The sequence below is a fragment of the Kribbella sp. NPDC056951 genome (assembly GCF_042674205.1).
GTDB lineage: Bacteria > Actinomycetota > Actinomycetes > Propionibacteriales > Kribbellaceae > Kribbella > Kribbella yunnanensis.
The window spans coordinates 227372-282311 of the sequence record NZ_JBHUQZ010000001.1; the positions used below are offsets into that span (position 1 = coordinate 227372).

The 54940-nt window shown below is 67.6% G+C and carries 57 protein-coding genes and 1 riboswitch (2 of these 58 cut by a window edge); of the genes, 34 read left to right on the forward strand and 23 right to left on the reverse strand.

Annotated features, from left to right (window positions below):
• Positions 1-48 carry the 5' portion of an aminoglycoside phosphotransferase family protein gene (locus ACFTSF_RS01075; protein ID WP_380151884.1) on the reverse strand. The gene continues 918 nt to the left of window position 1, outside the view, so 48 of the gene's 966 nt are visible here — the first part of the coding sequence; it begins with the start codon at positions 46-48; its stop codon lies off the left edge, out of view.
• 189 nt (positions 49-237) lie between these two features.
• Between ACFTSF_RS01075 and ACFTSF_RS01080 the strand changes: the two genes are divergently transcribed.
• Positions 238-2412, forward strand: coding sequence for a hypothetical protein (locus ACFTSF_RS01080; protein WP_380151885.1), 2175 nt, complete (start codon positions 238-240; stop codon positions 2410-2412).
• Here ACFTSF_RS01080 and ACFTSF_RS01085 read toward each other — a convergent pair.
• Positions 2409-3050 (reverse strand): GNAT family N-acetyltransferase, encoded by a 642-nt coding sequence (locus ACFTSF_RS01085; RefSeq protein ID WP_380151886.1) that lies wholly within the window; start codon positions 3048-3050, stop codon positions 2409-2411. The genes ACFTSF_RS01080 and ACFTSF_RS01085 overlap by 4 nt on opposite strands.
• 42 nt (positions 3051-3092) lie before the next feature.
• Here ACFTSF_RS01085 and ACFTSF_RS01090 point away from each other — a divergent pair, with 42 nt between their 5' ends.
• The 4 genes from ACFTSF_RS01090 to ACFTSF_RS01105 all read left to right on the forward strand — a co-directional run bounded on the left by ACFTSF_RS01090 (position 3093) and on the right by ACFTSF_RS01105 (position 7874).
• A complete protein-coding gene (locus tag ACFTSF_RS01090) occupies positions 3093-4019 on the forward strand; it encodes a hydroxymethylglutaryl-CoA lyase (protein ID WP_380151887.1) in 927 nt (308 codons plus the stop codon).
• A gap of 57 nt (positions 4020-4076) precedes the next feature.
• The gene (locus ACFTSF_RS01095; protein ID WP_380151888.1) at positions 4077-4868 is read left to right on the forward strand and encodes a helix-turn-helix domain-containing protein; all 792 of its coding nucleotides are present in this window, start codon (positions 4077-4079) and stop codon (positions 4866-4868) included.
• The gene (locus ACFTSF_RS01100) at positions 4865-7171 is read left to right on the forward strand and encodes an ATP-binding protein (protein ID WP_380153065.1); all 2307 of its coding nucleotides are present in this window, start codon (positions 4865-4867) and stop codon (positions 7169-7171) included. Before ACFTSF_RS01095 ends, ACFTSF_RS01100 begins: the two co-directional genes overlap by 4 nt.
• A gap of 103 nt (positions 7172-7274) precedes the next feature.
• A complete protein-coding gene (locus tag ACFTSF_RS01105; RefSeq protein WP_380151889.1) occupies positions 7275-7874 on the forward strand; it encodes a hypothetical protein in 600 nt (199 codons plus the stop codon).
• Positions 7875-7907: 33 nt separating this feature from the next.
• Here ACFTSF_RS01105 and ACFTSF_RS01110 read toward each other — a convergent pair whose 3' ends face one another.
• Positions 7908-8294 carry a VOC family protein gene (locus ACFTSF_RS01110; RefSeq protein WP_380151890.1) on the reverse strand — a complete coding sequence of 129 codons (387 nt, stop codon included), beginning with the start codon at positions 8292-8294 and terminating at the stop codon, positions 7908-7910.
• A 5-nt stretch (positions 8295-8299) separates the two neighbouring features.
• Positions 8300-8995, reverse strand: a complete 696-nt coding sequence (locus tag ACFTSF_RS01115) for an EcsC family protein (protein WP_344161165.1) — start codon at positions 8993-8995, stop codon at positions 8300-8302.
• A gap of 129 nt (positions 8996-9124) precedes the next feature.
• Between ACFTSF_RS01115 and aat the strand changes: the two genes are divergently transcribed.
• The gene (gene aat, locus ACFTSF_RS01120) at positions 9125-9790 is read left to right on the forward strand and encodes a leucyl/phenylalanyl-tRNA--protein transferase (RefSeq protein ID WP_344161168.1); all 666 of its coding nucleotides are present in this window, start codon (positions 9125-9127) and stop codon (positions 9788-9790) included.
• Positions 9791-9805: 15 nt separating this feature from the next.
• Here the strand turns inward: aat and ACFTSF_RS01125 are convergent, their stop codons facing one another.
• Positions 9806-10495, reverse strand: a complete 690-nt coding sequence (locus ACFTSF_RS01125) for a TetR/AcrR family transcriptional regulator (protein WP_380151891.1) — start codon at positions 10493-10495, stop codon at positions 9806-9808.
• A gap of 118 nt (positions 10496-10613) precedes the next feature.
• Between ACFTSF_RS01125 and ACFTSF_RS01130 the strand changes: the two genes are divergently transcribed.
• Together ACFTSF_RS01130 and ACFTSF_RS01135 are read left to right on the forward strand one after the other, a co-directional pair.
• A complete protein-coding gene (locus tag ACFTSF_RS01130) occupies positions 10614-11087 on the forward strand; it encodes a nitroreductase family deazaflavin-dependent oxidoreductase (protein ID WP_344161174.1) in 474 nt (157 codons plus the stop codon).
• A 22-nt stretch (positions 11088-11109) separates the two neighbouring features.
• Positions 11110-12186 carry an adenosine deaminase gene (locus ACFTSF_RS01135; RefSeq protein ID WP_380151892.1) on the forward strand — a complete coding sequence of 359 codons (1077 nt, stop codon included), beginning with the start codon at positions 11110-11112 and terminating at the stop codon, positions 12184-12186.
• Here ACFTSF_RS01135 and ACFTSF_RS01140 read toward each other — a convergent pair.
• The 3 genes from ACFTSF_RS01140 to ACFTSF_RS01150 form a co-directional block, all read right to left on the reverse strand.
• A complete protein-coding gene (locus ACFTSF_RS01140) occupies positions 12172-13179 on the reverse strand; it encodes an L-idonate 5-dehydrogenase (protein WP_380151893.1) in 1008 nt (335 codons plus the stop codon). The two genes, ACFTSF_RS01135 and ACFTSF_RS01140, sit on opposite strands and share 15 nt — an antisense overlap.
• On the reverse strand, positions 13179-13865 hold the full coding sequence (locus ACFTSF_RS01145; protein ID WP_380151894.1) for an SDR family NAD(P)-dependent oxidoreductase: 687 nt from the start codon (positions 13863-13865) through the stop codon (positions 13179-13181). Before ACFTSF_RS01145 ends, ACFTSF_RS01140 begins: the two co-directional genes overlap by 1 nt.
• A 67-nt stretch (positions 13866-13932) precedes the next feature.
• Positions 13933-14556: a TetR/AcrR family transcriptional regulator gene (locus ACFTSF_RS01150; RefSeq protein ID WP_344161186.1), complete on the reverse strand. Its 624-nt coding sequence runs from the start codon at positions 14554-14556 to the stop codon at positions 13933-13935.
• A 49-nt stretch (positions 14557-14605) separates the two neighbouring features.
• Here ACFTSF_RS01150 and ACFTSF_RS01155 point away from each other — a divergent pair, with 49 nt between their 5' ends.
• Complete coding sequence (locus ACFTSF_RS01155) at positions 14606-15112, forward strand: SDR family NAD(P)-dependent oxidoreductase (RefSeq protein WP_380151895.1); 507 nt, start codon at positions 14606-14608, stop codon at positions 15110-15112.
• Here ACFTSF_RS01155 and ACFTSF_RS01160 read toward each other — a convergent pair.
• The 5 genes from ACFTSF_RS01160 to ACFTSF_RS01180 all read right to left on the reverse strand — a co-directional run bounded on the left by ACFTSF_RS01160 (position 15051) and on the right by ACFTSF_RS01180 (position 19870).
• Positions 15051-15827: an ABC transporter permease gene (locus tag ACFTSF_RS01160; protein WP_380151896.1), complete on the reverse strand. Its 777-nt coding sequence runs from the start codon at positions 15825-15827 to the stop codon at positions 15051-15053. The two genes, ACFTSF_RS01155 and ACFTSF_RS01160, sit on opposite strands and share 62 nt — an antisense overlap.
• Positions 15827-16807 (reverse strand): ATP-binding cassette domain-containing protein, encoded by a 981-nt coding sequence (locus ACFTSF_RS01165; RefSeq protein ID WP_380151897.1) that lies wholly within the window; start codon positions 16805-16807, stop codon positions 15827-15829. Before ACFTSF_RS01165 ends, ACFTSF_RS01160 begins: the two co-directional genes overlap by 1 nt.
• A gap of 146 nt (positions 16808-16953) precedes the next feature.
• Entirely contained in the window at positions 16954-17634 is a 681-nt protein-coding gene (locus ACFTSF_RS01170; RefSeq protein WP_380151898.1) for a PadR family transcriptional regulator, read from the reverse strand.
• Positions 17635-17692: 58 nt separating this feature from the next.
• Positions 17693-18775, reverse strand: a complete 1083-nt coding sequence (locus ACFTSF_RS01175; RefSeq protein WP_380151899.1) for an acyltransferase family protein — start codon at positions 18773-18775, stop codon at positions 17693-17695.
• A 141-nt stretch (positions 18776-18916) separates the two neighbouring features.
• Entirely contained in the window at positions 18917-19870 is a 954-nt protein-coding gene (locus ACFTSF_RS01180) for a helix-turn-helix domain-containing protein (RefSeq protein ID WP_344161204.1), read from the reverse strand.
• A gap of 82 nt (positions 19871-19952) precedes the next feature.
• On the opposite strand from ACFTSF_RS01180, the gene ACFTSF_RS01185 reads away from it, so the two are divergent.
• The 3 genes from ACFTSF_RS01185 (at position 19953) to ACFTSF_RS01195 (ending at position 22113) form a co-directional block, all read left to right on the forward strand.
• Positions 19953-20201 (forward strand): hypothetical protein, encoded by a 249-nt coding sequence (locus ACFTSF_RS01185; protein ID WP_380151900.1) that lies wholly within the window; start codon positions 19953-19955, stop codon positions 20199-20201.
• 84 nt (positions 20202-20285) lie between these two features.
• A complete protein-coding gene (locus ACFTSF_RS01190) occupies positions 20286-21233 on the forward strand; it encodes a DUF6528 family protein (RefSeq protein ID WP_380151901.1) in 948 nt (315 codons plus the stop codon).
• A 55-nt stretch (positions 21234-21288) separates the two neighbouring features.
• A complete protein-coding gene (locus ACFTSF_RS01195; protein WP_380151902.1) occupies positions 21289-22113 on the forward strand; it encodes a class I SAM-dependent methyltransferase in 825 nt (274 codons plus the stop codon).
• On the opposite strand, the gene ACFTSF_RS01200 is transcribed toward ACFTSF_RS01195, so the two are convergent.
• Positions 22110-22253 (reverse strand): hypothetical protein, encoded by a 144-nt coding sequence (locus ACFTSF_RS01200; protein WP_165952523.1) that lies wholly within the window; start codon positions 22251-22253, stop codon positions 22110-22112. The two genes, ACFTSF_RS01195 and ACFTSF_RS01200, sit on opposite strands and share 4 nt — an antisense overlap.
• Before the next feature lie 105 nt (positions 22254-22358).
• Here ACFTSF_RS01200 and ACFTSF_RS01205 point away from each other — a divergent pair, with 105 nt between their 5' ends.
• The 3 genes from ACFTSF_RS01205 to ACFTSF_RS01215 all read left to right on the forward strand — a co-directional run bounded on the left by ACFTSF_RS01205 (position 22359) and on the right by ACFTSF_RS01215 (position 25090).
• The gene (locus ACFTSF_RS01205; protein WP_380151903.1) at positions 22359-23216 is read left to right on the forward strand and encodes an Fpg/Nei family DNA glycosylase; all 858 of its coding nucleotides are present in this window, start codon (positions 22359-22361) and stop codon (positions 23214-23216) included.
• 82 nt (positions 23217-23298) lie between these two features.
• On the forward strand, positions 23299-24363 hold the full coding sequence (locus tag ACFTSF_RS01210) for a glycoside hydrolase family 75 protein (RefSeq protein ID WP_380151904.1): 1065 nt from the start codon (positions 23299-23301) through the stop codon (positions 24361-24363).
• Positions 24364-24937: 574 nt separating this feature from the next.
• Positions 24938-25090, forward strand: coding sequence for a hypothetical protein (locus ACFTSF_RS01215; RefSeq protein WP_380151905.1), 153 nt, complete (start codon positions 24938-24940; stop codon positions 25088-25090).
• Here the strand turns inward: ACFTSF_RS01215 and ACFTSF_RS01220 are convergent.
• On the reverse strand, positions 25087-26034 hold the full coding sequence (locus tag ACFTSF_RS01220) for a trypsin-like serine peptidase (RefSeq protein WP_380151906.1): 948 nt from the start codon (positions 26032-26034) through the stop codon (positions 25087-25089). The two genes, ACFTSF_RS01215 and ACFTSF_RS01220, sit on opposite strands and share 4 nt — an antisense overlap.
• A gap of 143 nt (positions 26035-26177) precedes the next feature.
• On the opposite strand from ACFTSF_RS01220, the gene ACFTSF_RS01225 reads away from it, so the two are divergent.
• The 4 genes from ACFTSF_RS01225 (at position 26178) to ACFTSF_RS01240 (ending at position 31348) form a co-directional block, all read left to right on the forward strand.
• Complete coding sequence (locus tag ACFTSF_RS01225) at positions 26178-26501, forward strand: rhodanese-like domain-containing protein (RefSeq protein WP_344161228.1); 324 nt, start codon at positions 26178-26180, stop codon at positions 26499-26501.
• An 84-nt stretch (positions 26502-26585) separates the two neighbouring features.
• The gene (locus ACFTSF_RS01230; protein ID WP_380151907.1) at positions 26586-29906 is read left to right on the forward strand and encodes a phosphodiester glycosidase family protein; all 3321 of its coding nucleotides are present in this window, start codon (positions 26586-26588) and stop codon (positions 29904-29906) included.
• 33 nt (positions 29907-29939) lie between these two features.
• Positions 29940-30425 (forward strand): hypothetical protein, encoded by a 486-nt coding sequence (locus ACFTSF_RS01235; protein ID WP_380151908.1) that lies wholly within the window; start codon positions 29940-29942, stop codon positions 30423-30425.
• Positions 30422-31348: an LD-carboxypeptidase gene (locus ACFTSF_RS01240; RefSeq protein WP_380151909.1), complete on the forward strand. Its 927-nt coding sequence runs from the start codon at positions 30422-30424 to the stop codon at positions 31346-31348. The genes ACFTSF_RS01235 and ACFTSF_RS01240 overlap by 4 nt, the downstream gene beginning before the upstream one ends.
• Here the strand turns inward: ACFTSF_RS01240 and ACFTSF_RS01245 are convergent.
• The 3 genes from ACFTSF_RS01245 to ACFTSF_RS01255 all read right to left on the reverse strand — a co-directional run bounded on the left by ACFTSF_RS01245 (position 31311) and on the right by ACFTSF_RS01255 (position 36709).
• Positions 31311-33104, reverse strand: a complete 1794-nt coding sequence (locus ACFTSF_RS01245; protein WP_380151910.1) for a S9 family peptidase — start codon at positions 33102-33104, stop codon at positions 31311-31313. The two genes, ACFTSF_RS01240 and ACFTSF_RS01245, sit on opposite strands and share 38 nt — an antisense overlap.
• Before the next feature lie 66 nt (positions 33105-33170).
• Positions 33171-34949, reverse strand: coding sequence for an ABC transporter ATP-binding protein (locus ACFTSF_RS01250; protein WP_380151911.1), 1779 nt, complete (start codon positions 34947-34949; stop codon positions 33171-33173).
• Positions 34946-36709, reverse strand: coding sequence for an ABC transporter ATP-binding protein (locus tag ACFTSF_RS01255; protein ID WP_380151912.1), 1764 nt, complete (start codon positions 36707-36709; stop codon positions 34946-34948). Before ACFTSF_RS01255 ends, ACFTSF_RS01250 begins: the two co-directional genes overlap by 4 nt.
• Before the next feature lie 137 nt (positions 36710-36846).
• Here ACFTSF_RS01255 and ACFTSF_RS01260 point away from each other — a divergent pair, with 137 nt between their 5' ends.
• The gene (locus ACFTSF_RS01260) at positions 36847-38256 is read left to right on the forward strand and encodes an MFS transporter (RefSeq protein ID WP_344161247.1); all 1410 of its coding nucleotides are present in this window, start codon (positions 36847-36849) and stop codon (positions 38254-38256) included.
• Here the strand turns inward: ACFTSF_RS01260 and ACFTSF_RS01265 are convergent.
• The gene (locus ACFTSF_RS01265; RefSeq protein ID WP_380151913.1) at positions 38243-39265 is read right to left on the reverse strand and encodes a GTP pyrophosphokinase family protein; all 1023 of its coding nucleotides are present in this window, start codon (positions 39263-39265) and stop codon (positions 38243-38245) included. The two genes, ACFTSF_RS01260 and ACFTSF_RS01265, sit on opposite strands and share 14 nt — an antisense overlap.
• Positions 39266-39416: 151 nt before the next feature.
• Between ACFTSF_RS01265 and ACFTSF_RS01270 the strand changes: the two genes are divergently transcribed.
• Complete coding sequence (locus tag ACFTSF_RS01270; RefSeq protein ID WP_344161253.1) at positions 39417-40610, forward strand: ATP-binding protein; 1194 nt, start codon at positions 39417-39419, stop codon at positions 40608-40610.
• 301 nt (positions 40611-40911) lie between these two features.
• Here ACFTSF_RS01270 and ACFTSF_RS01275 read toward each other — a convergent pair whose 3' ends face one another.
• Positions 40912-41367: a macro domain-containing protein gene (locus ACFTSF_RS01275; RefSeq protein WP_380151914.1), complete on the reverse strand. Its 456-nt coding sequence runs from the start codon at positions 41365-41367 to the stop codon at positions 40912-40914.
• An 80-nt stretch (positions 41368-41447) separates the two neighbouring features.
• On the opposite strand from ACFTSF_RS01275, the gene ACFTSF_RS01280 reads away from it, so the two are divergent.
• The 5 genes from ACFTSF_RS01280 to ACFTSF_RS01300 all read left to right on the forward strand — a co-directional run bounded on the left by ACFTSF_RS01280 (position 41448) and on the right by ACFTSF_RS01300 (position 45980).
• Positions 41448-42299 (forward strand): DUF3152 domain-containing protein, encoded by an 852-nt coding sequence (locus tag ACFTSF_RS01280; protein WP_380151915.1) that lies wholly within the window; start codon positions 41448-41450, stop codon positions 42297-42299.
• Between the two features lie 41 nt (positions 42300-42340).
• Positions 42341-43156 carry a hypothetical protein gene (locus ACFTSF_RS01285; protein WP_380151916.1) on the forward strand — a complete coding sequence of 272 codons (816 nt, stop codon included), beginning with the start codon at positions 42341-42343 and terminating at the stop codon, positions 43154-43156.
• On the forward strand, positions 43153-43815 hold the full coding sequence (locus ACFTSF_RS01290; protein ID WP_344161261.1) for an alpha/beta hydrolase: 663 nt from the start codon (positions 43153-43155) through the stop codon (positions 43813-43815). The genes ACFTSF_RS01285 and ACFTSF_RS01290 overlap by 4 nt, the downstream gene beginning before the upstream one ends.
• A gap of 22 nt (positions 43816-43837) precedes the next feature.
• Positions 43838-43949: riboswitch (TPP riboswitch) on the forward strand.
• A complete protein-coding gene (locus tag ACFTSF_RS01295; protein ID WP_380151917.1) occupies positions 43938-45281 on the forward strand; it encodes a purine-cytosine permease family protein in 1344 nt (447 codons plus the stop codon). It overlaps the preceding riboswitch by 12 nt.
• Before the next feature lie 27 nt (positions 45282-45308).
• The gene (locus ACFTSF_RS01300) at positions 45309-45980 is read left to right on the forward strand and encodes a methyltransferase domain-containing protein (protein WP_344161266.1); all 672 of its coding nucleotides are present in this window, start codon (positions 45309-45311) and stop codon (positions 45978-45980) included.
• A 97-nt stretch (positions 45981-46077) separates the two neighbouring features.
• Here the strand turns inward: ACFTSF_RS01300 and ACFTSF_RS01305 are convergent, their stop codons facing one another.
• The gene (locus tag ACFTSF_RS01305; protein WP_380151918.1) at positions 46078-46656 is read right to left on the reverse strand and encodes a methylated-DNA--[protein]-cysteine S-methyltransferase; all 579 of its coding nucleotides are present in this window, start codon (positions 46654-46656) and stop codon (positions 46078-46080) included.
• On the reverse strand, positions 46653-47135 hold the full coding sequence (locus ACFTSF_RS01310) for a sigma-70 family RNA polymerase sigma factor (RefSeq protein ID WP_344161271.1): 483 nt from the start codon (positions 47133-47135) through the stop codon (positions 46653-46655). The genes ACFTSF_RS01305 and ACFTSF_RS01310 overlap by 4 nt, the downstream gene beginning before the upstream one ends.
• Positions 47136-47452: 317 nt before the next feature.
• Here ACFTSF_RS01310 and ACFTSF_RS01315 point away from each other — a divergent pair, with 317 nt between their 5' ends.
• The 5 genes from ACFTSF_RS01315 to ACFTSF_RS01335 are packed head-to-tail and all read left to right on the forward strand — an operon-like array spanning position 47453 to position 51902.
• On the forward strand, positions 47453-48007 hold the full coding sequence (locus ACFTSF_RS01315) for a flavin reductase family protein (RefSeq protein ID WP_380151919.1): 555 nt from the start codon (positions 47453-47455) through the stop codon (positions 48005-48007).
• Positions 48000-49049, forward strand: a complete 1050-nt coding sequence (locus tag ACFTSF_RS01320) for an ABC transporter substrate-binding protein (protein WP_380151921.1) — start codon at positions 48000-48002, stop codon at positions 49047-49049. The genes ACFTSF_RS01315 and ACFTSF_RS01320 overlap by 8 nt, the downstream gene beginning before the upstream one ends.
• On the forward strand, positions 49046-49882 hold the full coding sequence (locus ACFTSF_RS01325) for an ABC transporter permease (RefSeq protein WP_380151922.1): 837 nt from the start codon (positions 49046-49048) through the stop codon (positions 49880-49882). Before ACFTSF_RS01320 ends, ACFTSF_RS01325 begins: the two co-directional genes overlap by 4 nt.
• Positions 49858-50568, forward strand: coding sequence for an ABC transporter ATP-binding protein (locus tag ACFTSF_RS01330; protein ID WP_380151923.1), 711 nt, complete (start codon positions 49858-49860; stop codon positions 50566-50568). The genes ACFTSF_RS01325 and ACFTSF_RS01330 overlap by 25 nt, the downstream gene beginning before the upstream one ends.
• The gene (locus ACFTSF_RS01335) at positions 50565-51902 is read left to right on the forward strand and encodes an LLM class flavin-dependent oxidoreductase (protein ID WP_380151925.1); all 1338 of its coding nucleotides are present in this window, start codon (positions 50565-50567) and stop codon (positions 51900-51902) included. Before ACFTSF_RS01330 ends, ACFTSF_RS01335 begins: the two co-directional genes overlap by 4 nt.
• Before the next feature lie 37 nt (positions 51903-51939).
• Here ACFTSF_RS01335 and ACFTSF_RS01340 read toward each other — a convergent pair whose 3' ends face one another.
• Positions 51940-52941, reverse strand: a complete 1002-nt coding sequence (locus ACFTSF_RS01340) for a zinc-binding alcohol dehydrogenase family protein (protein ID WP_380151926.1) — start codon at positions 52939-52941, stop codon at positions 51940-51942.
• 48 nt (positions 52942-52989) lie between these two features.
• Here ACFTSF_RS01340 and ACFTSF_RS01345 point away from each other — a divergent pair, with 48 nt between their 5' ends.
• From ACFTSF_RS01345 to ACFTSF_RS01355, 3 genes are all read left to right on the forward strand, one after another.
• On the forward strand, positions 52990-53793 hold the full coding sequence (locus tag ACFTSF_RS01345) for a glycerophosphodiester phosphodiesterase (protein WP_380151927.1): 804 nt from the start codon (positions 52990-52992) through the stop codon (positions 53791-53793).
• A 181-nt stretch (positions 53794-53974) separates the two neighbouring features.
• Complete coding sequence (locus ACFTSF_RS01350; protein WP_380151928.1) at positions 53975-54391, forward strand: ATP-binding protein; 417 nt, start codon at positions 53975-53977, stop codon at positions 54389-54391.
• A gap of 47 nt (positions 54392-54438) precedes the next feature.
• Positions 54439-54940, forward strand: partial view of a DUF5926 family protein gene (locus ACFTSF_RS01355; protein ID WP_380151929.1) — the 5' portion only. 461 nt of this gene lie beyond the right edge of the window; the window shows 502 of its 963 coding nt (coding positions 1-502); the start codon lies at positions 54439-54441; its stop codon lies beyond the right edge, outside the window.

Sequence of the window (54940 nt, forward strand, 5' to 3'; positions counted from 1 at the left end):
GTCCAGACCGAACGCGCGGGCAATCGCCACCGGCTTAGGTGTGTTCAAGATTCCCTCCCAGCCGGAAGCGCTTCGACTGATAGTGGTCTTGACCATTCGATGAGCGTCAACGCCTTCGCGACCACTTGAGCGTAGGGACTTTGCGCCCTTCGACCGAGGTTTCACTGATGGCTCGCGTGCGGTGCGCGTGCTCGACTTTCGCCGGACAGGAGAGCTCACACCGGACGAGGAGTTGCGATGAACGACCTTCCCAAGGTACCTGGCCGGCCGGCGCTCGACCGCCGCGGAGTGCTGAAGCTCGCGGCCGCGACCGGCGTCCTGCCCTTCCTGCCCGGAACCACCGCGACCGCCCAGGCAGCAGCCCAGGCCACCCAGGCCGCCCAGGCAGTCGGGACCGCCGCGGCCACCTGCTCCACCCTGCCGATCATCTCCGGGCCGGAGTTCCCGATCGGCGCCTTCTGGCCGCCGTCGATGCAGGCGAGGTTCAACCTGCTGGAGCGGTTCCAGGAGATGAAGGACGCCGGTTTCACCTTCTCCTTCGTCGGGAACGGCAGCACGAAACTGGAAGTCGAGTCCCCGGCGACGGTGCACACCACACTGTCGTTCACCGATCAGGTCGGGCTGAAGGCGATCGTCGTCAACTGGCCGCTGGAGGCGATCCAGCGGCGGGCGGAGTACCTTCGGCATCCGTCGTTCGCCGGATTCCGGCTGGATGACGAGCCCTTGGACACCTCGAAGTTCCCTGCCAACGGCGCCGGCCAGGCGGCCCTGCGCGCGTTGTCCCCGGACCTGTTGCTGAACATCAACCTGCTGCCCGACCAGGGGTCCTGGCGGGAGTACATCCACGAGTTCGTCAGCGTCGTACAGCCGGACATGCTGTCGTACGACCGCTATCCGCTGAAGAACAACGGCACCGACATGCCCAACTACTGCGGCGAGTGGCGGGAGTTCCGCGCCGCCGGTCTGGGCGCCGGCGTACCTACTTGGATCTACATCCTGTCCGTCCCGCACCTGGACTACCGATCGCCTTCGGCCGCGGAGCTCGCCTGGCAGGTCAACGTCAGCCTGGCGTACGGCTGCAAGGGCATCCAGTACTTCTGCTACTGGTCGCCGGAGCCGCCGGGGACGCCGGCGAACTTCGGCCCGGGGCTGATCGACTACGAGGGCAATCGGTCACCGCTCTACGGATACGCGAAGACGCTGAACAAGGACTGGCTCGCGCCGGCCGGTGCACAGGTGAAGCCGCTCGTGTCGGACCGGGTAGTGCACGCCAACGGTTCGGTTCCGCAGAACGCGGAGGCGTTCACGCCAGACCGGTTCCTGACCGGCACCAGCGGCAGCCCGGTCGTGCTCGGCACGTTCCGCAGCAAGGACCGCAAGTTGCTGACCCGGTGGTTGTGGGTGGCGAACTGGTCGCACGCGAACGCCGCCACGGCGACCCTGAACGTGAACACCACAACGGTTTCCAGCGTCTCGCGGTTCGATCCGGCGACCAGGACCTACGCGGCGCAGGCGAGCCCGGCGTCGATCGCGGTCTCCCTCGCCCCCGGCGCGGCCGCGCTCTACCGGCTGGACTCAACCGGTACGGCGCTCGACCCGGAGCTGCAGCTCGTCGTGGCCACGGACAGCGGCGTACATCACGGGATCCAGCAGGTCGGCGGCACCTGGGTGGGCCCGAACCCCTTGGGTGGTCCAGCTCGGCTGGTCTCGGCGTGTGAGCGCAACGGCGCTCTGGATCTGATGGAGGTGACCGGCGACTCGATCTACCACCGGGTGCGCGCGGTGGATGGCAGTTGGGGTTCGCGGAATCAGTTCACCGTGCTCGGCGGTATCACTTCGATGTCGACCGCGGTGGTGGTCGGCAGCCTGCAGACAGCCTTCGCCGCGGGCGGGGTCGTCCATCACACGATGCAGTACGCCGATGGTCGCTGGGACGGGCCGAACCGGCTCGGCGACGCCGCGAACCTGGTGGCTGCCACTGAGTTCCGCAGCTCCTTCCACCTGGTGCAGGTCGAGGCTTCGGGCCGGATCTATCACCGGGTGCGCTATGCCAACGGCAGCTGGAGTCCGCGGAACCTGTTCGCCACCATGGCCGGCGTCACGTCGGTGGCCATCACTGCCGTGGGTGCCGAGCTGATGGTCGTGATCGCCGCGGGTGGCCAGCTGTACTACGCGATCCAACACGCTGACGGCGGCTGGCAGTCCCCGACCCAGACCGGCGACCCGGCTGATCAGGTCGCGGCGTCCGCGGTCGGTGGCGAGCTCCAGCTGACGGTGATCTCGGGCGGTAAGGTCACCACCCGGCGCCGCCGCGCGGACGGCACACTGACCCCGCTGGTCGCCGTACCGACGACACTCACCAACCTCACCGCGATCACCACCGCCGGTCGCTCTGTGGAGCACTGCCCCTAGAAGAGCAGGGTTTCCGAACCGACGATGCGATATCCCGCCGCGAGGAATGCGCGGAAGGATGCCGCATTGCCCGGGCTCACCTGGGCCCAGATGTGCGCATCAGTGGGGATGAGGGCCCGAGCCGCCTGGACGAGCCGGCGGCCGTGCCCTTGGCCCCGGGCCGACTCGGGGACCTCGACCGAACACTCGGTACGACGGCCAACGCCGTACCCGATCGTCATCACACTCCCGGACGGATCGCCGTACACGCGGACCTCGTCGCGGAACTCCAGTGCCCGGAGCACCCGTGGATGATCGTGGTCGGTGAACTCCTCGAGACCGGCCACGGCGTTGGCGCGTTCAACCGGGTCGGTGATGGCCGGGGCGAGGAGCATCGCGTCGAGACCGTGCACCTGGCGTCCGGACAGTTCGGTGAGCGCGGTCAGGAACGGCGGCGCTGTCGGCGCGAGCATGTCGCCGGCCGGGAGCCGTTCGGCGACCCAGGCCTCGTCGACGTCCGCGGCGATCACGATGTGTCCGGTGAACGCCATCACGCACCACTCGCGGGTGGACGGCGCTGAGACAACCGTCACGCCCAGATCCGAGATCGGGAAGGCTCCGGCTTCGACGCCACGGAGAATTTCGGCCAGAGTTGTCATCACGAGCCATTGTGGTGGAGAACCCACCCACTTGGAGGTGAGATGCGGACACCGCAGGTCGTACAGACCGAGGGATTGCCCGATCAGGTCACGATCTACGAGGTCGGACCGCGCGACGGACTGCAGAACGAGTCCGCGATCGTCGACGTCAAGGTGAAGGCGGAGTTCATCCGCCGGCTGGTCGACGCCGGTCTGCGGACCGTGGAGACGACCAGTTTCGTGCACCCGAAGTGGGTTCCTCAGCTCGCCGACGCGACCGAGCTGCTCGAGCAGCTCGACCTGCCTGACGATGTCCGCGCCCCGGTCCTGGTCCCGAACGAGCGTGGCCTGGACCGCGCGCTCGCGGCCGGTGTCCGCGAGATCGCGATCTTCGCCAGCGCCACGGAGACGTTCGCGGCGAAGAACCTGAACTCGACGGTCGACGAGCAGTTCGCGATGTTCACGCCGACTGTCGAGCGTGCGTTGGCCGCGGGTTTGAGCGTCCGCGGCTACGTGTCGATGTGTTACGGCGATCCGTGGGAGGGCGACGTACCGATCGAGCAGGTGGTGACGGTCGGCGCCCGGCTGGTCGACCTCGGCTGCCACGAGCTGTCCCTCGGCGACACGATCGGTGTCGCAACCCCGGGCCACGTGACCGCTCTGATCTCGGCCTTCGCCAAGGCCGGTGTCGGTACCGACAAACTCGCCGTCCACTTCCACGACACCTACGGTCAGGCGCTCGCCAACACCCTGACCGCCCTCCGCGAAGGCGTCACCACCGTCGACAGCTCGGCCGGCGGCCTCGGCGGTTGCCCGTACGCCGAATCCGCCACCGGCAACCTCGCCACTGAGGACCTGCTCTGGCAGCTCAACGGTCTCGGGATCAGTACCGGCGTCGATTTGCCCAAGCTCGTCGAGACCAGCGTCTGGATGGCCGAACAACTCGGCAAGCCTTCGCCGAGCCGCGTCGTACAGGCCCTCGCCGGCTGACCTGTCACTCCGGGTAGCATTCCGGTTGCCCGATCGGGCAACGGATTCGGGGGCGGGATGGATTCCTCGTTCGGCGAGTTGTTGCGCAGGTTCCGCGGCGCGGCCCAGCTGACGCAGACGAGCCTGGCCGAGCGGTCCGGCGTCGGGTTTGAAACGATTCGCAGCCTGGAGTCCGGTCGGCGCAAGTCGCCGCGGGGCGACACTGTCCAGTTGCTGACTGATGCACTCGGTCTGGCCGGAGCGGAGCGGGCCGAGTTCGCCGCCGCCGCGGTGGGAGTGCAATCCGTGCCCCACGAGCTGCCGGCGGATGTCCAGGACTTCACTGGCCGCGCCGACGAGGTACGTCGACTGGTCGCGCTACTGGCCTCGCCCGGAGCGATCGTGATCACCGGGCCTGCGGGTGTGGGCAAGACGGCGTTGGCGGTGCATGCCGCGCGGCAGGTCGCGTTTCCGGCCGGCGAGATCTTCGTGCATCACCGCAGTACGCCGGGTCCGATCCGGGCACCCGAAGGTGGACTCGTCGTACTCGACGACGCCGAGCCGGAAAAGGTGCCCAGGGCAACAAAGGGGTCGGTCGTCGTGACGAGTCGGCAGCCGGTTCCGGTCGCGGAGAACGTCGTCGAGCTGGCCGGCCTCCCGGCTCCGGATGCGGTGCAGTTGCTGCACCGGATCACGGGCCCCGACCGCTGGCAGCAGGACCCTGCGGCCACACAAGCGGTCGTCGAGTTGTGCGGCGGCATGCCGACCGCATTGCGGCGAGCGGCTGCGCGGATGGTCGGCAGACCGTCGTGGTCGCCCGCGGACCTCCGCGGCTGGCTCCTGGCCGGCCGAGCGGCGAGTACGACGTGAGCGGCGTACCGGAACTGCTACGTCGCCACCGAGCTGACGCCGGGCTCACGCAGGAGCAGCTCGCCGAACTCGCGGGACTCAGTGTCGAGGCGATCCGCACGCTCGAGCTCGGGCGGCGCCGCTACCCCCGCGCTCTCACCGTGAGCAGTCTGGCCAACGCCTTGCAGCTCCCCGACGACGAACGGGACCTGCTCGAACAGGCCGCTCGGCGCCCGGCCGAGACTCCCGACCGGCTGCCCGCGGCTGTCACCGACTTCGTCGGCCGGACGGAGCCGGTGCGGACGCTGACCGAGCTCCTGCGACGGACCGGTGAGCCTGCGCACGCGACGAGTGTGGTGATCTCCGCGGTGACCGGGATGGGCGGGGTCGGCAAGACCACGCTCGCGGTGCACGTCGGTCACCTCGTCGAGGACGCGTTCCCCGACGGCCGCATCTACTTGAACCTGCGGGGCGAGACCGAGCCCATCCCACCGCTGCAGGCCACCGCCTCCCTCTTGCGAGCCCTCGGCGTACCGGCGCAGGAGATCCCCGACGACCTCGCTGCGGCGACAGCTCGCTATCGGACCGCGATCGCGGGTCGCCGCGTCCTCGTCGTACTGGACGACGCGGCCACGGTGGACCAAGTCGCCCCACTGATCCCCGGTACGTCGGGATCCGCGGCAGTGATCACCAGTCGCCGGCTGCTCGACCAGCTGGCCGGTGCGCTGCATCTGCGACTCGATGTGCTGTCCGATGACGAGGCGCTGCACCTGCTCGGCGAGGTCATCGGTGCGGCGCTCGTCGCGGCCGAACCCGAGGCGGCGCTGACCGTCGTCCATGCCTGCGGCAACCTGCCGCTCGCGCTTCGCATCGCGGGTACCCGGCTGTCGGCCGGTCGGCCGATTCAGGAGCTTGCGGACCGGCTGGCCGATGCGAGTACCCGGCTCGGCGTGCTCGCCGAGGGGGAGACCGGTGTCCGCGCGTCGATCGCGCTTTCGATCGACGACTTGCGGTCGGTACCGGCCGATCGGGGTGCGGCGGATGCGTTCGCCGTACTGGCTCTGCTCGATCCCGGTGAGTTCCCGCTGCGGGTCGCGGCAGCGGCGCTGGGGCGGACGCTCGACGATACGGAAGAGCTGCTCGACCGACTGGTCGACGTACACCTGCTGGAGGCGCCGACGCTGCACCGCTACCGGCTGCACGACCTGGTGCGGGCTGTGGGGCGTGAGGGTGCGAGCACTCAGGACCAGCGGGTCGTCGGGGAGCGGGTGCTCAGGTGCTACCTCGCGATGCTGTGGCGGGCCGACGAGTTGGCGGGCGAGGCGCCGATGAGTGCGGCTTGGCGGGATGCTGCCTGGGCTGAGCAGGCCCGCGATCTGACCGAGCTCGAGGAGGTTCTGGATTGGCTGGACGCCGACCGGAGCACCCTCGTCGAGCTGGTACGGCGGGCTGTGCGGGGTACTGCGGAGGATCGGCAGCTCGCCGTCGGGATCGCGGCCGGGATGAACGTTTTCGGGCCGGCGCGGCAGCGGTGGCTGGAGTGGCGCGATGTGAACCGCGCAGCGGCCGAGGTGGTCGAGCTGCGGTCGGATCCGGTCGGGGCGGCACTCGTGCACTTCGACCTGGGCCTGGCGCTCGGTGAGCTCGACGACTTCTCTGCCGCCGCAGACCAGTTGGCGCTGGCGACGGAGGCGGCGCGGCTGATCGGGAAGCCGCGGTTCCTGACCAGCTCACTGGTGAATCTCGCCCACATGCTTGAACAGGCTGATCGCGCGGCGGAGGGCTTCCGGTCTGTGCAGGAGGCGCTGGAGCTGATCGCTCGGGAGCCCGAGGCTGCTGACCTCGGGGCGTGGGCGCAGCTGACGCTCGGCATGCTGTACGGCCGCAACGGCGAGCCGGAGCGACAGTTGGAGCCGTTCGAGCGGGCGATCGCGCTCGTGCAGGACGACGTGAATGTGCTGTGCCGGATGCGCATCAGCGCAGGCTCGTCGTTGCGGGAGTGCGGTCAAGCGGCTGTGGCGGTTCCGGTGCTACTGGCGGCGGTCGACGGTATTCGCGGGCACGACAGGTGGGGCGTGCTGGCCGAGGCGTTGTGCGAACTGGGCGCTGCCTATGGCGAGCTCGGGAAGCATCCGGAGGCCTTGGAGGTCTACTCCGAGAGCCTGGAGATCGCTGTGGAGCATGAGCTTTGGCATCGGGAGGCACGCGCTCGGACGGGCCTCGGGCGCAGCTACCTCGCTGTGGGCCGGAGTGCCGAAGGGCGGGAACAGTTGGGCCTGGCCGAAGAGGTCTACGCGGCGCATGGGACGACGCCACCAGCCTGACGGCAGCGGTGTACCACTTTGTCCCTGTTCGGTCGCGTGAGCCCACGCCAGTCTGTTGCACGGCGCTCACAGTGGGTGCCGGACACGGACGAAGAGGTGGCTCATGAAGGTTCGTAGGGGGATCCGGATCGCAACGGTCCTGGCCTTGGCAGCACCGGCCCTGATCGCCGTCGCACCGGGTACGGCGTCGGCCTACCCGCAGGTCTGCAAGGCCGGTGAGAAGTGGGCGACGGTCAGCGGGACCAAGGTCACCAATGCACCGACCCACATGCAAGGCGTCTCGATCGCGCCGGGCAGCAACTTGACCCGGACGGTCACGATCAAGGTGGACCGGACGTTCTCCGCCGGGATCGACGTCACCACGGAGGCGTCGGCGAAGGCCGGCGTAGTCCTCGCCAAGGCGAGCGTCACTGTCGGCGCGAAGCTGGCGGTCGCCGGATCGCGGACCACCTCGAAGTCGATCACCGACACCTGGACGTTCCCGACGCCGCCGCGGCAGCGCCGGTACGTCGTGTGGTCCGGGACCAAGGTGTACGGCGGCCGGTACTCCTACCACGTCTGCAAGCCCGGCGGACGCTCGTACACGACCGAGAGCGGCCCGTGGCGGTCGTACCGGACGCAGTGGGTGGGTAGCTCGCTGTGCGGCGCGAGATACCCGAAGGGCTCGATGGAGTACAACGCCGCCGTGCTGGGCGGCTGCTGAGCTCGTGGTGACTCCGGCCTGGGACTGGTGAGGTCAGCGTGATTCGGACGGACCGCTCGGCGTCCGCCACGTGGTCAGGCAGAACGGATGGCCGGCCGGATCGAGGAACACGCGGAATGTCGTCGGCTCTGGCTGTACGGCGGTTGGGACCGCGCCGGCTTTCACGATGCGAGCCTGCTCGGCGTCCAGGTCCGCAGCCATGAAGTCGAGGTGGCACTGCTGCGGCACCCGCGGATCCGGCCAGGTCGGGGTTCGGTAGTTCAGGTCACGCTGGAAGCCGAGGCTGAACGCGTCGAACCGCAGTTCGACGAAGGCCTCGGTGACCACGGTGAGCTCGCCGCCGGCGAGCTGTTGGTAGAACTCGGCCAGCCGGAGCGGCTCCGGGCAGTCGAGCGTCGGTCCCCAGAACGGCGCGACCACGGGGGCTAGGGCTCGATTGGGCGGCGGATGCGGCGGATGAGGCTCTTGTCGGCGTACTGACCGATCCGGTACGTCGACCAGCCGTCGACCCCTGCTCCGACGGCGCCACCGAGGAGTGGGACGCGGCGGGTGACGGTGATGGCCATCCGTTTGCCGCTGACTCGGGCGATCAGTTCGGCGACGACCTCGGTGGCGACCTGGCGGTCCAGTTCGGGGTCGAAGACGGGTGCGGTCGCGATCGCGAGTGGCGACGTGACCAGGCTGGACTTCTTCAGTCGGTCGGTGACGCCGTCCTCGCCGAGCAGGCAGGTGATGACCGCCGTACGAACTCGGGGGTCGTCGAGGTCGTAGCCACGGATGTGGGCGATCGCGGCGACCATCCGGGCCTGCACGATGGCCAGGCCGGTCATGTTCGCGGGGAGGGCGACCGGGAGCGTGACCAGGCCGCCGATGCTGGTGACGAAGCCCTGTACGCCGGCCAGTCGGATGTGCTGGTCGACCACGGCGTCGATGGCGAGCTGGGTGTCGCCGCCGACCTTCGCGAGTTTGTTCTCCGCGACCCGCTCGGCACTCGGGAAACGCTGGTACCCGTCGATGGCGAACTCGAGGATCTGGCGCAGTACGCCCGCCGCGGCTTGGGGCGCGAACCGCTGGGCGGCGGGCGCGAGACTACTGGCGACGAACCTGGCTACTCCGGCCACGGGTGCTCCTTCCCGCCCATGCGTCGGAGACCCCGGGCGTACCTCAACTCTACGTGGCTGGTGTCCGATCACCACTCGGGAGAAACCCTCGGTGTCCCCTGGGATCCGTACGTGGTCCAGGATGTGAGAGTGCCTGTCGAGCCTGCTGCGTCTGTTTGGGACTTCCCGCCGGTGTCGGTCGCCGGCGACAGCGACGTCGTGGCCGGTGGGGCGGATCTGCATCCGGGGACGGTACTGGCGGCGTACCGGCAGGGGTTGTTCCCGATGCCGGACCACCGCGCTTCGGTGCTGTGGTGGTCGCCGGTCGACCGCGGCGTGATCGAGGTGGCCGGGTACCGGCCGACGCGGACGGTACGGCGGGCCCGGAGCAAGTTCGAGATCCGGGTGAACACGGCGTTCGACCAAGTGATCCGGGCGTGCGCGGATCCGCGCCGTACCGGGGCATGGATCGATCGGGACATCATCGCGTCGTACACCGAACTGCATCGGCTCGGCTGGGTGCACTCGGTCGAGGCGTGGGACGGCGACGAGCTCGCGGGCGGTCTGTACGGCGTCGCGATCGGCGGACTGTTCGCCGGGGAGTCGATGTTCCACCACAAGACCGACGGGTCGAAGGCCGCCGTGGCCGGACTGATCGAGCTGCTGGACGACGAGTACGCGGCCGAGCGGGTGTTCGACATCCAGTGGGTGACCGACCATCTCGCGACGATGGGCGCGATCTCGATCCCGCGCGAGGACTACGTGCAGCGAGTACGGCGAGCGCTGCCGCTACCCCTGCCGAAGGCATTCAGCTGATACTGCCGAAGGCGTTCAGCTGATCCCGACGTACTTGGCCATCTGCCGGCTGGTCTCGGTGAAGAAGTCGTCGGCGGGATCCATCGATCCGACCAGCTGACCGAACAGCTCGAAGCTGAGCATCCCGAAGAGCTGCGTCCACGCGATCACCAGCCGCAGCAGCATCGGCCGCGGTACGCCGGGTGCCAGCGGCGCGATCACGTCGACCTGCTCGGCGAGTCGGCCGGTGGGTTCCGGGGCATCCAGCTCCGGCAGCCAACCCTCCGCGCGGGCTTGGGAGATGATGCCCAACAGCACCAGCGGCACCCGGATCGCGGGCTGCACGGTCGTCTGCGGGGCCTGGTAGCCGGTGATGGGGGAGCCGTAGATCAGCGCGTACTCGTGCGGGTTCGCGCGGGCCCAGTCGCGGACGGCGGCGTACACCGCGACCCAGGCTTCGCGGGGGTGCGGGTACTCCTTCCGGGCCGCGGCTTCGGCGGCCTCGCCGAGGGCGTCGTACGCGTCGATGATGAGCGCGGTGAGCAACTCGTCCCGGCTCGGGAAGTACCGATAGAGCGCCGACGACACCATCCCGAGCTCGCGGGAGATCGCCCGCAACGACAAACTCTCGGCCCCGCTGGTCTCCAACTGCCGTCGCGCGGCCGCCTTGATCTCGTCCGTCAACTCGGCCCGGGCCCGCTCACGGGCAGTTCGTGGAGCGCTCATGAGCCCAGTCTGCCACAAAACCGAGAGCACTGCTCTTGACAATGATCACTGCTCACGTGTTCACTGATCACAACAGAGAGCACTGCTCTCGCAAACCGCTCAGAAGGAGTGCACGACGATGCCGGACTACAAGCAGACCTACGACAGCAAGCGCGTCATCACCGCCGGCGAAGGCAGCATGCGCGTCTTCAACCGGATCGTCGCCCGGCTCACCAAAGTCGGCCTCAGCCTGATGGGCAGCCGCGTCCTCTCGGTCCGCGGCCGCAAGTCCGGCGAGTGGCGCAGCACCCCCGTCAACCTCCTGGTCATCGACGGCCAGCGCTACCTGGTGGCCCCCCGCGGCCACACCCAGTGGGTCCGCAACCTCCGCGCCACCCCCGAAGCCCGCCTCCAACTGGGTCGCAGCACGGAAACCTTCCACGCCGAAGAACTGGCCGACGCCGACAAACTCGACATCCTCCGCCTCTACCTCAAGAAGTGGTCCTGGGAAGTAGGCGCCTTCTTCGAAGGCGACGTCACCAAGAACTCCCCCGACGAGGTCCTCCGCCACATCGCCCCCGGCGTCCCCGCCTTCCGCATCAACCCGGCCTGACACCCGGTGGCAAGATGGGTGGATGATCACGCCTGAGCAGTTGAGTGGGGCGCCGAAGGTGCTTCTGCATGACCATCTTGACGGTGGGTTGCGGCCGGGGACCGTGGTGGAGCTGGCGCGGGAGATCGGGCATCGGGTGCCGCGGGAGGATCCGGCGGAGTTGGGGGCCTGGTTCGTCGAGTCGGCGGACTCGGGGTCGCTGGAGCGGTACCTGGAGACGTTTGATCACACGGTGGCGGTGATGCAGACGGCTGAGGCGATCACGCGGGTGGCCAGTGAGTGTGTGCAGGATCTGGCGGCTGACGGGGTGGTGTATGCGGAGGTGCGGTATGCGCCGGAGCAGCATCTGACCAAGGGGTTGTCGCTGGAGCAGGTGGTGGATGCCGTGCGAGCGGGGTTCGAGCACGGGATGGCGGTGGCGGAGCGGCCGATCGTGGCTCGGCAGTTGCTGACGGCTATGCGGCATCAGGCGCGGTCGATGGAGATTGCGGAGTTGTCGGTCGCGTACCGGGATGCGGGTGTGGTGGGGTTCGACATTGCCGGGGCTGAGGCGGGGTATCCGCCTACCCGGCATCTGGATGCGTTCGAGTACTTGCAGCGGGAGAACGCCCACTTCACGATCCACGCGGGTGAGGCGTTCGGGTTGCCGTCGATCTGGCAGGCGATTCAGTGGTGTGGCGCGGACCGGCTGGGGCACGGGGTGCGGATCATCGACGACATCAGCCACGACCCGGCCGGTGAAAAGGTCGAGCTCGGGCGACTGGCGGCGTACGTGCGGGATCGGCGGATCCCGTTGGAGATGGCCCCGAGTTCGAACCTGCAGACCGGCGCGGCCGCGTCGATCGCCGAGCACCCGATCGGGTTGCTCACCAAGTTGCGCTTCCGCGTGACCGTCAACACCGACAACCGGTTGATGTCCGGTACGTCGATGAGTCGCGAGCTGGCGTTGCTCGCGGAGGCTTTCGATTACGGGCTGGCGGACTTCCGGTGGTTCGCGATCAATGCGATGAAGTCCGCCTTCATCCCGTTCGACGAGCGGCTCGCGATCATCGACGGGATCATCAAGCCCTGGTACGCCGAAGCTCTAGCTCAAGCGTAGTAAGACTTTCCCAGCCGTCGACGCGGCCGCTGCAAGAGCGGCCGCGGCATCCGAGAGGTCGTACTCGGCCGCGATCAGCGCTGTCACGTCGAGCCCGCCGGCCAGCAACGCGACCGCCTCGGTGATCTCGTCGACGAACCGGTACGAACCGGTCCACGTGATCTCCCGGCTGACCAGATCCGCGAGCACCGAAGGCGTCGGCGCCATCGGCAGATTCCCAACCTGTACGACGGTTCCGCCGCGAGCCGTCGCGCGCAGCACACCCCCGAGGGCCGCCGAAACCCCAGAAGCCTCGACCACCGACGCGCAATCGGTCGGCAACGCCTCACGGGCATCGAACAACTCGTCCGCACCCAACGCGGACGCCATCGTCAACGCGTTAGCGTTCACGTCCGCACACAACACCCGCGCGGCCCCGCGTGCCTTCAACGCCGCGACTACCAGCGCGCCGATCGACCCAGCGCCGTTCACAAACACGGTCTGACCGCGCACCTCCCCCAACCGGCCAACCGCATGCAACGCCACGGCGAGCGGTTCGGCCAACGCAGCAACCCGCGTCGACAAGCCCGCCGGCAACGCCCGCAGCTGATCCGCCCGCACCACCCGGTACGACGAGAAGCCGCCATCCTCATGGGGCGAGAAAGCCGCCGACCCGAAGTACCGAACCTCCCGATGCAGATTCGTCCGGCCGGCGACCAATCCAGGCAAGGGCTCCGACGAAGGCGAGGCCGGATGCACGGTCACCGCATCACCCACGCCATAAGCGGAAACCCCAGCACCCAGTACGGCGATCCGCCCGGCCACCTCGTGGCCGAGAACCAACGGGTGCCGGAGCACCGCCGTACCGGATGAGCCGTGCTGGGCATACGAGATGTCACTCCCGCAGATCCCGCCCCACTCCATCGCGACCAGCACCTCATCACGACCCGGCGAAGGATCCGGCCGTTCCTCGACGCGAACGTCACCCGGCCCATGCACGACAACGGCCTTCATCAGGCGAGCCCACCGCCGACCGGGATCGTCGCGCCAGTCAGATAGCCGAACTCGTCACCAGCCAGCCCGAGCACAGCACTAGCGGCCGCGGCAGCCGGAACGGCCCCCGACAGGATCGTGTTCACGCGCACCCCTTGTACGGCGTACTCGGCCGCCGCAGTCCGAACCAGATCCTGCGCCGCCGGCGAGTTGCTGATGATGTGCCCACCTCCACTAGCAATCAAATGCGGGAGCTCGTACTTCATCGAGAGGAACTGCCCACGCGCGTTCGTCGCCAGCCCGTCCTCCCACTCCGCGACCGACCCCACCGGCACCCCGGCGTTGTTGAACGCGATGTCGAGCCGCCCGTACTGACGCACAGCGGTGTCGACGAAGTTCTGCACCGAGCCCGGTTCGCGAACATCCAGCTCCAGGTACGTCGCTTCGCCGCGACCAGCTCGGATTGTCCGCTCGACCTCGCGCCCCAGTGCGGTTCGCCGGCCTCCGAAGGCGACCCGCGCACCGGCGGCGGCGAAGCCCCGGGCGGCGGCCTCGCCGATACCCGAGGTCCCGCCGGTGATCAGCACGACCTTCCCGGTGAACTTGCCCGCTGGGCGGCGGGCGGCGGTGGATGTTCCACTGGCGGCGATACCGGCGGCGGTGGCGACAGCACCGCCGAGGACGGCCCGGCGACTCGCTCTGCTCATGCGCATTCTCCTCACAGCAACGGTCAGTTGCTTCAAGCGTGCCGGAAAGACGCGTTCCGCGCGCCGGCTAGCGCAGTGAAATTCCCGCGACCACGACTTCAAGCGAAGTGTCGAACGCTTGCTGGAGCGGACCGTCGAGCTCGCCGAGGCCCCAGCGATAGAGGATGCCGGTGTAGCTGTCGAAGATCACGTTGCCGATCGCGTAGGGATCCAGGTCGGTGCGGATCTCGCCGCGCTCCTGCCCGAGGGCGATCGCCTTGCCGAAGAGCAGGCCGGTCGCGTGCGAGCCGGACGTGGCCATCACGCCGGACTGCAGCATCGCGCGCATCATCGCCTGGTTGGTGTGCCGGTTGGCCTCGTAGGAGTCGACGGCTGCCTTGGCCACGGTCCGGATGACGTCGAGCACTGGTCGGTCGCCGGCCTCGAGGAGCTGCTCAAGGCCTTCGCGGACGCTCTGCCGCCGCCGAAGGATGAGCGCGAGCAGGAAGTCTTCCTTGCGCGGGAAGTGGTTGAACGCCGTGGCCCGGGCGACATCGGCGCGTTCGGCGATCTCGTCGATGGTGGCGGACCGGTAGTCCTTCTCGGCGAAGGCAGCCAGTGCCGCCTCCAGCAGTCGCTGTCGCAGTGCCGCCTTGCTCCGCTCCCGGCGGCCCAGCGGGGCAGCATCGACTATCGCCGAGTCAGAGTCCATCTGCAGACTATGTCATCAACTTGGACTAGGGTCTGACTTAGGGTGGGCTATGGAGACCGAGGGGAAGCACGGGATGGCGAAGGTCTGGCTGGTGACCGGGGCGGACGGCGCGCTGGGTCGCTCGATCGTGGCCGCGGCTGCCGCGTCCGGCGCGGTCGTCGTCGCAGCGGCCCGGGAGCCGGAGTCCGTGTACGACCTGGTCGGCGCCTTCCCCCGGCAGGTCGAGGCGCTCGGGTTCGCTCCGGAGCGTGCCGACCACGCCGTGGCGGGCATTCTCGGCTACCATCACCGCCTCGATGTTCTCGTTAACACCACCAGCGATCGTGCGATCGAGGACGCCGTACTCACGCACTTCAGCGCCCAGCGGTCCGGGGCGATCGTCCGCCCGGACGCCGCGGCCGAACCCTGGGAAGCGGCGGACGCGATCGTCGCCGCCCACACCGAAGCTGGTTCTCGACCCAAGGGGTTGCAGCCCCTTGGGTCGAGGGCCGTATTTAGACCGACCGCTGGTAAGTGCGGAAAGCGCGAGTCGACAGCCACGCGACGATCAGCGTGAACGCCACCAGATAACCGCCGTGGCGCAGCACCGACGACCAGTCCGGGTCGGCGGCCAGCGCCTGCCGGGCGGAGACCGCGGCCCAGTCGACCGGGTTGAACCGGGCAGCGACCGACACCCAGTGCGGTGCCACCTTCGGATCGATCATGATCGACGACATGAACGTCAGCGGTAGCGAGACGAACTGCGAGATCCCGATCAACGCCTCCTGCTGCCGGGTCAGCAGCGCAACCGCGTTGGACAGCGAACCGAACGCGATCCCGATCAGCATCGATGCGACGGCCGTGACCGCGTAGCCGGCTGCGCCGCCGTCGTACCGGGCTCCGGCCGCGATCCCGATCGCGAACACGAGCACGGTCTGGATCAACGTGTTGGTCGCATTGCTGATCAGTTGCCCGGCCATCAGCCCGCCCCGGCTCACCGGGGACGCGAGCAGCCGGTCCATCACACCGCGTTCCATATCCGCGATGAACGTCGTACCGCTCCAGCCGCTCGACATCAGCGCGGTCATCATCACGATGCCCGGCGTCAGGAAGGCGATATACGACGAGTCGCCGAACCCGGGGATCTGCACGACCCCCTGGAAGACCTGCCCGAACAGCAGCAGCCAGATTGCCGGTTGAACCAAGGTGAAGATGATGAGCGCCGGTTGCCGGTACGACGCGCGCAACCAGCGACCGGTGATGAATCGGGTGTGTGCAACTGCAGTCGTCATCACGCCGCCTCCTCAGCTGCCTGGAACGAACGACCCGTGTAGCTCAGGTACACGTCATCCAGCGACGGCCGGGAGACCGTCACTGCGGAGACCGGAATCGCCTTGTCCTCAAGGATTCCCAGTACGGCGGGGACTGCCGTCGCACCGTGGTCGACGCGCGCCCGCAACACCTTGCCCTCGACAACTATTTCCGCGATGCCGGGGAGTTGGCCCAGTAACGTGCGGACCGTCCCGTCGGTATCGGCGTCGACGAGTTCGACGTGCACCGAGTCACCGCGCAGCTCGGACTTGAGGCCTTCCGGGGTGCCTTCGGCAACGATCTTGCCGTGGTCGACGATCGCGAGCTGGTCGGCCAGCCGATCGGCCTCTTCGAGGTAATGCGTGGTGAGCAGGACGGTCAGGCCCTCGGAACCGGCCAGTCGTCCGACCTCGGTCCACAGGTCCGCGCGGGCTTCCGGATCGAGACCGGTCGTCGGCTCGTCGAGGAACAACACCTGCGGCCGATGCACCAGACCGAGCGCGACATCCAGCTTGCGCTGCATTCCGCCGGAGTACGTCTTGACCTGACGACCACCGAACTCGGTCAGGCCGAACCGCTCGAGCAGTTCGGTAGCCCGCCGTACGGCGTCCGTCCGGGACAGACCGAAGATCCGGCCGCCCAGCACCAGGTTCTCGATCCCGGTGGCCATTGGGTCCGAGCTGGATTTCTGCGGCACGTAACCGATCGCGTGCCGGACCTTGCCCTGCTCGCGAATCACGTCGTACCCGGCAACTCGGGCGGTCCCGGAGTCGGCCCGGGACAACGTGGTGAGGATCTTGACGGTGGTCGACTTGCCGGCGCCGTTCGGACCGAGCAGGCCGAGTACGACGCCTTCGCCGACGCTGAAGGTCAGTCCGTCGAGTGCTCGGAGCGGTGGTTTCCGGCGGCCGGCCGGATACGTCTTGACCAGTTCAACTGCTTCCAGGGCATGCGTAGCCATGGGTGATGACTCCCTCTGTGTGATGGGGAGCCGGTCCGGGTCTGGCTATCCTGATGGTGTGCCCTTGGATATCCGGTCTTCGGACCGACTCTGAGGAAACTGCGGCCCTGACCCTTGGCGTTGCCGCGCCGTGGGTCGGGGTCGTTCTACTGGTGCTTCATCCAGGCGAACTCCTGGCCGAAGTACTTGACCGGATCCTTGAGCTGATCCGCCGGACTGATGCCTTGCTCGATCGAGGTCTTCCACGCCTGTCGCCAGAAGCCCGAGCCGCTCAGTGCATCGGTCCGGATCTCCTCGGCGAGCTGATGGACGTACGCCGACTCCGCCTTGAGGAGGGCTAGCCGGAGCTCCGACTCGACCCAGAAGACGCGCGGGAAATCCATCGACACCATCTGCTCGTGCGCCGCGACGATCTGCTCGATCTCCGCGTCGACCGCCGTGAGGCGCTGCTCGAGCAGCTCGACCACCCGGTCCGGCTGCAGGCCCGGCATGTACGCCAGGCCGGCCTCCAGCGGGTGGAACTCGCGCGCCGGTGATCCGATCAGCTCGGTCAGCCAGTCGGCGAACTCGGCCTCACCGGCTTTCGTCAGCCGATAGACCGTCCGCTCCGGGCGATTGCCGTCCCGGAGGGTCTCCTGCGCCTCGATGAAGCCGTGCTTCTCCAGAGCGCCGACGACGGAGTACAGCGAGCCGTAGTTCAGCTTGATGCTGGAGTCCTTGCCGCGGCTCCGGAGGGTCGTCGAGATCTCGTACGGGTGCATCGGGCGCTCGGACAGGCTGCCGAGCACGGCGAAGGCGAGTGGGTTCGCCACCTTGCGTTTCGCCATGACAGACTCCTCGATCTCGACTATTCGAGATCGAGTATTAGCTCACGGGTATCCGATGTCAAGTAGTCAGCCAGGCCACCGCGCGCACTCCGAGCCGCCGTACCGGCTTCAGCGTGGTCAACAGCCGGTACGCCGGTTGCTCGACGTACCGGGTGAGCAGCCAGGCCAGCAGGATCGCCGCAGCGACCGCGCCGGCGATCTGGCCGACCCGGCCGACGCCCAGTTCCATCAGGTGCCAGGCGACCAAGTAGCCGAGCTCCTGGTTGAGCAGGTAGATCCCGAACGAGATCTTCGCCAGGAACTCGATCGGTCGGCGTACTGGCTCGAAGACAGTCCAGTCCGGCCCGCGGGCCGCCCCGGCGACGACCACCAGCAGGACGCCCATGCCGAGCGAGGACGGTAGGTCGTCAGTCTGCGCGTGGTGCGCGAACACGGTCGCGACGAGCAGCGCACCCAGATGCACGAAGCCGATCCGGTGCTTCGACCAGAGCCAGATGGCGATGCCGATGGCGAACAACTGCAGTCGGTGGATGCCCAGGCCGTTCCAGATCTGGATCACCCAGAGCGGGCTGTTCGCGATCCGGTCGTTCCACTGCAGGATCACCGGCGCCAGGATCATCACCCAGAGCAGTGCGGTGATTCTGTGGCCGGTCGCGGCGCCCCGCGGCCAGAGAACAGCGGCGGCGGTGAAGGCCATCAGCTGCAGCGGCAGCGTCCAGTACGAACCGTCGATCATCCGCACGGTCGGGTCGAACGAGCTGGTCAGCGTGAGATTGCCCCACAGGTCATGGGGCGTGGGCAGCGTCCACTTGCTCGGACCGAACAGCACCAGCGCGGTGTAGGTGATGACGACGGCCGCCAGGTACGGCGGGACCACCCGCGCGTAGCGCCGCCACAGCCAGCGGAGGGTGGATCCGTCCTTCCGGACGGTGACGCAGACGAAGTACGCGCTGATCACCAGCAGGATGCTGGCGCCGACTTGGAAGGGGTGCGGAGTGAGGGGTGCACCGAGCTCCGGATGGAGGAAGGGACCCATGTAGGTGGTGTGGGTGAAAACGACGGCCAGAACGGCGAGGACGCGGACAACGTCCCAGCTCAAACGGCGCGCCGACGGGACCCGGGGCGGGGACGGCGTGGACACAGAAGCTCCAGCTTGGCTCGACTCGCCGAATCAATTTCGGCCGTGTCCCCCCGAGTACCCGTTATCCCCCCGTGATACTTCAGTGATCCTAGTGGGACGCCCCGGGGTGGTTGCAAATCGTGTGCATCAGATCACGTCCGGTCACGCTGTGGTGCGGAACGTGCGCCGATAGTCCTGAGGCGGTACGCCGACGACGCGGCGGAAGTGGTGCCGCAGCAGTGCGGCCGTGCCGAATCCGGATTCGGCGGCGATCTGTTCGATCCCCATCCGGGTCTGCTCGAGCAACGTCCGGGCGCGCAGCACTCGCTGGGTGGTGACCCACTTCAGCGGGGTGGTCCCGGTCTCCGCGACGAAGCGCCGGGCGAAGGTGCGCTCCGACATCTGGGCCTGGCGGGCCAAGGCCGGCACGGTGTGATCGACGGTCAGGTTGTCGACCATCCAGTCCAGCACCGGCTGCAGGCTCTCGCCCGACGACTCGGGCACCGGGACCTCGACGTACTGGCGCTGGCCGCCGTCGCGCTGCGGCGGGACGACCATCCGGCGGGCGATGCGAGTCGCCACGGCACTGCCGAGTTCGCGGCGTACCAGGTGCAGGCAGGCATCGATCCCGGCCGCGGTGCCGGCGCTGGTGATGATGTTGCCGTCGTCGACGAAGAGGACGTCCGCATCCAGCTTGGCCAGAGGGAACTGCCCCTCGAACTTCTTCACGTAGCGCCAGTGCGTGGTGCACCGCCGGCCGTCGAGCAGTCCGGCCGCGCCGAGTACGAAGGCACCCGAGCAGACCGTCAGCAGGATCGCGCCGCGGGCCTCGGCTCGCCGCAGCGCGTCGAGGATGCGCTCGTCGTACGCATGCCGCCAGGTCGTCGCCGGCAGCGCGATCAGGTCGGCGTCCTCCATCTCCTCCAGCCCGTACGGCGCGATGACCGCGGAGTGGCTGCTGGTGGACATCGGCACACCCGGCTGAGCCGAGCAGACCTTGAAGTCGAACGGCGGCACCCCGTCGTCGGTGCGGTCGATCCCGAACACCTCGGAGACCACACCGAACTCGAACAGGGCCACGTCTTCCATCAGTACAACGGCGATCTTGCGCAGCATCTCGCCAGTATGGCAGGAATTTGATGGAGTATGTCAATAGTGCCAGTGGTGGCGGAATCTGGTTGGTAGCATGATTACTGCCATGAACGGAATCGTGGTGATCGTAGTACTCGTACTGGCCCTGATCGCGGCGCTCGAGGTGAGCCACCGGCGGCACTCCGCCGAGGTGGCCGGCCCGGCCGACGACCGTGACGTGGCCCGGACCAAGCTCGACCTGCTCGCCCTCGGCGCGTCGGCCAAGCCCTTCACCCACAAGCCGGCGGCCACCGAGGCCGCCGTACACCGGATCCATGTGGCCCGTCTCACCCATCACGGACGTCACGCCGCGTGACTTTGGTCTACTCGTGAACCAACTGTCGGGTTGGCTGATCTAAGAACCTCAAGATCACGCTCTCGACGACGAGGAGACAGGTTGATGCAGCGCAGGACGTTCCTGCAAGGGCTGGCGGCGGCAGCGGTAGCCGCGCCGGCGGCGACACTACTGGGGCAGCAGGAGGCGGTGGCGGCCGCGAACTACTACGTGGCCACCACCGAGCAGACCAAGAACAAGGTGCTCGTCTTCCCGAAGAACAAGGCATTCACCGACGCGAACGTGCACTGGAGTTTCACTCCGGGCGGCGGCGCGTGGGCGAACCTGAGTGACGTGAAGATCCGCGCCACCGAGGCGCAGGGCTGGATCGCCTTGGTGGCCGCGTCCGGCGGCAAGGCGGGCATCGTCGACATCGGCAGCGAGAAGCACACCGAGGGCAACGACCTGAAGTGGAGCGCGACGCCGGGCGGCAACCCCCACGCGATCGAGCGGGTACCGGGGAACGGCTCGGTCATCGTGGCGAGTTCCGACGGCAAGCTCACGCTGTACGCGCCGACCAGCGTCGGCAACCTGGGCAGTCTGAAGCAGGTGCAGACGGTCGACTACGCCGGCGCGCATGGAGTGCTGTGGGACCCGACGTTCCAACTGCTGTGGGTGATCGGCAAGAACCGGTTCAGCCACTACGCGGTGATGGGCAGCGGCCGGAACACCCGGCTCAAGTACGCCGCCCACTTCAGCCTCGGCAGTGGGAACCTCGGGCACGATCTGCAGCCCGACTACACCAACAAGCACAAGATGCTGATGACGGCCACCAAGGGTGTCTACGAACTGCTCACCGACGGCGGTACTTTCCGCAGCCGGAAGATCTCCTCGGAGACCAAGGTGAAGTCGTACGTGAAGCACTCGTCAGGTGAGGTCGTGTCGATCCGCGGCGACGGCACGCAGCCGCGCGACTGGGCCAACAAGACGGTCCGCTTCTCGCAGTCGGCGGATCGCGCGCGGTCGGGTGCGCAGTTCTACAAGGCCCGCATCTGGACCACTGCCTTCGAGTAGACCATTCGGGCAAATTCGATCGAGAACCACCGCCCGGCTGTGTCACAGTCGGGCGGTGACCGACTACCGCGAGATCAACCGAGCCAGCTGGGATGAGCGAGTCCCGGCACACGTGGCCTCACCGGGCTATCACGTGGCCGACTTCGAGACGGACCCGTCGTACCTGAGTGAGGTTGTCCGCTTCGACCAGCCGCGGCTCGGGGACATCTCGGGGCTGCGCGGCGTGCACCTGCAGTGCCACATCGGCACGGACACGCTCTCGCTGGCGCGACTCGGGGCGCGGATGAGCGGGCTGGACTTCTCGCCGCCCGCGATCGAAGCGGCACAAGGCCTTGCCGATCGGCTGGGTCTCGAGGCCGACTTCCATGTGGCCGACGTGTACGACGCGGTCGAGGTGCTCGGGGCGTCGACGTACGACCTGGTGTACACCGGTATCGGGGCGCTGTGCTGGATCCCCGATATCAACCGGTGGGCGCAGACCGTGGCCGGCCTGCTCAAGCCGGGCGGTCGGCTCTTCGTCCGTGAGGGACACCCGATGTTGTGGGCGCTGGAGTCCGTCAACCGCGAGGTCGCGTTGAAGTACCCGTACTTCGAGATGGCGGAAGCGACGGTCTTCGACGAGGGCGGCACGTATGTCGAGACCGACGTCGAGTTCACCACGAACACCACGCACGATTGGAACCACGGGCTCGGCGAGACGATCACCGCCGTACAGAGCGCGGGGCTGGTGTTCGACTCACTGGCCGAGCACGACAGTGCGCCCTGGTGTGGTCTGGACGGTCTGATGACCGTGGATGGTGCCGGTGAGTGGCGTCTCACCGACAACCCCGAGCGTCTGGCTGCCACCTACACGTTGCAGGCGCACAAGCCGCTGAACTAGTGCGAGCGGCGCTGCTGGATCTTCTGGAACGCCTGCTTGATCTTCTGCTGGTTCTGCGGCTTGCTCAGCTCACGCTGCGCAACCTGAACCACCTTGGCGACCACAGCGCCCTTCAGCAAGTTCTTCACCAAGCCTCCCATCGGGGGCCTCCTTCGTTGATATTGCTCTCGACACTAGCGGCCTGCACAACCCGTTCCCATGGGTGAAGACCCGAAACTGTCCCTGGTATCGGGCACACTGGGATCGTGCCTGAGTTGCCGGAGGTCGAGTCGCTGGCGGTGTTCCTGCGGGAGCGCGCCGTCGGGCGGGCGTTCGTGCGCGCCGACATCACCGCGATCAGCGCCCTGAAGACGTACGATCCGCCGGTCTCGGCGCTGGTCGGGCTGCTGATCGACGACGTCCAGCGGCACGGGAAATTTCTCGACTTCTCGGCCCAGGGTGTGCACCTGGTCATCCACCTGGCCCGGGCGGGCTGGCTGCGCTGGCGCGACGAGCAGTCCACCGCGCTGATCCGGCCCGGCAAGGGGCCGATCGCGTTGCGGACGGCGTTCGATGATGGGTCGGGCTTCGACCTGACCGAGGCCGGTACTCAGAAGAAGTTGGCGGTGTACGTCGTTCGTGATCCGGCCGAGGTGCCGGGGATCGCGCGACTCGGGCCGGAGCCGTTCTCGTTGTCCATCGAGGAGTTCGGCGCGATCCTCAAGAAGGCCGGCCGCGTGCAGTTGAAGGGCGTGCTGCGCAATCAGTCGGTGATTGCAGGGATCGGCAACGCCTACTCCGACGAGATCCTGCACGTCGCGAAGATGAGCCCGTTCAAGCCTGCGTCGAATCTGACCGACGACGAGCTGCAGACCTTGTACGACGCGATGCGGTCGACGCTGCAGGATGCTGTCGACCGGTCCGCGGGCCTCGCCGTACAGGACCTGAAGTCGGAGAAGAAGTCCGGCCTGCGGGTGCACGGGCGGACCGGCCAGAAGTGCCCGGTCTGCGGTGATGTCGTCCGCGAGGTGAGCTTCGCCGACTCGTCGTTGCAGTACTGCGCGACCTGCCAGACCGGCGGCAAGCCGCTGGCCGACCGGCGGTTGTCGAAACTCCTCAAGTAGTTCCGGAACCCACGAAGTATTGACAGTGGGAAACCGTCTTCCGACAGTTAGGAAAGTTTCTTAACTATCGGAGGTGTGCACGATGCGTTTCCGCCCCATCGCATTTGCCCTCGCCCTGGTTGGCAGCGCGCTGCTGATCCCCACGATCGCGTCTGTTGTTCAGGCCGCGACCACGTCGTACGAGGCTGAGAACGCGGCCCGATCCCAAGGCGTGGTGGAGTCGAACCACGCCGGGTTCACCGGCTCCGGGTTCGTCAACTACGACAACGTGACCGGCTCATCGGTCACCTTCACTGTCAACGTCGGTGCTAGTGGCAACGCCTCACTGGCGTTCCGATTCGCCAACGGGACAACGGTAAATCGCCCGATGACGATCGCGGTCGACGGCACGACTGTCGCCACTCCGCAGTTCGCCGGAACCGGTGCTTGGACCACGTGGAACACGAGCACGGTCAACACCAACCTGTCGTCCGGTTCGCACACGATCAAGGCCACCGCCACCACCGCGAACGGCGGCCCGAACCTGGACTCGCTCACCGTCACGGACTCGGGCGGAGGTGGTGGCGCGCCGACCGCCGCCGAACTGCTGGCCAAGGTCACCAGCTGCAGCCAAATCTCCAATGGCACCTACAAAACCGACACCGAACTAGCCCGCACCATCCCGGTCTGCGGCAAGAACGGCGCCGTCTTCTGGAAAGCCGACATGGACATCGACTGCGACGGCCTCCGAACCACCCAGTGCAACGAACAAACCGACCCCTGGTTCCAGCCCGACACGGCCTTCCACACCTCAACCGACCAGCCGCTGAACGCAGCCCAACTCCCGTACGTAGTTGTCCCCAGCCCCAGCAGCACCTGGGACTACCGCAACTTCCAGATCGCCGGCGGCGGCGTAGTAGCCGTCATCTACAACAACCAAGTCAAGTACGCCGTCGTAGGTGACACCGGCCCCACCGACATCATCGGCGAAGCCTCCTACGCCTCAGCCGTAACCCTAGGCATCAACCCCAACCCAGCCAACGGCGGCACCGACGGCCCAGTCACCTACATAGTCTTCAAAAACTCCACCATCAACCCCATAGAAGACCAGTCCCTAGCCACCACCCGGGGCCAAGAACTAGCCCGAACCTTCATCAACACCAACTAACCCTCACCCGCAACCGCCTGTCGCCAACGACACGTAGTAGTCCCCAGCAGGCCACCCCGACTGCACTTCCGCAGGCGTGGGACATGTCCCGCGAGGCGACTACTACGTGTCCTTCCCGACGCATCTTCCGAAGAACAGGACGTATACGCCTGCTCGGACGCCTGGCTGGTGGCCGTTGAGCGCGACGACGGCGTTCGGCACGGATATACGTCCTGTCGGTCGGAGGATCATTGGCCCTTGGCCCTGCCCTGGAAACGCTCGCCGCCGGCGCCCATCCGATCGACGTCCACCAACCCCTCGCCAGCGGTCACCGACCATGTGATCCACCTAGCCACCAACTCCGGTATCCATCTGGCTTGTCGGTAACAACATGTAGTAGTACCCAGTCACCCGCCGACGGCTCTTCCCCAGGCGCCAGGCATGTCCCGCAAGGTGACTACTACGTGTCCTTCCCGACGCATCTTCCGAAGAACAGGACGTATACGCCTGCTCGAACGCCCGGCCGGTGGCCGTTGAGCGCGGCGACGGCGTTCGGTGCGGGTATACGTCCTGTCGGTCGGGGGATCATCGGCGCTTGGCGAGGGCGTCGAAGAATGCCGCCCGGGCAACCGACATGCTCGCCGCCGGCGCTCATCCGATCGACGCTCACCAATCCCTCGCCGCGGTCACCGACCAAGTAGTCCGCCTGGCCACCGACTGCGGCATCTGCCTGCGTGGGTCGGGTTAGGTGGTCATTTGGTCGAACATGGTTTTTACGTCGCCGGAGTTGGGGGTGGCTAGGAGGGTGGGGGTGCCGCTGGTGGTTCGGCGGGAGGTTTCGGCGAAGACGTAGCCGAGGTTGGCGTTGATGCGGTCTTTGAGCCAGGGGCCGCCGCTGGCGCCGCCGTTCATGCTGCAGGTGAGGGCTGCGTCGGTTGAGCCCCAGGCGTAGGTGTTGCCGTCGCAGTAGTAGGGGACCTGGCCGTTGTACGGCGGTTCGGCGGGCCAGCCCCAGATTCGGGTGTTGGCTTGGGCTCGGCCGTTGCCCCAGACGAGGCCGTTGCCGCCTACTGCGTCGACGACGTTGACGTTGTTGCGCTTCTGGAGGGTGATGAAGGCCTGGTCGTGGCTGAAGTCGCTGTTGTTGATCCACGAGTTGAACGTGCGGGCGTTGCTCCAGTTGTAGGAGCCGTAGCCGGAGTTGCCGTTGTAGTAGGCGGGGGCGAAGACGAAGTTGCCGTGCCAGCCGCCGCCGGCGCCGCTGTGGACACAGTGGCCGGCGGTGATGATCAGGTTCTTGTAGTTGTTGTTGATCGTCGACGCCGAGCAGACGTAGTTGGCGCTGCCGATGGTGAAGAACAGCTTGCCGGCGGTGCTCGGGACCGGGTCGGCCATCGTGCTGTTGCCCTTGGGTGCGACCGGGTGCGACGCGATACCGCTGGTGTTGTTCACCGCCTTGCCCTGGGTGCCTTTGGCGTTGGGCGGCAGGTCGTACGGAATGGCGTTGGCCATCTTCTCGGCGGTCCAGTAGTTGGTCTTGGCCTGCGGCGGCGCCTGGATCGAGGTGGTCCCGGCCGCGGGGGCGGCGGCCGGGGTGCTGGGTGGCGCGGCGACCGCGGTGGCCACCGCGCAGGAGCTGATCAGCACACCGGCGACGAACAGCCGCACGAATCTGGGCATGGCGTTGCGCATGAAGTGACTCCTCTATCGGGGCGGAAACAGAGTCCGATCGGTCACGGTTCTCACCGGGCCGATCACGCCCAGTACAAGGGAAGCGCTCTCATAATTCAACGGCTGAAGCGTGAACCATTGTGAGATCTGACATCATCGGGGGCATGTTCCAGAATCAGCAGATCCCGTCGGTCGTGGTGGCCGAGCTCGATGACGCGCTGCTCGCGGAGGCGTTCGTCCTGGACGTGCGCGAGCCGGACGAGTGGGCGCGCGGACACATCGAGGGCGCCACGCACATCCCGCTCGGTGACCTGCAGCAGCGGGTCGGCGAGGTGCCGAACGACCAGAAGGTCCTCTGCGTCTGCGCGGTCGGCGGCCGGTCCGGGATGGCCACCCAGTTCCTGAACTCGGTCGGCCGCGAGGCGATCAACCTCGACGGCGGGATGCACGCCTGGCAGACCCAGGGCAAACCGGTCAGCACCGACTGATCATCTGCTGTTAGGGAAGAAAAGCTTCCGCTTGTTCACCGGTGACGTTACTTTGTCACCGGTGTTCTAACCGTGGAGGCTGCTGTGCCGATCGTCCGTCCCGCCTGTACTGCGCTCGCTGTCGCCGGATTGTTCGCCGGTGTCGCACTAACCCCAGCGCACGCCGATTCGGCTCCCGCACCCGGAGCCGGGCTAGCCGGCGACGGCGTGGTCGCGAGCCGCGACGACAGCCCGGTCGCCCCCGGTGTCACCTACACCTCGTTCGAGCGGCTCGATCCGCGCGGGTGGTTGCGCGGCGACCTGCTCACGACCGACCTCGACAAGCACGGTGTGACGGTCGACTACGTCAACACCGGCAAGGTCTCCGGCGGCGCCCCGCTGAGTCAGCAACTCGCCCGCAAGGGCGCGATCGCCGGGGTCAACGGCGACTTCTTCGACATCAACGACACGACCGCGCCCCTCGGTGTCGGCGTCGAGCAGGGCGGCCGGCTGATCAATGCGCCCGCCGCAGGGCACAACGACAGCGCGGTGATCGGCAAGGACGGCCTCGGCCAAATCGCGCAGCTCTTCCTGCAAGGGACCGCGACCGACGACGACGCGGTGAAGCTCGCGGTGACCAACCTGAACTCCCCGTCCGTCAACTCCGGCGGCATCGGCCTCTACACCCCCGAATGGGGTGACGTGGCCCGGACCCGAACCGTCGACGGACTGCCGACCGTGCGCGAGGTCATCCTGCGCGACAAAGTGGTCGTCTCGTCGACGACGACGCCGGGGACAACCCCGTTGGCGGCCAATGAGCAGGCGCTGATTGGTCGCGAGGCCGGCGCGGACGCGCTCACCGCCTTCGAGGTCGGCGACAAGGTCGACGTGGAGTACGGACTGCGGCCGGATGCGTCGAAGGTCGCCGTCGCGGTCAGCGGGAACGTGCAGCTGGCGAAGGACGGTTCGGTACCGGCCGACGTACCGGATGCGGACCTGGCGCCGCGGACCGCGATCGGGTTCGATGCCGACGGGAGCCGGATGATCCTGCTCACCGTCGACGGCCGGGCCACTGGATCGCGCGGCCTGTCGCTGAAGGAGATGGGCCAGCTGATGATCGGCCTAGGCGCCGACGATGCGCTGAACCTCGACGGCGGCGGGTCCTCGACCATGCTCGCCCGCACCCCGGGCAAAGCCTCACCATCCGTCGTGAACGATCCATCCGACGGCGGCGAGCGACTGGTTCCGAACGGCCTAGGCCTGGTCCCCGTGAAGGGTTCCGGCCGACTCAAGGGCTTCCGCATCGAAGCAGCCGGTACGGCGGCCGCCGACGTGGACGCCGATCTGTCCCGCAGCTCCCGCGTCCTCAGCGGCCTGAGCCGAGTGCTCACCGCAACCGGCCATGACGAAACCTACGCGCCCGCGACCGGTACGCCGTACTGGTTCGGCGGGAACGCGGTGCGCGTCGACCAGCATGGTGTCGTGACTGGCCGACGAGCCGGGGATGCCGTGGTCAGCGCGGTCCGCGGGACGGCGAACGGGAGGTTCCCGATGACAGTGCTGGGTACGCCGGTCCGATTGGCGCCGTCGAGTCGCCAGGTGTCGCTCGCCGACTCCGCAGCCAAGGGCTTCTTCGAGATCGACGGGTACGACGCCGACGGGTTCTCGACCTGGATCGAACCGCGGGACGTGAAACTGACCTATGACCCGGCCGTCCTGAATGTGGTTGCCAAGGGCAATGGATTCGAAGTGAATGCCCTGAGCAACGAAGCGACGTCGGCCGTGGTCACCGCGACAGTCGGCAAACTGAGCACGCAACTGAGTGTGACGGCCGGGCTCGCGAGCACAGTCGTGGACGAGCTCGACGACGTGACCAAGTGGGCGGCCAACGCCGTACCGGCTGGTGCTGCGACGGCATCGCGGTCGGCCGCGGAAGGCCACGACGGCGGGCAGGCGATCGCCCTCGACTACTCGCTCACCGGCAGTACGGCGACCCGAGCGGCGTACCTGGCACAGACCCCGCAGCAGACGTTGCCCGGCCAGCCGCAGAAGCTCGGAGCCTGGGTGTACGGCGACGGCAAGGGCGCGTGGTTGCGAGCCAACGCGTACGACGGCGCCGGTGGTTCGGCGCAGACGGTGAACCTCGCGGCCTCGGTGGACTGGGTCGGCTGGAAGTACGTCGAGGCGAGTATCCCGGCCGGACTGACGATGCCGCTGCGGTTCTGGCGGATCTACGTGGTCGAGACGGTGCCGACGCGGCAGTACGCCGGCCGGATCGTCATCGACGACCTGACCGTCCGCAGCGCGCCCTCGGTGACGCTGACGCCACCGGCCAAGGTGGTCGACCCGATGGTGGTCACCGACGGGACCGCCACGGGCGGCGGGCGCTGGCGGTTTGCGGTGATGTCGGATGCGCAGTTCACCGCCGACGACCCGAACTCCGACTACGTGAAGCAGGCCCGCCGCACGATCCGCGAGGCGCTCGCGCAACACCCGGACTTCCTGGTGATCAACGGCGACTTCGTCGACCGGGCGTTCGGGCCCGACATCGCGCTGGCCAAGCAGATCCTCGACGAGGAGGTCGGCGGGAAGGTGCCGGTGCACTACGTGCCGGGCAACCACGAGAGCTACGGGCCCGGCGACCTATCCGAGTGGACGAAGGTCTTCGGAGCGCCGACCAGCACATTCGACCACAAGGGCACGAGATTCGTACTGCGTGATTCGTCGCTCGGCTCACTGCGAGCCGGTGGATTCGCGCAGATCCTGGACCTGCGCGCGCAGCTGGACGACGCCGCGCGCAACAAGGCGATCCGGAACGTCGTCGTGATGGCACACCACCCGATCAACGACCCCTCACCGACGCAGAACTCGCAGCTCGGCGACCGCAAGGAAGCCGCCCTGATCGTCAAGTGGCTGGCCGACTTCCGCGCCAGCACCGGCAAGGGCGCCGCCTACATGGCCGCCCACGCCGGCACCTTCGCCGCCACGCGCACCGACGGCGTTCTGCTCCCGCTCACCGGCAACTCCGGCAAGAGCCCGGCCGCCGCGCCGGATGCCGGCGGCTTCACCGGCTGGGCGCTGGTTGGCGTCGGCGACAAGCGGGACTGGCTCAAGCTGGAATTCCGCCCGCACGTCGACACCGTCGAACTCGCTGCCCCGACAACGCTGCGCCGCGGCGACACCGCCCCGGCCGCCGCGACCGTCGTACAGGATGGTCGCCGGGTCCCGGTCAGCTTCCCGGTCTCGGCCGACTGGCAGGGCTCAACCCACCTGTACGTCGGCCCCGCCGCGACCGCTCCCTTCTGGGCAGTGGCGTCGTACGACCCGGCCAGTGGTCAGCTGACTGCCCTCCGCCCCGGCCAGGCTCAACTGACTGTCACTGTCAATGGTGTCAGCACCTCAGCAACAGTGAAGGTCACCTGGTAGCCGCGCGGACGTCGGGTCCCGAGGCTTGGAGGTATGACGGAGACTCGGTGGACGCCGCGGTTGCAGGTGCTCGTGGGGGTGTGCTCGATCGTGTTCACGATCGGTACCGCGCTGCAGAACTTCTGGATCGTCAACCACGAGACCCTGGTCCGGATGATGGTGCTGGCCGGTCGCAGTGAGGCTGACGCGGAGGCGGGTGCGCCGGGGTTCCTCATCGGGTTCCGGATCGTCGGCTGCCTCTACATCCTCGGGAACGCGGCCGGTGTCCTTGCCCTGCGCAAGCAGAAGCAGACCTGGCTGTTCTGGCTGGTGCTCGCGGTCAACCTGACCCAGGCGGTTGGTGTGTTCGCGGTACCGCCGGAGATGTTCGAGGCCTCGACCGACCGGCTCGGCCCGGTGGGAGCTCTGCCGTCCCTCGTCACGGATGGCGGCGCTGCGGTGCTGACACTGGTGCTGTTGGGCTTCCTGATCAGCTCCCGGAGGCCGTGGGCTCAGCGTCGAGTAGCGTCTGCCGCGTGACTCATGTGACTGTTCCGCGGCCCCTGCAGGTTGGTGACCGGATTGCGGTGGTGGCGCCGTCCGGGGCGATTCGGGCGGAGCGGCTCGAGATCGGGACCGAGTACCTCAAGGAGTGGGGACTCGAGGTCGAGGTGATGCCGTCGGTGCTGGCGGGACATGAGCGCTTCGCGTATCTGGCGGCGGAGGACAAGGCGCGAGCTACGGACTTCCGGGACGCCTGGCTGGACGACCGGTTCGCCGCGGTCTTCTGCGGTCGCGGCGGGTACGGCGTGCAGCGGATGCTCGACGCGGTCGACTTCGACGAGCTGGCCGCCGTACCCAAGTGGTTCGTCGGCTTCAGCGACATCACCGCACTGCATGAGCCACTCAACGCCCGTGGTCTCGTCACCATCCACGGCCCGATGGCGGCAGCTGTCGAACAACTGGGCGTGGCAGAGGGACGCTCCCGCCTGCACGACCTGCTGTTCGAGCCCAACCGGGTCACCGACCTGCTGGCACCACGCGGTGCGCGCACTCTGGTCGGAGGTGTCGCGGAAGGCGTGCTGCGCGGCGGCAATCTCGCACTGCTCGCCACCAGCATCGGTACGCCGACCTACGCGGCACCGTCCGGTGTCGTCGTACTGGAGGACGTCAGTGAGCAGGGTTATCGCATCGACCGGATGCTCACGCAGCTCCTGCGGGCCGGGTGGTTCGATCAGGTGACCGGAATCGTGGTCGGCGATTTCAGCGAGTCCGACGACCAGGGGCTCGCGGCCGACGTCGTACGGGAGCGTCTTGAGCCACTCGGGCTGCCGATGGTGGAGGGTGCTGGTGTCGGACACGAGGACCTGAACCTCGCCGTACCGCTTGGGCTGCCGGTCCGACTGGACGCGACAGCCGCCACACTCACTCCACTGTGGCCAGGTGCTGGCGCAGGAAGCTGAAGGCCCGCGGGTAGGCGTCCAGCTTGTTGTTCAGCTTGGCCAGCCCGTGCCCCTCGTCCGGGTACACGGCCAGCTCGCACGGCACCCCACGCTGCTCCAGCGCCGCAGTGATCTGCTCGGCCTCGGACAGCGGCACCCGCGGGTCGTTGGCCCCGTGGATGACGAACAGCGGTGCCCGGATGTCGTCGACCCGGCTGAGCGGGCTGGCGGTCTCCAGGAACTCCCGGTCCGTCGCGAGGTAGCCGTACTCCCGCTCGCGGGTCGCACGGCGGTAGCTGGACGTGTTCTCCAGGAAGGTCACCAGCGAGGCGATTCCGACGATGTCCACGCCGGCCGCCCACAGCTCCGGCTGGAACGCGAGACCGGCCAGCACCATGTAGCCGCCGTACGAGCCGCCCCACAGCACCGCTTGGCTCTGGTCGGCCCCGATCGTCGGCAGCCAGGCGTGGATCGCGGCCAGGTCCTTCACTGAGTCCAGGCGCAGTTGGCGGTCGTCCAGCGAGTACCAGCGCTTGCCGTACGTCGCTGAGCCGCGCACGTTCGGCACGATCACCGTGTGACCCTCCGCGGCCAAGGAGGCGATCACCGGGTGCCAGATGCGCATCGCTGCGCCTTCGGGCCCGCCGTGGATGTGCAGCACGGTCGAGCCCAGATCCGGTCCGGTGGGCCGGAAGACGAAGACCGGCACCTGCTCACCGTCGAACGACGGCACCCGCAGGCTCTCCGGCATGGTCAGCTTCGGCACCTCAGGCATGTCCGGAGCCGGTACGGCGATCGTTTCGCCACTGGCCGGGACATACCGGTACACCGTCGGCGGTGTGGTCGGGGAGCTGTAGGTGAACGCGGCGAACGAGCCGTCCGGCGACCAGACCGGGTCCGGCGTGCCCATGGCCAGCGCTGCACAGCCACCGGGCGGCAGATCTAGCCGGGCGAGCTCAGAACCGTCGGACAGCCGATGCGTCGCGAGGCGCACCTCGCCGTCGTCAACCACGGCGACCAGCAGCTGCTCACCGTCCGGCGACAGCCACGAGGCCAGGTCGTGCGCATCGTCGACCAGTACGTCGCTCCAGGTCGCAGTACTCAGGTCGTAGCGGCGCAGGGCCTTCCGATCGCGGTCGGCATCGCTGGAGACCACGATGGCCGAGGAGTCCGGCAGCCAGGACACCTGGCCCTGGTCGTTCAGTGCGTCGGCCGGAGTGAGCTCGGTGACCGCTTGAGTCGCGGTCTCGACCAGGAGGAGCTGCATGGAGTTCGCCGGGGCGCTCGCGACGCACAGCACGACCCACTGGTCGTCGGGCGAGGCGCTGACGCCCATGACCCAGCCGCCGCCGTCGTACAGCGTTGTGTCGGCACTTGTGGCCAGGTCGCGGGCGATGAGGTCGAAGTCGACCCCGTTCCGCCGGTTGGTGGTGTAGAGCACCCGGCCGGGCTTCGCCGCGACGAGGTGGTGCAGGTAGTCGAGGTCGTGCACGAGCGGGGTCATCGTCGGCAACCCGGGCTCGTCGAGGTCGAGGATCGAGAGCTGACCGCGCTCGTTGCCGCCGCTGTCGTGCTCGACGATCACCGAGCGGCTGCCCGGGACGAACTGCGCGTGCCGGCAGGTGTCACCGAGATCGGTGAGTGCGCGCCAGCTGCCGTCCGGGGTGATCTCGCTGACCTGGCGGACGCCGGTCCCGTCGTACAGGACGAGCATCCCACCCTCGTCGTTCACATCGAGAGCCATCGACGAGGGGATCGAGAACAGCGTAGTCAGCACAACTTCATCCTCACACGCGATGTGCAGCAAGTGGCAGACGTCGCGCCTGCCACTTGCTGCAATCAATTAGCGCTCGCCGTGCCAGGAGTGCCACAGCGCGGCATAGGGGCCCTGGGCATCGACCAGTTCGTCGTGACCGCCCAGCTCCACAATCTTGCCGTCTTCCACCACCGCGATCACGTCCGCATCGTGCGCCGTGTGCAAGCGGTGCGCGATCGCCACCACGGTCCTGCCCTCGAGGACACCGGCCAGCGACCGCTCCAGGTGCCGAGCGGCCCGCGGGTCCATCAACGAGGTCGCCTCGTCCAGGACCAGCGTGTGCGGGTCGGCCAGCACCAGCCGGGCCAGTGCGACCTGCTGGGCCTGTGCCGGCGTCAGTGTGACGCCGCCAGAGCCCACCTCGGTGTCCAGCCCGTCGTCGAAGCCGGCCACCCAGCCGTCGGCGTCCACCGAGCGCAGCGCAGCCCACAGCTCCGCATCTGGCGCGGCCGGCCGGGCCAGCCGCAGGTTGTCGCGGACACTGCCCACGAACACGTGGTGCTCCTGGTTGACCAGCGCAACGTGACTACGGACCTGCTCGGCAGACATCCTGTCGAGGGCAGCACCACCCAGGGTGATGTCACCGACCCGCGGCGAGTAGATACCGGCCAGCAGCCGACCCAGCGTCGACTTCCCAGCACCGGACGGGCCCACCAGCGCGACCCGTGCTCCGGGCTGGACGGTCAGCGTGACGCCGTGCAGCACATCGCGGCCTTCCAGGTAGCCAAACCTGACCTCGTCGGCCAGCACGGTGCGGCCCTCCGGCTCGCGCTCCTCACCGGACTGCTCGGTCTCGACCTCGCGCACCCCGACCAGCCGGGCGAGCGACACCTGCGCCACCTGGAGTTCGTCGTACCAGCGGATCATCATGTTGACCGGCTCGACCAGCATCTGGATGTACAGCGCGCTCGTGGTGAGCGCACCGACGGTGATCCAGCCCTGCAACGCGAATCCGCCACCGATCACCAGCACCGCAGCCAGTGCGACCGTGTGCGTCATGTTGATCACCGGGAACAGAATCATCCGCAGATACAGCGTGTACTTCTCCCAGGCGACCCACTGACCGATCCGGGTGTCGCCCAGACCGATCCGGCGAGCGCCGAGCCGGTGCGACTCGACCGTCCGGCCGGCGTCCACGGTCTCGGCCAACGCCGAGGCGACTGCTGCATACCCGGCCGCCTCCGAGCGGTAGCTCTGGGGCGCGCGGCGGAAGTACCACCGGCCGCCGATGATCAGGATCGGTGCCGCGATCACCACTGCCACCGCGAGCGGTGGTGCGGTGACGATCAGTGCGCCAATCAGCAGGCCGGCCCAGAGCACGGCGATGGTCAGCTGCGGTACGGCGTCCCGCATGGCATGCGAGAGCCGGTCGATGTCGGTGGTGATCCGGGACAGCAGGTCACCGGTACCGGCGCGCTCCAGCACACCAGGCGGCAGGCCGACAGCCCGAACCAGGAAGTCCTCGCGCAGATCCGCGAGCATCTCCTCACCGAGCACCGCACCGCGCAGTCTGGTCAACCGGACGAACACCGTCTGGACCAGCAGCGCGATGGTGAAGCCCAGCACCACATAGGGCAGGTCGACGTCCTTCTGCCCCTGGGACAGCTTCTCCACCACGTTGCCGAGCAGCCAGGGCCCGACCATGCCGCTCAGCGCCGCCACTGCGTTCACCAGGGTCAACCACCCGAACGCCCGGCGGTGCCTGCGGAACAGCGTCTTCACATAAGCGCGCACAGTTGCGCTGCTTGCCACCGGCAGCCGGACCACTTCCTGTGGGGCTGCCGGGTCGTACAGAGGGGGCTTCACACCGACTCCTCGAGAGTTGGCTCTTCTTCACGGGTGACGACCGCGCGGTACCGCGGATTGGTGCGCACCAGCTCGTGGTGCGTGCCGACGGCATCGACGTGCCCTTCCGGCACGAACACCACCCGCTCCGCGCGGTCCAGCATCAGCGGGCTGGACGTGAACACCACAGTGGTCCGTCCAGCGCGCAGCAGTCGCAGTCCATCGGCGATCCGGGCCTCGGTGTGCGCGTCGACCGCACTGGTCGGCTCATCGAGCACCAGCACCTGCGGATCGACGTACAGCGAGCGGGCGAGTGCGACGCGCTGCCGCTGCCCACCGGACAGTGAACGGCCGCGCTCGGTCAGCATCGCCTGCATCGCGTCCGTCTCACCAGCAGGCAGGGTCTGCCGCAGTACGTCGAGGATGTCGGCGCACTGTGCAGCCTCCAGCGCTGTCTCCGGAGAGACCGCACCACTGGCCGGTACGTCGAACAGCTCGCGCACCGTGCCTGACAGCAGCACCGGGTCCTTGTCCTGCACCAATGCGACCGTGCGCGCCGAATCCAGCGGCAGGTCGTCCAGGCCGACACCACCCAGCTGCACCGAAGCCTCGTCCGGCTCGGCTGTCGGGCTGTGCCCACCGAGACGGTCGGCCAGCAGACCACCCGCATCCGGATCGCCCGACACCACTGCGGTGAACGAGCCGGCCGGGACCAGCAGCCCCGATACAGGGTCGTACAGGTCGCCCTCGGGCAGCTGGGCGTCCGCCGTACCCATGGTGTCGTCGGTGCGGCGCAGCGACAGCACGCGGGCAGCCCGCTTGGCCGACACCTTCGAGAAGATGAACGCGCTCGCGGTCTCCTCGAACGTGTGCAGCGGCACCAGCAGGAAGGTGATGAACCCGTACGTCGTGACGAGCTCACCGACCGTGATCCGGCCGGCCGCGACCATCCGCACGCCCATCCAGACGATCAGCACCAGGAACAGGCCGAACATCAGCACCTGCAGAGCGGCGATCAGCGACCACATCCGCGCGCTGCGGACCGCGCTGGCGCGGTACTCCTGCGAGGCCGAGCGGTAGCGGTCCAGGAACAGCTGCTCACCGCCGATACCGCGCAGCACGCGCAGACCGGCCACGGTGTCCGCGGCCAGCTCGGTGGCGCGACCACCCTTGGCGCGCTGCGCATCGGCACGCCGCTCGGCCGGGCCCATCAGCGGCACGATCGAGAACGCCAGCACCGGAACGGCGATGGCCACCACCAGGCCGAGCTGCGGCTCGTAGAACAGCAGACCGATCACCACGGCGAACGAGGTCAGCAGCGCAGCGGTGAATCGGCCGAGCACCTCGACGAACCAGCCGATCTTCTCGACGTCGCCGCTGCTCACCGCCACCACCTCGCCGGCCGCAATCCGCCGGGTGAGCAGCGAGCCCAGCTCCGACGCCTTGCGGAACAGCAGTTGCTGCAGGCGCGACGCCGTACAGATCCAGTTGGAGACCACGGCACGGTGGAAGAACGAGTCCGCTCCGGCTTTGGCCGCGCCGAAGGCGAGCAGCAGCACCCCGGACAGGATCAGCTTCGGCCACGAGCGGTCGATTACCGCCTGCACGGCCAGGCCGACCGCGATCGGAGCGGCGGCGATCCCGCCGAAGTAGACCAAGCCCCAGAAGACGGCGATCGCTTGACCGCGGAGCTGCTGGTGCTCGAGCCAGAGAATGAGTCGGAGACCGGACCGGGTGTCTGGCACACCTGGGTCGGCAAACGGAATGAGGCGCAAAGACATGACGTCCCACAGACGAAGGCATAGAGGGGTAAGGAAGGCACCTGACCAGGCGAATAGAACAAGCGTAGGTGGGGCCTCCGACAGTCCGTCAAACTCTTTTCCCACGCCTTGTCGGGGCCGGAGTACATTCAGGAGCAATGGATGAGGTGCTGAGTCGCAGACGCCGGCTGCTGGTGCTCGGGATCTGTTGTTCCAGCCTGTTCATCGTGGGCCTCGACTCGACGATCGTGAACCTGGCGCTGCCGGCGATCCGGTCCGAGCTGGGCGCGTCGGTGACCGAGCTGCAGTGGACGATCGACGCCTACACGCTGGTGCTGGCCAGCCTGTTGATGGTCTCCGGGTCCACTGCGGACCGGGTCGGGCGGCGGCGGACGTTCCAGGCCGGTCTGGTGCTGTTCGGCATCGGGTCGTTGCTGTGTGGAGTCGCGCCGACGGTCGAGCTGCTGATCGTGTTCCGGATGCTGCAGGCGATCGGTGGCTCGATGCTGAACCCGGTGGCGATGTCGATCATCACCAACACGTTCACCGATCCGCGTGAGCGTGCGCAGGCGATCGGGGTCTGGGGCGGTGTCGTCGGCCTCAGCATGGCGGTCGGCCCGGTGGTGGGCGGTGCACTGGTCGACACCGTGGGCTGGCGGTTCATTTTCTGGATGAACGTGCCGGTGACGCTACTGGCCGTCGTACTGGCTGCACTGTTCGTGCCGGAGTCGCGGTCGCTGGTACCGCGGCGGATCGATCCGGTGGGGCAGGTGCTGGTCGTCCTGCTGCTCGGTGGGCTGATCTACGCGATCATCGAGGGCCGTGCGGCCGGGTGGACCTCGCCGCTGATCCTGGGGTGTTTCGGGCTCGCGGTGGTGGCTCTGGTGACGCTGGTGCTCTATGAGCAGCGCAGGGAGCAACCGCTGCTGGAACCACGGTTCTTCCGCAGTGCGCCGTTCTCTGGAGCCACTCTGATCGCAGTAGCGGGTTTTGCTGCGCTCTCGGGGTTTCTGTTCCTCAACTCGCTGTATCTGCAGTCGGTGCGTGGGTACTCCGCTTTGCACGCCGGGCTGCTGACTCTGCCGATGGCTGCGATGACGGTGGTCTTCGCGCCGATCTCAGGCTGGCTGGTCGGGCACCGCGGGCCGCGGCTGCCGCTGGTGGTGGCCGGGACGATGCTGGCCGCGTCCGGGCTGATCCTGTCCCGCTTGACTGGGTCGACAACCGTTGTGGTGCTGGCGATTGGGTATCTGGTCTTCGGCATCGGTTTCGGGATGCTGAACGCGCCGATCACCAATGCAGCCGTCTCGGGCATGCCACGAGCGCAGGCGGGCGTTGCGGCGGCGGTTGCGTCGACGAGCCGTCAGGTGGGTGCGTCGCTTGGTGTTGCGATCGCGGGCACGGTTCTGTCGGCACGACTCGTCGGACCGCTCGAGAGCGGGTTCGTGCCGGCCGCCCGGCTGTACTGGTACCTGATCGTCGGTTGCGGCCTGCTGGTGCTCACACTCGGTCTGATCACCACAGGTGCCTGGGCTCGCCGTACTGCGGCCGCCCTCAAGCTTCCGTGATGCCGGCCCGGCCGAGTGCCTTCAGTCGACCCCGCAGGATCTTCTGCCGCCGCTCCTCATCCGGGAACAGATCGATGTACGCCGTCCCGCGCGCCGCGAGCAGGTCGTCGTCCAACCGCCGTACCGTGCCGGCCGGGAACCGGTGCGTCATCGCAGCCTGTACGGCGAAGCTGTCGATGCCGGTGAGCAGCTCGGTGAGCTCCTCCTCGGTCGTGACGCCCATCCGGGCCAGGATGCCCAGGATCCACGCATAGTGGTTCGTCTTGGCGTGCGGCGCGTCCGGGTAGCGACGGGTCAGGTACGTCGTCAGGATCGGCGTGTTGAGGTCACGCGGCGACTTGCCCGGTGCAGCGGCCGCCAGCTCCCGGTAGAGCCGGTCGATCTCGGTGAACTCGTTGTCGGCCAACTCCATCAACGCAGCCGCCAGCAGGAACCGCCGGTCGAACTCCGGCTTCCGGTCCGGCGGGATGTCCAGCTTGTACCGGATGTCATGCTCGAACTCGGCCCACGCATGCTGAACCGCGGTCCGGACCTGAATCTCCATCGTCAGGTTCTTCAGTACGGCGTACTCCGGCAACTCCCGCCGATGCGCGTTCAGCCGAACCAGATAGTGCTTGCTGGCATACCCGAACACCCCCTGCGCGCGAGTGTGCGCCCCCATGTCGGTGTGCTCGACGATCTCGAACTCCTCCTCGATCACCTCACACACCCGTTCCACCGCCTCCACCAGGAACGTGATCACCCGAGCCGCCACCAGGTCGGTGATCTGCTCCAGCGGGTCGTCGTACTTCGGTCGGTTCGGATCATCCGGATGCGGCTTCGCCGCCTTCGCCAGGAACGACTCCGGGTCCTTGGCCCGAGCGGTCGCAGTCAGGTAGTTGATGCCCTCTTCCTCACCGATCAACTCGTTGATCAGCGACTCGAGCTTCCGCGCACCCCCGACGTACTGCTGGTGCACCCGCTCATACAACGCCGCGGCCTGCTCAGCCCACTCCACCCGCCCAACCATGCGGGAACGATAGTGCTCTTCGGGTCGCTGCGGGTGTCTATCGCTTTCTACTGTTTTCCCTAGAGAGCTGTAGAGAGCGTGATCGCGACACGCTCTGGTTGTTGATTGGTCAATCTACGGAAAACGCTAGACGGCCTCATACAGTGACAGCATGGATCCGATCCGGAATCCCTATGCGCCCGGCGCCGGTCAGCGGCCGCCTGAGCTGGCCGGACGCGACATCGAGGTGCGGCAGTTCGAGGTGGTGCTCGAGCGGGTCGCGGCAGGCAGGCCGGAGCGGAGTCTGGTGCTGAGTGGACTCCGTGGGGTCGGCAAGACGGTGCTGCTCAATACGCTGCGCAGTCAGGCGATCAAACGGGCCTGGGGTACGGGGAAGATCGAGGCTCGTCCTGATCAGAGCATCCGGCTGCCGATTGCGCAGGCTCTGCACACCGCGATGCGTGAGCTGGGGCACCGGCACCGGGACGACGATCGGGTCGACCAGTTCAGCGCCGTACTGAAGGCGTTCGCGCTGCGGACCGATGTGCACGACCGCAAGGGCATCCGCTGGCACCCGCCGGTGGATGTGGCTGCGGCGAAGGGCCGGGCGGACTCCGGTGACCTGGAGATGGACCTGATCGAGCTGTTCACCGATGCGGCCGATCTGGCCGGTGACCTGTCGGTCGGGGTCGGACTGTTCATCGACGAGATGCAGGACATCAGTGCCGACGACCTGTCCGCGCTGTGCGCCGCCTGCCACGAGATCTCGCAGCAGAGCGCACCCATGGTGGTAGTCGGCGCCGGCCTGCCGCACCTGCCCGCCGTACTGTCCGCCAGCAAGTCCTACTCCGAGCGCCTCTTCCGCTACGTCCGCGTCGACCGCCTAGCTCGCGAAGCCTGCGACCGCGCCCTGATGATCCCCGCCGAGAGCGAAGGCGTGCAGTACGACGCCGAGGCCCTCGACGAGCTCTACGCCCAGACCGACGGCTACCCGTACTTCGTCCAAGCCTTCGCCCATGCCACCTGGGACCACGCCCCCACCTCTCCCATCACCATCAAAGACGTAGCCGTAGCCGGCCCCGAAGCCTCAGCCGAACTAACCGTCGGCTTCTTCGGCTCCCGCTACGAACGAGCCACCCCCGCCGAACGCGAGTACATGCGCGCCATGGCCGAACTAGGCATAGCCGCCGACGACGGCTCCGTCCCCACCGCCGAAGTAGCCACCACCCTCAACCGCAAACCCCAGTCCCTCTCCCCAGCCCGAGACGGCCTCATCAAGAAAGGCCTCGTCTTCTCCGCCGAACGCGGCACCGTAGCCTTCACCGTCCCCCACTTCGGCAAGTTCCTCCGCACCCGCACCGCCTGATATCTCCCCACGCCCGCTACGCAGTCGCTCCTTCGTCGCGCCGGCTACGCGCGCTCCCACCCACCCGTCAGCCCCTTCCGGGCTACCGCCCGGGCCCGCGAGCTGCCGCTCGCCTTCGACAACCGCGGGGAGGTCGAGTCGCGGACCGACCGCGTTGACGGGTGAGGCGGTCAACCCAACCGGCGGTGGAGCGTCGGCAAGGACATGAGGTGGTGGCCTGGTGAGCGCCATCCGCCTCTCGCCCTCGCCTGAGACGAGCGCGCTCATGTCCTAAGCACCGAGGAACGGGCTCCACCGGGTGTCAGGTAGGGGCGAAGACGCGGATGTCGACTCGGTCCGCTGCCGGGGCGAGGATGTGGTGGATGAGTGGCTCCACCTCGGTCCAGTCGAGCCCGCCGTACCCGCAGCCGAGCGGTGGGATGGCGATGGACTCGAGGCGCAGCTCGTCGATCACGCGGAGGAGGTCGACCAGGCCGGACTCGACGTCGGCCAGCTTCGAGGTCGAGCGCCAGTGCTGCTTCGTCGGGAAGTTGACGATGACGCGAGGTGGAGTCGGGGATCCGGTCGCCCAGACGTGCATTCGCCCGAGCTGGACCTCGTTGCGTTGGCAGGCGGCTCGGTAGTCACGGAACATGTCCGGCCAGCTGCGTTTGAACTGCAACGCGATGCCCTTGCCCATGACGCCAACCGTGTTGACGGCGTTGACCAGCGCATCGGCATCGTCACCCAGTAGGTCGCCGCCAACTGTTCTCAGCACCTGCCAAGACCTATCAGCCCGCACCGACATTCCTACCTGCCCTTTTGTGCAGAGGGTGGGAGTCTGTAGGGTCAATCGGCATGACCACCCGGCGGACTGGCCAGCGTGCTGGGTTGTCTGCGCGTGGACGGCACAGCCGGAAGAAGTCTCATCGGGTGCAGTGGTTCTCGGTGACGGCGTTGGCGGTGCTGGGGACTGTGATGGTGGTGCATCCGGATGCGACTGGGCGGCGGAGTTTGGCTGCTGAGGTTGTTGCCGGGGCATCTACTCCGGTTGCGCAGCCGGAGGTGGTGGTGCCTACTCCGGTGGTGGTGACGACTCCTACACCTTCGGTGCATCTGACGACGCCGTTGCGGCCGGCACCTACGTTGACTCGGCAGCCTAAGGGCGCGAAGCCCAACGTCACCGTGTCGAGTGGGAAGCTGAGTGTCGTGCCGGGGTCGGACAAGGCGACCGGGGTGCGGGACAAGCTGACTTACCGGGTGGAGATCGAGCAGGGGTTGTCGGTGAACCCGGCGGCGGTCGCGGCGAGTATTCACAAGACGCTGACTGATCCGCGTGGGTGGCAGGCGGTGCATCCGGTCAGTTTCGAGCGGACGGACTCGGAGAACGTGGATCTGCGGATCATCGTGGCCACGCCGACGCTGACCGACAAGTTGTGTCTGCCGCTCGACACCGGTGGTGAGGTGTCGTGCCGGGTCGAGGACCGGGTCGTGCTGAACGCCAAGCGGTGGATGTATGCAGTGCCGGCGTACGGCGGGGATGTCGCGCTGTACCGCAACTATCTGGTCAATCACGAGGTCGGGCACGCGCTTGGGCACGGGCACTCGACCTGTGGGCAGCCGAAGACTCCGGCGCCGGTGATGATGCAGCAGACCAAGGGGCTCGGTGGCTGCCGGCCGAACGCGTGGCCGACGATCAAGGCCACCTGACCCGTCCCGTGAGAAGCTGAGTCCCCAGGGAGGGAGCAGCGATGTCGTCACAGGACTTCCCGACGTACGGACGTGAGCCGGAGCGTCCGGACCAGGAACAACCCGCCGAGGAGCAGCACATCGCTCCGCCCACACCGTACGGCGGCGGCACGTACGCCGGCGGTGGTCAGCCACTGCCGCCCGTCCCGTATGCACCTGCGCAGCCCTACGGCTCCCAACCAGGTCAGTACGGCGGTCCGCCCACCGACCCGACTCAGCCGCCGAGCTACCGTCCAGGACACCCGTACGGCGCTCCCGTGGATCCGCATCCCGAGGCCTTCCCGACGTACGGGCGTAAGGAGCCATTCGCCGGCCGTGATCCGCGCGCGGCCAAGGTGGTGCTGTTCGCCACTGTGATCGCGGCTGTCTACGGACTGATGGTGGCGACGGTCCAGCGGGTCTCGATCCGGGAGATCACCCAGGCGCCGGGCTCACCGCTCAACCACCCGCTGCGCACCGACGTGATCGACGCGCTCGGCCAGCTCCTGATCGTCCTGGTGGGTGCCGCAGCTCTCGTCCTGTGGGCGAGAGACGTGCTGGCGCGCCGCAAGGCCGCCCGCCAGCCCGAGGCCGTTGAGATCGTGGGAGGCGTGCTGGTCGGCGTCTCGCTGATCCCCCTGTTCATCTGGGCCGGCATGGTGCTCTCAACCGGCCTGGGCGCCGTCGACGAGACGCTGGAGCGGCTACCGACGGCGTACGCGTGGGGTGGGTTCGGTCTGCTGATTCTGGCGGCCGGACTGTTCCTCGGCTATCGCGAGCTCAAGCCGGACCTCGACACCGTGGTTCGGGCCGCACCCGGCCGACCACCCTGGGAGTGAGCGCTCCCGTAGTCCTCGTCCCGGGCCTCGGCCTCGGGCCGGAGTCGTACGCACCAACCGTCGAGCACCTCTCAATGCCGTACCGGGTGGTCACACTGCCCGGGTACGGCGAACCTGCCGACAACCGCGATGACCTGCACCCCGAGGCCCTCGCCGCCCGCCTCGAGCAGCAGGTCCGGGAGCGGTCGGTCCTCGTCGGGCACTCGGCCGGCGCGCAGATCGTGGTCGAGCTGGCGGTCGCCCACCCGGAGCTGGTGCACGCACTGGTCCTGATCGCTCCGAGCGGTGACACGAAGTCCGCGGGCTGGCTCGACCTGGGCATGCGCTGGCTGGAGTCGGCCGCACCGGAGTCACCCCGGCTGATCCCGGTCCTGGCACCGCAATACGCCCGTACGACGTTCTCTACGATCGCCAGGGCGGCTGCGGCCTGCCGACGGCACGATCTGGCCGGTGTGATCACCAGAGTCCAGTCGCCGGTCGTGATCATCCGCTGCCGCCATGACCATCTGTCACCAGCCGACTGGGCCGACCGCCTGGCCGCTCTGAGCCACGGTGAGTCGCGGACGCTGTCCACCGGGTCCCACATGCCGGTGCTGACCAACGGCCCGGAGGTGGCCGCGCTCATCCACCGAGCAGCCGCCGCGCGGCCGGCGGACTGAGGCGTTATCGTTGACGCGGTAGCAAAACCTTTGCGGGAGCTCGCACCGAATGCGGGCTGAGAGGGCGACTAGGGTCGCCGACCGCCTGAACCTGACCGGGTAATGCCGGCGTAGGGATCGCAATGACTGATACAGCAGTTCGTCCTGCCAATGCAGAAGCACCGCTCGTCCTCACCACGGATGCGCCGAGGACGCTGGGGTTCCTCGACCAGTTCACGCTCTGGGGCAACCTCGGCATCTCGCTGTTCGGCCCGGTCACCGGTGCGCTCGTCGCGGCGTACACAGGCTCGCTGTGGCAGGGCCTGCTCGCCGTGGTCGTCGGGTGCGGCATCGGCGCGCTCGTGCTCGGTGGCTCGGCCGTCTTCGGTTCGCACACCGGCGCACCGGCCATGGCCAGTCTGCGCGGCCTGTTCGGCCGTCGCGGATCGATGGCCCCGACGGTACTGAACATCGCGCAGAACATCGGTTGGGCGACGATGGAGATCATCGTGATCTCGCAGGCCGCGGTCGCGGTGACGAGTGAGCGCTGGCGCTGGCTGTTCGTCGTACTGGCCGGGATCATCGCCACGACCATGGCGGTCCGGCCCTTGGGCAGCGTGAAAATCCTGCGCAAGTTCATGGTCTGGCTGGTGTTGATTGCCTCGGTCTACCTATTCATCCAGGTGCTGAGCAAGCCGGTGCAGTCGTTGCCGCAGGACAGTGTGTTCGGCTTCTGGCCGGCCGTCGACCTGGCCGCCGCCGGTGTCGTCTCGTTCGCGCCGCTGGCCGCCGACTACACCCGGCACTCCCGCACCAACAAGGCGGCCTTCGGTGGTTCGGCCCTCGGCTACGGCCTGGCCGCGATCCTGTACTACGCCTTGGGTGTCTTCGCGGTCGCGACTCTGCAGACCGACAGCGAAGGTGTCATCACCGCGCTCGTCACCTTGCCGGCCGGTGCGATCGCGTTGTTCGTGCTGCTGGTGGACGAGGTCGACGAGGCCTATGCGAACGTCTACTCGACCACGATGGCCGCGCACAACCTGATCGGTCACGTCGATCGCCGGTGGATCTCGATCGCGATCGGCGTCCTCGCCACCGGTCTCGCGCTATTGGTTGACCTGGGCAACTACACGCAGTTCCTCTATCTGATCGGCTCGGTCTTCATCCCGCTGTTCGCGGTCGCGATCGCCGATTTCTTCCTGGTGAGCAAGATGAACTGGGACGTCTCCGGTACGGCGAAGTTCCGCTGGCAGCCCGCGGTCGCGTGGCTGATCGGGTTCGTCGCCTACCAGCTCGTGAATCCGGGCACGGTCGCCGAGTGGTCGCCGTTCTGGGAAGGTGTCCAAGGCAAGCTCTTCGGTGGGCAGGCCGTGCCGGGCTGGTTGGGTGCGACCTACACCAGCATCATCGTCTCGATACTCGCCGCAGTTCTCCTCGGCAAAATCGGTCGCGGCCGGATCGTGACCCGCGAACCGGTGGACAACTGACCTGCGGCACGCGGGATACTTGCGCCCATGCTCAACTCCGCACTGCGCAGCCGGGCCGAGTACGCCGAGCTCGGCGTCGATGGTCTGGCTGCGCGGACCTCGCCCGAGCGGGACGCAGACATCGTGAAGGCCGTCGAGGAACTGCTCGACGGCCGGGAATCGGTTCTTGATCTGTGCTGTGGCTACGGCCGGATCTCGCTCCCGCTGGCGCGCGCCGGGAAGACGGTGCGCGGCCTCGACATCTCGCCGAACCTGGTCGAGGCCGGCCGGATCCAGGCGAACGAGGAGGAGCTGGCGATCGACTGGGCGATCGGGTCGATGACCGATCTGCCGTACGCGTGGGACTCGTTCGACGCGGTGATCTGCCTGTGGACCGCGTTCCACGAACTGTTCGCCGAGGACGAGCAGATCTCGACGATCTGCGAGATCTCCCGGGTGCTGAAGCCGGGCGGGATCGCGATCATCGAGGGCCCGTCCTGGGGACCCGCGACCGCCGGTGAGATCGCGCTGGGGATGCGGCAGGGCCCGGAACACCGGATCGTCACCACCGAGCACGCCGACGGCCTGAGCAGCGTGCACTACATCCACGACGACATCAGCTACGGCCGCCTCTGCGCCGCCGCGGGGATCGACAACTACAAGGTCTACAAGCGCGAGTGGGGCGGGCGGCGTCGGCTGATCCTCGAGATCCACGCCTGACCCCGAAAGAACTGAACCCCGAAAGAATAGGAGCAGATCCCCACTCCACATTGGGGACCTGCTCCTGAATACAGCAACGATAAAACCATTCCTGCGGCTACGCGGAAATGATTCTTTTCTTTTCAAGATTCAACAGGTAGCGCTTGGCCTCGAGGCCGCCCGCGTACCCGGTGAGCGCGCCGCTCGCCCCGATCACCCGGTGGCACGGCAGCAGGACACACACGGGATTCGCGCCCAGCGCCGTACCGACGGCTCGGGCTGCCTTGGGTCGATCGATCTCCCCGGCGAGCTCGCCGTACGTCTTGGTGTGTCCGTAACTGGTGTGTTCACGAAGGTCCGCGAGAACCAATTGCTGGAACGGCGTCGCGAGCACGAGATCAACCTGCACGGTGAATTCGTCGCGTTTCCCAATCAGGTATTCGTCCAGCTCCCGCCGTACGGCGTCCAGTGCGCGCGGCTGGCGGAGAACTCGCGGCGACACGGCGCGGGCGAGTCGCCCGGTCATCGTCTCCTCGTCACCGAATGAGCTCGCCACCACCCGACCGTGCGCGACCGCCAGCAGCATCGTGCCGATCGGGGTGCCGTGCAGGGTGTAGGCGACGTCGGCGTCCGGGAGGACGGGTGGTTTCAACTCAGGTGTGCTGAACCGGGTGAGCCGGTCTTCGAGTCCGTTCATGTCTCAACTCCGAGGGTACGGCGCAGTGTCGCGAGAGCGTCGCTGACAAGGCGGCGCGAGGCTGCGGGGGTGGTGTCCAGGGCGGCGGCCACACCGTGGTGGTCCAGGTCGCCGACGTACTTGAGCGTGATCGCGTACCGCTGCCGCTCGGGCAGCCCGTTGACCGCCTGCCACAGCTCGGGATCCGGCCAGTCGGCGGCGTCCGGGCCGTCGACCGCGATCGTCGGTGCGTCGTCGAGCGGCCGTTGCGGCCGGCGGGCCCGGTGAACGTCGGTCGCGCACCGGGCGGTGATGGTGAGCAGCCAGCTGCGCAGGTTCTTCGCCGAGGTCAGTCCCGGATAGGCCGCGAACGCCTTCTCCCACGCGCGTTGCGCCACGTCGTCGCCGTCCACAGGCCCGGCCAAGGCGCGCGCCAGGCGGGCCACGTCCCGCCAGTGCGCGTCCACGAGCGCCTGGAACGGCGGCAGTGCGACAGTCACCATGCCCATTAAACGCAGTCGCGGCCGGATGTGTGAGGGGACCCGTCGCGAGACAGTTGTCCCGCATGGTGGGATTGTCCAGTTCTCCAGTAGACATTGATGCGAAGATTGCTGACATGACGACGACCTTGCTGACACGCCGTCGCGTCATCGATCTGCTGCGGACGGCGAGCGCCACCTGTCGGTGACCCCGGTTCTGCGTGTTCCGGCGCATCGAGCGCCGTACGGGGCCTGACCCGCCTCTCGACCGATCCCCTCGCGACCTCACCCGTCCGGGATCGGTTCCTGCCTGCCCTTTTTGTGTCCGAGGGAGAGACATGTCCGTCCCTGCTGTGCACCGCCCTGCCCTCTCACTGGTTCCGGACCGTTCCGAGGAGCGGATCGTCGACGCCGACGTCTACCGGAACGTCTTCCGTCGCCACGCCGCCGGCGTCGTGGTGATCACCGCCGACGCCGGACACGGCCCGGTCGGCTTCACCGCCACCTCACTGGTCTCGGTGAGCCTGCTGCCGCCGCTGGTCTCGTTCGCGATCGACACCAAGGCGTCCAGCTGGCCGACCGTCAGCCGCACCTTGTCCCTCGCGATCAACTTCCTGTCCGACGACCAGCAGGCCATCGCCGGCCGCTTCGCCACCAGCGGTATCGACCGCTTCGCGGCGCCGACCCGCTGGTCCCGCCTGCCCACGGGGGAGCCCGTGCTCGACGAGGCGCCGAGCGTCCTCCGTGCGCAGGTAGAACACCGTTTCGCCGTCGGCGACCACTACCTGGTCGTCGCCCGACTGATCACCCATACCGAACGCCGTGAACACGAGCCGCTGCTCTATCACGACGGCCGCTATGCCACCGCCACCCCGAGGGTTCACCATGTCTAAGTTCAAGTACGCCGTACTCGCCGCCGCTGCCCTGATCGTCGCCGCCGGCTGTGGTGGTCCCGCCCAGGCCGGCAACAGTGGTCCGAAGCTCGCGCTGGACGCGCCCCTGCCGACCAGCGTGCCCGACGGCACGAAAATCGTCGTCGGTGATCCGGCCACCCAGGTCGCCTTCAAACTGTCGGGTCAGCTCGACAAGGTCGAGAAGTACGTCAAGTTCGCCAACCTGAGTGGCGGTCCGCAGACCACCGAGGCGTTCCGGGCACATGCCCTCGACCTCGGATCGGTCGCCGAGATCCCGGCGATCCATGCGACCTGGACCGGGCTGAAGGTGAAGATCGTCGCCTCGAAGTTCCGCCAGGACGCGATCAACCACCCGATCTACGAGCTCGGGATCGCGCCGGGGGTGAACGTGAAGACACTGGCCGATCTGAAGGGCAAGACCATTGCCTTCAGCCCTGGGCAGGCTCAGGGGTCGCTGGTCCTCAAGGTGCTGAAGAAGGCCGGGCTGACCAAGGACGACGTGAAGCTGATCGAGTTGCCGAGCACCGGTGACGTGTACACGAACGCCCTCGCGGCGAAGCAGGTCGACGTCGCCCCGATCGGCGGCGTACAGATCAAGCGCTACACGGCGAAGTACGGCAAGGACGGCGCGACGACCCTGCAGCACGGGATCCGGGACGATGCCGGGCACCTCTACGGCCCGGTCGAGTCGCTCGAGGATCCTGCCAAGGCGGCCGCGATTCGCGAGTACGTCGCCGCGTGGGGTGTCGCGCAGGACTGGATCGACAAGCACCCGAAGGAATGGATCGCCGGGTACTACGTGAAGGACCAGGGGCTCACCGAGGCCGACGGCCAGTGGCTCGTGGACAACGCCGGGCATCCCGACATCACGGCCGACTGGAGCTCCGCGATCACCCGGAACCAGGAGACGATCGAGCTCCTGGCCGCGGAGACCAAGAACCCGGTCATCCAGGCCAAGGACCTCTACGACCTGCGATTCGAGGCCGTCGCGGCCGACGCGATCAAGGCGGTGGGCAAATGACCGTCACGACACTGCCCGGGCTGCGGACCGCGCCCCGCACCGCTCCCGTCGTACGGCGGCGCCGGCTCGGACCGGGGAAGCCGATCAAGTTCGGTGCCGCGATCGGACCCGTTCTGCTGCTGGTCGTGTGGAGTATCGGCTCGGCCACCGGCTGGATCGATCAACGCGTCCTGTCGGCGCCGTGGACGGTCGTCACGACCACCGGTGAGCTGATCTCCGACGGACGCCTGCAGTCGAACCTCTGGACGTCGTCGCAGCGAGCGCTGGTCGGACTCGGCCTCGGGATCGTGCTCGGCGTCGTACTCGCGCTGATCTCCGGCCTGTCCCGGCTCGGCGAGGCGATTCTCGACGGACCGATCCAGATCAAGCGCGCGATCCCGTCCCTCGCCCTGCTCCCGCTGCTGATTCTGTGGCTGGGCATCGGCGAGTCGATGAAGGTCGTGACGATCCTGCTCGGCGTCTTCGTACCGATCTACATCCACACCCACAACGGCCTGCGGACCATCGACAGCAAGTACGTCGAACTCGCGCAGACCGTCGGGTTGTCGCAGCGCGAGTTCATCCGCCGCGTCGTCCTGCCGGGCGCGCTCCCCGGGTTCCTGCTCGGTCTGCGGTTCGCCGTGACCGGCGCCTGGCTGTCGCTGGTGGTGGTCGAGCAGATCAACGCCACCAGCGGTATCGGCTACATGATGGAGCTGGCCCGCACGTACGGGCAGACCGACATCATCATCGTCGGCCTGGTCCTGTACGGCGCTCTCGGGCTGCTCTCCGACGGCGCAGTCCGCTTGATTCAGAGGAGGGCCCTGACATGGCGCCGTACGCTGGCCTCGTAACGGTCCAGGTCCGGGACCTGATCCGCCGGTACGACGATCGCGCCGTACTCGACGGTGTTGATCTCGATATCGCGCCGGGTGAATTCGTTGCCCTGCTGGGGAAGAGCGGTTCCGGGAAGAGCACGTTGCTGCGTGCGCTGGCCGGTCTCGATCCGTCGGTCGACGGGTCGGGGGAGATCGCCGTACCGGGTCAGGTGTCGGTTGTCTTCCAGGACTCGCGGTTGTTGCCGTGGGCAAAGGTGTTGGACAACGTCGTACTCGGGTTGCGGGGTTCCGAGGAGCGCGGGCGGGAGAGTCTGGCCGAGGTTGGGTTGGCCGGTCGCGAGGACGCCTGGCCGAACGAGTTGTCCGGTGGTGAGCAGCAGCGGGTCGCGTTGGCGCGGTCGCTGGTTCGGGAACCTGAGCTGCTGCTGGCCGATGAGCCGTTCGGGGCACTCGATGCGCTGACCCGGCTGAAGATGCATGCGCTGCTGAAGAAGCTGTGCGCGGCGCATCAGCCGGCCGTGCTGCTGGTGACGCACGACGTCGACGAGGCGATCGTGCTCGCCGATCGGGTGATCGTGCTCGACGCCGGCCGGTTGGTGGCCGAAGAGGTGATCTCGTTGGGCTCCGTGCGGAGTTCGGCGGATCCGGAGTTCGCCGCGGTGCGATCGCGGCTCCTTGATGCGTTGGGGGTTTCGTTGTGAGTAAGCAATTGCATCTGAATGCGTTCCTGATGAGTACCGGCCACCACGAGGCGTCATGGCGGTTGCCGGAGAGCAACCCGTTCGCGAACACGTCGGTCTCGCACTATCAGGAGCTGGCGCGGATTGCCGAGCGTGGGTTGTTCGACTCGGTGTTCTTCGCGGATTCGCCGGCGTTGTTCGGCGAGGTCGGCCGGCGCCCGGCGGGTTCGCTCGAACCGACCGTGCTGCTGACGGCGATCGCCGCTGTCACGTCGCGGATCGGACTGATCGCGACGGCGTCGACGACGTACAACGATCCTTTCAACTTGGCTCGGCGGTTCGCCAGTGTCGATCACGTCAGCGGTGGACGGGCCGGCTGGAACGTCGTGACCACGGCGGGTCCCGATGCCGCGAAGAACTTCAACCTGGCCGACCAGCCTGCGCATGCGGAGCGGTACGACCGGGCGGCGGAGTTCCTCGAGGTCGCGTACAAGCTGTGGGACTCGTGGCAGGACGACGCCGCGATCGCCGACAAGGAGGCCGGCGTCTGGGCGGTCAACGACCGCGTCGTACCGATCGATCACGTCGGCCGGCACTTCCAGGTCCGCGGTCCGCTGAACCTGCCGCGCTCACCCCAAGGGCATCCGCTGATCGTGCAGGCCGGGTCGTCGGAGGACGGCAAGGGCCTGGCCGCGCGCTACGCCGAGGCCGTCTTCACCGCGCAACAGACGCTGGAGGACGCGCAGGACTTCTACCGCGATCTGAAGGCCCGTACGGCGGCGCTGGGCCGCGATCCGTCGACGATCAAGATCCTGCCCGGGATCGTCCCCGTGATCGGCTCGACGGTTGAGGAGGCTACTCGGTTGGAGCGGCAACTCGACGAGCTCATCAGCCCCGAGTATGCGCGGCTGCAACTGGCCAAGACGCTGCGCGTGGCGCCGGAAGCCCTGGCGTTCGATCAGCAACTCCCGACGGACCTGCCGGACGAGGACGAGATCGAAGGCGCGAAGAGCCGCTACACGCTGATCGTCACGCTGGCGCGGCGCGAGAAGCTGACCGTTCGCGAGCTGATCGGCCGCCTAGGAGGCGGCCGCGGTCACCGCACCTTCACCGGTACGCCGGACCAGGTCGCCGACGCGATCCAGCACTGGTTCGAAGCAGGAGCAGCCGACGGCTTCAACATCATGCCGCCGGTGCTCCCGTCGGGGCTGACCGTGTTCGTGGACGAGGTCATCCCGATCCTGCAAGCCCGCGGCCTCTTCCGCACCGAATACACCGGCACGACGCTCCGCGACCACTACGGTCTGGCGCGTCCTGCAGGCCGAGCCTCGCTGTTGCAGGAGGCAACCGGCTGACCTGATGCGGGGGGCGTCGGGGGCGGCGCTCCCCGCATCAGTTCACTCTGACCACCAGCTTGCCGACTGCTTTGCCGTCGGCCATGATCCGGTGCGCTTCGCCGATCTCGTCCATCGTGAAGACCCGGTCGATGCGGATCGGGAGCTTGCCCGCGGCCACGAGGTCGACGTACCGCTGGAACGCCTCGGCGGGGAGGTCGTTGCTCTCCCCGCTGTAGGCGGTCAGCCGGACACCGTTCGGGAGATAGTCCATCGGGTAGAAGTCCGGGATCGTCCAGTTGTCGCTCAGCATTCCGGTGAAACACGCGGTCCCATGCACGGCAACGGCTTTGAGCGTATCCGGAAGAACATTTGTCCCGACCAGTTCGAGAGCCGCGTGCACACCCTTCGGCTGGATTTCCCGCACCTTTGCCGAAACGTTGCCGTCGTCAACAATCGGATGGTCGACCCCATGCTCCCGCAAAACCTCGACACGATCCGGATTACGGGTCGTGGAGAACACGGTCAGCCCGTGTTCTTTGGCGATCGCGGCTGCGGCCACCCCGACCGACGACGTACCGCCGCGGATCAGCACGCTCTGGCCAGGCTCGATCGCCAGACCGGTGAACAACGAGCCGTGCGCGGTCTGCAGCATCTCCGGAAGTGCGCCGAGAGTGGACCACTCGAGGTCCGTGCGCACCGGGACGATCGACGACGCGGGTACGACGACGTATTCGGCGTACCCACCGTCGTACTGGCGGCCCATCCCGCCCATCATCGCGGCGACCTGCTGACCCGGGTGGTACTCCCCGGTCGGCGCGGAATCGACCGTACCGACCGCCTCGATCCCGGGGATGATCGGGAAGGTCGCCCCGGTCGCGAGCCCGGCCCGAAGGTGGTACTCCGAACGGTTCAGTCCGAACGCCTCCACCTTGATCCGCACCCAGCCCGGATCCGGCTCGGGAACCGGCACCCGGCGTACTCGTAATTCTTCTGGTTCGACCGGGTGGTCCAGCACGATCGCACGCATGTCCATGGCGAACATCTTGCCTTCTGACATGTCAGAGTTGTCTTCATGGGACTAGCTCATCTCGGGAGGGGCCCGAGCGTGGTGGCGCACCGTGGATCCAGTGAGACCAGTCCTGAGCACACGCTGGCGGCGTACCGCCGGGCGATCGAGGCCGGGGCCGACGGTCTGGAGTGTGACGTGCGGCTGACCGCTGACGGTCACCTGGTCTGCGTCCACGACCGCCGCATCGAACGCACGTCGAACGGCCGTGGCGTGCTGTCCACGATGAGCCTGCAGGAGCTGGAGGCGCTCGACTGGGGTTCGTGGAAGAACCCTTGGTCGGACCTCGACGACGAGGCCGAACTGCCGGACCCGGACCTGTCCACGGTGCTCACGCTCGACAAGCTCCTGGCGACTGTCCGCGACGCCGGACGGCCGCTTGAGCTGGCGATCGAGACCAAGCACCCGACGCGGTACGCCGGTCTGGTGGAACGGCGTCTGATCGAGGCGCTCGGGCGGTACGGCTGGTCGCATCCGAAGATCGGGACGGAGTCGCCGGTCCGGGTGATGAGCTTCTCGTGGCTATCGCTGCGGCGGATGCGGGTGCTGGCCCCGGGATTGCGGACCGTGCTGTTGATGGACCGGGTACCGCTGCGATTCCGGGACGGCTCACTACCGACGGGTGTCTCGCACGCCGGCCCGAGTCTGGAGATTGTCAGCGCACACCCCGAGTACGTCGATCGCGCGCACAAGCACGGTCACCAGGTGCATGTGTGGACCGTGAATGCGGATGCCGACATCCGGCACTGCCGGGACATCGGGGTGGACGCGATCATCAGCGACCGGCCGGAGTCGGTACTCCGCGTGTTGTCGGACGAGAGCCGGGAGATAGGACGTCCGTAGTTTGTGTGCAAGTGAATGCGTGCGGTCATTGTTACGTTAAATTCCCTCGCTTTCATCACAGTTTCCTGACGGTCGCTGTGATGTAAGCGTTAGCTGTGTAACGGAATTCGCGCAGGTGTTTTCCACGGCAGGAAGTGGGCAGAACCTCTGATGGCTGTTCCGATCATCGAGGAGACCCTGCTTGTCCTCAGCGACTCTGCCTGCCGACGTGAGTGTCGTGGACGTCGTACTGCCGCACGAAGTGTCCGCGGTAGCGGACGCCCGACGCCGTCTGGCCGCCTACCTGAAGCGGTACCGGGTTACCGACGGGGCGTGTGACGACGCCCAGCTCGTGCTCTCGGAGCTGCTCTCCAACGCCATCCGGTACGCACCCGCGCTACCGGCCGGTGAGGTGCGCGCGGCCTGGTGGATCGACAAGGCCGGAATTCACGTCGAGGTCACCGACGGTCGCGGTGAGACCGAACCGCAGCGGATCGACGACACCCACCCGGAGTCGATCGGCGGCCGCGGGCTGGCGATCGTCGACGTACTCACCTCGCACTGGGACGTCCGGACCGGTACGGCGCACCGGACGGTGCACGCGATCGTCCCCAACTGACTCCGCCGGGTTCGCCGTACGGCGGTAGGGGCTGCAAGACTGCGCTCATGGGAAAGAAGTCGCGGCAGCGCGCGAAGAACACGACGACCGTCACCCTCGACCCGGCCGACCTGGTCGACGTCGGTCCGCGGGAACCCTGCCCCTGCGGTTCGGGCAAGCGGTTCAAGCAGTGCCACGGCAAGGAGATCGCGGCCGCCGCCGACACCTGGGTGGTGCGCCCGTTCGAAGGCCTGCCGTCCGAGTGTGACCTGATCGCGTTCCGCGAGATCGTCCCCTCCGGTACGGCGCAGGTCGTGCTGACCGACTCGGGCAAGACCGTCAACCTGGTCACGCTCCTGCCGATGGCGATGCCCGGCCTGGTCCGCGACGACGAGACGATCTGGATCGGCCTGCAGACCCACGCCTCCTCCGGCGACCCGTCCCGCGACCTCGGCCACGCCATCACCGCCGCCCTCGCCACCGAACCCGGCAACCCGATCCAGGTCGGCGACCTGATGAAGGACGGCCCCCGCCTCCAGGACCTGATCGACACCTCCAAGCCGATCGAGG

What these genes read in the sequence shown, in the direction of transcription:
- ACFTSF_RS01080 (WP_380151885.1), top strand. Translation starts at nt 238, where the DNA reads ATGAACGACCTTCCCAAGGTACCTGGCCGGCCGGCGCTCGACCGCCGC.
- ACFTSF_RS01085 (WP_380151886.1), bottom strand. Translation starts at nt 3,050, where the DNA reads ATGACAACTCTGGCCGAAATTCTCCGTGGCGTCGAAGCCGGAGCCTTC.
- ACFTSF_RS01090 (WP_380151887.1), top strand. Translation starts at nt 3,093, where the DNA reads ATGCGGACACCGCAGGTCGTACAGACCGAGGGATTGCCCGATCAGGTC.
- ACFTSF_RS01095 (WP_380151888.1), top strand. Translation starts at nt 4,077, where the DNA reads ATGGATTCCTCGTTCGGCGAGTTGTTGCGCAGGTTCCGCGGCGCGGCC.
- ACFTSF_RS01105 (WP_380151889.1), top strand. Translation starts at nt 7,275, where the DNA reads ATGAAGGTTCGTAGGGGGATCCGGATCGCAACGGTCCTGGCCTTGGCA.
- ACFTSF_RS01125 (WP_380151891.1), bottom strand. Translation starts at nt 10,495, where the DNA reads ATGAGCGCTCCACGAACTGCCCGTGAGCGGGCCCGGGCCGAGTTGACG.
- ACFTSF_RS01130 (WP_344161174.1), top strand. Translation starts at nt 10,614, where the DNA reads ATGCCGGACTACAAGCAGACCTACGACAGCAAGCGCGTCATCACCGCC.
- ACFTSF_RS01135 (WP_380151892.1), top strand. Translation starts at nt 11,110, where the DNA reads ATGATCACGCCTGAGCAGTTGAGTGGGGCGCCGAAGGTGCTTCTGCAT.
- ACFTSF_RS01140 (WP_380151893.1), bottom strand. Translation starts at nt 13,179, where the DNA reads ATGAAGGCCGTTGTCGTGCATGGGCCGGGTGACGTTCGCGTCGAGGAA.
- ACFTSF_RS01145 (WP_380151894.1), bottom strand. Translation starts at nt 13,865, where the DNA reads ATGAGCAGAGCGAGTCGCCGGGCCGTCCTCGGCGGTGCTGTCGCCACC.
- ACFTSF_RS01150 (WP_344161186.1), bottom strand. Translation starts at nt 14,556, where the DNA reads ATGGACTCTGACTCGGCGATAGTCGATGCTGCCCCGCTGGGCCGCCGG.
- ACFTSF_RS01155 (WP_380151895.1), top strand. Translation starts at nt 14,606, where the DNA reads ATGGAGACCGAGGGGAAGCACGGGATGGCGAAGGTCTGGCTGGTGACC.
- ACFTSF_RS01160 (WP_380151896.1), bottom strand. Translation starts at nt 15,827, where the DNA reads ATGACGACTGCAGTTGCACACACCCGATTCATCACCGGTCGCTGGTTG.
- ACFTSF_RS01165 (WP_380151897.1), bottom strand. Translation starts at nt 16,807, where the DNA reads ATGGCTACGCATGCCCTGGAAGCAGTTGAACTGGTCAAGACGTATCCG.
- ACFTSF_RS01170 (WP_380151898.1), bottom strand. Translation starts at nt 17,634, where the DNA reads ATGGCGAAACGCAAGGTGGCGAACCCACTCGCCTTCGCCGTGCTCGGC.
- ACFTSF_RS01180 (WP_344161204.1), bottom strand. Translation starts at nt 19,870, where the DNA reads ATGCTGCGCAAGATCGCCGTTGTACTGATGGAAGACGTGGCCCTGTTC.
- ACFTSF_RS01185 (WP_380151900.1), top strand. Translation starts at nt 19,953, where the DNA reads ATGAACGGAATCGTGGTGATCGTAGTACTCGTACTGGCCCTGATCGCG.
- ACFTSF_RS01190 (WP_380151901.1), top strand. Translation starts at nt 20,286, where the DNA reads ATGCAGCGCAGGACGTTCCTGCAAGGGCTGGCGGCGGCAGCGGTAGCC.
- ACFTSF_RS01200 (WP_165952523.1), bottom strand. Translation starts at nt 22,253, where the DNA reads ATGGGAGGCTTGGTGAAGAACTTGCTGAAGGGCGCTGTGGTCGCCAAG.
- ACFTSF_RS01210 (WP_380151904.1), top strand. Translation starts at nt 23,299, where the DNA reads ATGCGTTTCCGCCCCATCGCATTTGCCCTCGCCCTGGTTGGCAGCGCG.
- ACFTSF_RS01220 (WP_380151906.1), bottom strand. Translation starts at nt 26,034, where the DNA reads ATGCGCAACGCCATGCCCAGATTCGTGCGGCTGTTCGTCGCCGGTGTG.
- ACFTSF_RS01225 (WP_344161228.1), top strand. Translation starts at nt 26,178, where the DNA reads ATGTTCCAGAATCAGCAGATCCCGTCGGTCGTGGTGGCCGAGCTCGAT.
- ACFTSF_RS01235 (WP_380151908.1), top strand. Translation starts at nt 29,940, where the DNA reads ATGACGGAGACTCGGTGGACGCCGCGGTTGCAGGTGCTCGTGGGGGTG.
- ACFTSF_RS01255 (WP_380151912.1), bottom strand. Translation starts at nt 36,709, where the DNA reads ATGTCTTTGCGCCTCATTCCGTTTGCCGACCCAGGTGTGCCAGACACC.
- ACFTSF_RS01260 (WP_344161247.1), top strand. Translation starts at nt 36,847, where the DNA reads ATGGATGAGGTGCTGAGTCGCAGACGCCGGCTGCTGGTGCTCGGGATC.
- ACFTSF_RS01265 (WP_380151913.1), bottom strand. Translation starts at nt 39,265, where the DNA reads ATGGTTGGGCGGGTGGAGTGGGCTGAGCAGGCCGCGGCGTTGTATGAG.
- ACFTSF_RS01270 (WP_344161253.1), top strand. Translation starts at nt 39,417, where the DNA reads ATGGATCCGATCCGGAATCCCTATGCGCCCGGCGCCGGTCAGCGGCCG.
- ACFTSF_RS01280 (WP_380151915.1), top strand. Translation starts at nt 41,448, where the DNA reads ATGACCACCCGGCGGACTGGCCAGCGTGCTGGGTTGTCTGCGCGTGGA.
- ACFTSF_RS01285 (WP_380151916.1), top strand. Translation starts at nt 42,341, where the DNA reads ATGTCGTCACAGGACTTCCCGACGTACGGACGTGAGCCGGAGCGTCCG.
- ACFTSF_RS01295 (WP_380151917.1), top strand. Translation starts at nt 43,938, where the DNA reads ATGACTGATACAGCAGTTCGTCCTGCCAATGCAGAAGCACCGCTCGTC.
- ACFTSF_RS01300 (WP_344161266.1), top strand. Translation starts at nt 45,309, where the DNA reads ATGCTCAACTCCGCACTGCGCAGCCGGGCCGAGTACGCCGAGCTCGGC.
- ACFTSF_RS01305 (WP_380151918.1), bottom strand. Translation starts at nt 46,656, where the DNA reads ATGAACGGACTCGAAGACCGGCTCACCCGGTTCAGCACACCTGAGTTG.
- ACFTSF_RS01315 (WP_380151919.1), top strand. Translation starts at nt 47,453, where the DNA reads ATGTCCGTCCCTGCTGTGCACCGCCCTGCCCTCTCACTGGTTCCGGAC.
- ACFTSF_RS01320 (WP_380151921.1), top strand. Translation starts at nt 48,000, where the DNA reads ATGTCTAAGTTCAAGTACGCCGTACTCGCCGCCGCTGCCCTGATCGTC.
- ACFTSF_RS01325 (WP_380151922.1), top strand. Translation starts at nt 49,046, where the DNA reads ATGACCGTCACGACACTGCCCGGGCTGCGGACCGCGCCCCGCACCGCT.
- ACFTSF_RS01330 (WP_380151923.1), top strand. Translation starts at nt 49,858, where the DNA reads ATGGCGCCGTACGCTGGCCTCGTAACGGTCCAGGTCCGGGACCTGATC.
- ACFTSF_RS01340 (WP_380151926.1), bottom strand. Translation starts at nt 52,941, where the DNA reads ATGTCAGAAGGCAAGATGTTCGCCATGGACATGCGTGCGATCGTGCTG.